53 protein-coding genes and 1 pseudogene (2 of these 54 running past the window's edge) are annotated in these 57,000 nt (G+C 66.6%); 27 read left to right on the top strand and 27 right to left on the bottom strand.

The genetic code is table 11. The features are described 5' to 3' along the window. A protein-coding gene (locus A5699_RS16815) for a VWA domain-containing protein (protein ID WP_067771175.1) crosses the window boundary here: on the bottom strand, positions 1-1,526 show its 5' portion. 490 nt of this gene lie to the left of the window's left edge; 1,526 of the gene's 2,016 nt are visible here — the first part of the coding sequence; its start codon is at positions 1,524-1,526; the stop codon falls past the left edge of the window. Next, positions 1,519-2,931, bottom strand: a complete 1,413-nt coding sequence (locus A5699_RS16810) for a sigma 54-interacting transcriptional regulator (RefSeq protein WP_197508313.1) — start codon at positions 2,929-2,931, stop codon at positions 1,519-1,521. Before A5699_RS16810 ends, A5699_RS16815 begins: the two co-directional genes overlap by 8 nt. 125 nt (positions 2,932-3,056) lie before the next feature. On the opposite strand from A5699_RS16810, the gene A5699_RS16805 reads away from it, so the two are divergent. Further along, positions 3,057-4,916 (top strand): LpqN/LpqT family lipoprotein, encoded by a 1,860-nt coding sequence (locus A5699_RS16805; protein ID WP_067771173.1) that lies wholly within the window; start codon positions 3,057-3,059, stop codon positions 4,914-4,916. Positions 4,917-4,993: 77 nt separating this feature from the next. On the opposite strand, the gene A5699_RS16800 is transcribed toward A5699_RS16805, so the two are convergent. After that, positions 4,994-5,356 (bottom strand): heme-binding protein, encoded by a 363-nt coding sequence (locus A5699_RS16800; RefSeq protein WP_067771172.1) that lies wholly within the window; start codon positions 5,354-5,356, stop codon positions 4,994-4,996. Positions 5,357-5,481: 125 nt separating this feature from the next. On the opposite strand from A5699_RS16800, the gene A5699_RS16795 reads away from it, so the two are divergent. After that, positions 5,482-5,733, top strand: coding sequence for a hypothetical protein (locus A5699_RS16795; RefSeq protein WP_067771171.1), 252 nt, complete (start codon positions 5,482-5,484; stop codon positions 5,731-5,733). 51 nt (positions 5,734-5,784) lie between these two features. After that, entirely contained in the window at positions 5,785-6,798 is a 1,014-nt protein-coding gene (locus A5699_RS16790) for an alpha/beta hydrolase (protein ID WP_067771169.1), read from the top strand. Positions 6,799-7,200: 402 nt separating this feature from the next. On the opposite strand, the gene A5699_RS16785 is transcribed toward A5699_RS16790, so the two are convergent. The 6 genes from A5699_RS16785 to sfnG form a co-directional block, all read right to left on the bottom strand. Further along, on the bottom strand, positions 7,201-8,052 hold the full coding sequence (locus tag A5699_RS16785) for a hypothetical protein (protein WP_067771168.1): 852 nt from the start codon (positions 8,050-8,052) through the stop codon (positions 7,201-7,203). A 390-nt stretch (positions 8,053-8,442) separates the two neighbouring features. Further along, positions 8,443-10,005: a bifunctional phosphoribosylaminoimidazolecarboxamide formyltransferase/IMP cyclohydrolase gene (gene purH / locus A5699_RS16780; protein ID WP_067771165.1), complete on the bottom strand. Its 1,563-nt coding sequence runs from the start codon at positions 10,003-10,005 to the stop codon at positions 8,443-8,445. A gap of 10 nt (positions 10,006-10,015) precedes the next feature. Further along, complete coding sequence (purN, locus tag A5699_RS16775) at positions 10,016-10,648, bottom strand: phosphoribosylglycinamide formyltransferase (RefSeq protein ID WP_067771163.1); 633 nt, start codon at positions 10,646-10,648, stop codon at positions 10,016-10,018. 9 nt (positions 10,649-10,657) lie between these two features. Then, positions 10,658-12,094, bottom strand: a complete 1,437-nt coding sequence (locus A5699_RS16770; protein ID WP_067771162.1) for a DUF6350 family protein — start codon at positions 12,092-12,094, stop codon at positions 10,658-10,660. Between the two features lie 60 nt (positions 12,095-12,154). Next, positions 12,155-12,991 carry a DUF5336 domain-containing protein gene (locus A5699_RS16765; protein WP_067771161.1) on the bottom strand — a complete coding sequence of 279 codons (837 nt, stop codon included), beginning with the start codon at positions 12,989-12,991 and terminating at the stop codon, positions 12,155-12,157. A gap of 131 nt (positions 12,992-13,122) precedes the next feature. Further along, entirely contained in the window at positions 13,123-14,253 is a 1,131-nt protein-coding gene (gene sfnG / locus A5699_RS16760) for a dimethylsulfone monooxygenase SfnG (protein WP_067771160.1), read from the bottom strand. Positions 14,254-14,382: 129 nt separating this feature from the next. Here sfnG and A5699_RS16755 point away from each other — a divergent pair, with 129 nt between their 5' ends. After that, on the top strand, positions 14,383-15,228 hold the full coding sequence (locus tag A5699_RS16755) for an LLM class F420-dependent oxidoreductase (protein ID WP_067771158.1): 846 nt from the start codon (positions 14,383-14,385) through the stop codon (positions 15,226-15,228). 98 nt (positions 15,229-15,326) lie between these two features. Here A5699_RS16755 and A5699_RS16750 read toward each other — a convergent pair whose 3' ends face one another. Together A5699_RS16750 and A5699_RS16745 are read right to left on the bottom strand one after the other, a co-directional pair. Next, the gene (locus A5699_RS16750; protein WP_067771156.1) at positions 15,327-16,853 is read right to left on the bottom strand and encodes an acetyl-CoA acetyltransferase; all 1,527 of its coding nucleotides are present in this window, start codon (positions 16,851-16,853) and stop codon (positions 15,327-15,329) included. Between the two features lie 115 nt (positions 16,854-16,968). Continuing rightward, positions 16,969-17,910 (bottom strand): oxygenase MpaB family protein, encoded by a 942-nt coding sequence (locus tag A5699_RS16745; protein WP_067771154.1) that lies wholly within the window; start codon positions 17,908-17,910, stop codon positions 16,969-16,971. Positions 17,911-18,050: 140 nt separating this feature from the next. Here A5699_RS16745 and A5699_RS16740 point away from each other — a divergent pair, with 140 nt between their 5' ends. Beyond that, the gene (locus A5699_RS16740) at positions 18,051-18,617 is read left to right on the top strand and encodes a TetR/AcrR family transcriptional regulator (protein WP_067771203.1); all 567 of its coding nucleotides are present in this window, start codon (positions 18,051-18,053) and stop codon (positions 18,615-18,617) included. 171 nt (positions 18,618-18,788) lie between these two features. On the opposite strand, the gene sucD is transcribed toward A5699_RS16740, so the two are convergent. Further along, positions 18,789-19,685 (bottom strand): succinate--CoA ligase subunit alpha, encoded by an 897-nt coding sequence (gene sucD / locus A5699_RS16735; RefSeq protein ID WP_067771152.1) that lies wholly within the window; start codon positions 19,683-19,685, stop codon positions 18,789-18,791. A 14-nt stretch (positions 19,686-19,699) separates the two neighbouring features. Next, positions 19,700-20,863, bottom strand: coding sequence for an ADP-forming succinate--CoA ligase subunit beta (sucC, locus tag A5699_RS16730; RefSeq protein WP_067771149.1), 1,164 nt, complete (start codon positions 20,861-20,863; stop codon positions 19,700-19,702). Positions 20,864-21,146: 283 nt separating this feature from the next. On the opposite strand from sucC, the gene A5699_RS16725 reads away from it, so the two are divergent. The 3 genes from A5699_RS16725 to A5699_RS16715 are packed head-to-tail and all read left to right on the top strand — an operon-like array spanning position 21,147 to position 23,826. Further along, positions 21,147-22,235 (top strand): M23 family metallopeptidase, encoded by a 1,089-nt coding sequence (locus A5699_RS16725; protein WP_067771148.1) that lies wholly within the window; start codon positions 21,147-21,149, stop codon positions 22,233-22,235. Then, a complete protein-coding gene (locus A5699_RS16720; protein ID WP_067771146.1) occupies positions 22,236-22,883 on the top strand; it encodes a hypothetical protein in 648 nt (215 codons plus the stop codon). It begins immediately after the preceding gene. Positions 22,884-22,920: 37 nt separating this feature from the next. After that, positions 22,921-23,826: a hypothetical protein gene (locus A5699_RS16715; protein ID WP_067771144.1), complete on the top strand. Its 906-nt coding sequence runs from the start codon at positions 22,921-22,923 to the stop codon at positions 23,824-23,826. On the opposite strand, the gene A5699_RS16710 is transcribed toward A5699_RS16715, so the two are convergent. Further along, positions 23,816-24,991, bottom strand: a complete 1,176-nt coding sequence (locus tag A5699_RS16710) for a cytochrome P450 (protein WP_067771143.1) — start codon at positions 24,989-24,991, stop codon at positions 23,816-23,818. The genes A5699_RS16715 and A5699_RS16710 overlap by 11 nt on opposite strands. Positions 24,992-25,188: 197 nt before the next feature. On the opposite strand from A5699_RS16710, the gene A5699_RS16705 reads away from it, so the two are divergent. From A5699_RS16705 to A5699_RS16685, 5 genes are read left to right on the top strand one after another with little or no spacing between them, the layout of a single operon-like run. Next, positions 25,189-26,148, top strand: coding sequence for an ABC transporter substrate-binding protein (locus A5699_RS16705; RefSeq protein WP_067771141.1), 960 nt, complete (start codon positions 25,189-25,191; stop codon positions 26,146-26,148). After that, complete coding sequence (locus A5699_RS16700) at positions 26,145-27,002, top strand: ABC transporter permease (RefSeq protein WP_067771139.1); 858 nt, start codon at positions 26,145-26,147, stop codon at positions 27,000-27,002. Before A5699_RS16705 ends, A5699_RS16700 begins: the two co-directional genes overlap by 4 nt. Then, complete coding sequence (locus tag A5699_RS16695; RefSeq protein ID WP_067771137.1) at positions 26,999-27,748, top strand: ABC transporter ATP-binding protein; 750 nt, start codon at positions 26,999-27,001, stop codon at positions 27,746-27,748. Before A5699_RS16700 ends, A5699_RS16695 begins: the two co-directional genes overlap by 4 nt. Then, positions 27,732-29,324, top strand: a complete 1,593-nt coding sequence (locus A5699_RS16690) for an FAD-dependent oxidoreductase (protein ID WP_067771136.1) — start codon at positions 27,732-27,734, stop codon at positions 29,322-29,324. Before A5699_RS16695 ends, A5699_RS16690 begins: the two co-directional genes overlap by 17 nt. After that, complete coding sequence (locus A5699_RS16685; protein WP_067771134.1) at positions 29,321-29,728, top strand: ferredoxin family protein; 408 nt, start codon at positions 29,321-29,323, stop codon at positions 29,726-29,728. The genes A5699_RS16690 and A5699_RS16685 overlap by 4 nt, the downstream gene beginning before the upstream one ends. A 59-nt stretch (positions 29,729-29,787) precedes the next feature. Here A5699_RS16685 and pcrA read toward each other — a convergent pair whose 3' ends face one another. Beyond that, positions 29,788-32,097, bottom strand: a complete 2,310-nt coding sequence (pcrA, locus tag A5699_RS16680; protein ID WP_067771132.1) for a DNA helicase PcrA — start codon at positions 32,095-32,097, stop codon at positions 29,788-29,790. 35 nt (positions 32,098-32,132) lie between these two features. Between pcrA and A5699_RS16675 the strand changes: the two genes are divergently transcribed. Next, on the top strand, positions 32,133-32,411 hold the full coding sequence (locus A5699_RS16675; protein ID WP_067771130.1) for a chorismate mutase: 279 nt from the start codon (positions 32,133-32,135) through the stop codon (positions 32,409-32,411). A 38-nt stretch (positions 32,412-32,449) separates the two neighbouring features. Here A5699_RS16675 and A5699_RS16670 read toward each other — a convergent pair whose 3' ends face one another. Together A5699_RS16670 and A5699_RS16665 are read right to left on the bottom strand one after the other, a co-directional pair. After that, positions 32,450-34,453, bottom strand: a complete 2,004-nt coding sequence (locus tag A5699_RS16670; RefSeq protein WP_197508312.1) for an acyltransferase family protein — start codon at positions 34,451-34,453, stop codon at positions 32,450-32,452. Positions 34,454-34,538: 85 nt separating this feature from the next. Next, the gene (locus tag A5699_RS16665; RefSeq protein ID WP_067771129.1) at positions 34,539-35,987 is read right to left on the bottom strand and encodes an NAD-dependent succinate-semialdehyde dehydrogenase; all 1,449 of its coding nucleotides are present in this window, start codon (positions 35,985-35,987) and stop codon (positions 34,539-34,541) included. A gap of 50 nt (positions 35,988-36,037) precedes the next feature. Here A5699_RS16665 and pgi point away from each other — a divergent pair, with 50 nt between their 5' ends. Further along, positions 36,038-37,687 (top strand): glucose-6-phosphate isomerase, encoded by a 1,650-nt coding sequence (pgi, locus tag A5699_RS16660; protein ID WP_067771127.1) that lies wholly within the window; start codon positions 36,038-36,040, stop codon positions 37,685-37,687. Between the two features lie 20 nt (positions 37,688-37,707). On the opposite strand, the gene A5699_RS16655 is transcribed toward pgi, so the two are convergent. Then, entirely contained in the window at positions 37,708-38,037 is a 330-nt protein-coding gene (locus A5699_RS16655; protein ID WP_067771125.1) for a hypothetical protein, read from the bottom strand. Between the two features lie 218 nt (positions 38,038-38,255). Between A5699_RS16655 and A5699_RS29220 the strand changes: the two genes are divergently transcribed. Further along, on the top strand, positions 38,256-38,708 hold the full coding sequence (locus A5699_RS29220) for a hypothetical protein (RefSeq protein ID WP_197508311.1): 453 nt from the start codon (positions 38,256-38,258) through the stop codon (positions 38,706-38,708). A gap of 15 nt (positions 38,709-38,723) precedes the next feature. On the opposite strand, the gene A5699_RS16645 is transcribed toward A5699_RS29220, so the two are convergent. From A5699_RS16645 to A5699_RS29970, 3 genes and pseudogenes are all read right to left on the bottom strand, one after another. Beyond that, a complete protein-coding gene (locus tag A5699_RS16645; RefSeq protein ID WP_067771121.1) occupies positions 38,724-39,473 on the bottom strand; it encodes an SDR family oxidoreductase in 750 nt (249 codons plus the stop codon). A 45-nt stretch (positions 39,474-39,518) separates the two neighbouring features. Further along, positions 39,519-39,992 (bottom strand): zinc finger domain-containing protein, encoded by a 474-nt coding sequence (locus A5699_RS29975; protein WP_231965744.1) that lies wholly within the window; start codon positions 39,990-39,992, stop codon positions 39,519-39,521. 138 nt (positions 39,993-40,130) lie between these two features. Beyond that, positions 40,131-40,376: pseudogene (locus A5699_RS29970) on the bottom strand (DNA-formamidopyrimidine glycosylase family protein); the annotation flags it as partial. 40 nt (positions 40,377-40,416) lie between these two features. On the opposite strand from A5699_RS29970, the gene A5699_RS16635 reads away from it, so the two are divergent. Then, the gene (locus A5699_RS16635) at positions 40,417-42,165 is read left to right on the top strand and encodes an FUSC family protein (protein WP_082957750.1); all 1,749 of its coding nucleotides are present in this window, start codon (positions 40,417-40,419) and stop codon (positions 42,163-42,165) included. Here A5699_RS16635 and A5699_RS16630 read toward each other — a convergent pair. Continuing rightward, positions 42,136-42,519, bottom strand: coding sequence for a phage holin family protein (locus tag A5699_RS16630; RefSeq protein ID WP_067771116.1), 384 nt, complete (start codon positions 42,517-42,519; stop codon positions 42,136-42,138). The two genes, A5699_RS16635 and A5699_RS16630, sit on opposite strands and share 30 nt — an antisense overlap. A 6-nt stretch (positions 42,520-42,525) precedes the next feature. Then, entirely contained in the window at positions 42,526-43,314 is a 789-nt protein-coding gene (gene cobF / locus A5699_RS16625) for a precorrin-6A synthase (deacetylating) (RefSeq protein WP_067771114.1), read from the bottom strand. 123 nt (positions 43,315-43,437) lie between these two features. Here cobF and A5699_RS16620 point away from each other — a divergent pair, with 123 nt between their 5' ends. Further along, positions 43,438-44,706, top strand: coding sequence for a diiron oxygenase (locus A5699_RS16620; protein ID WP_067771112.1), 1,269 nt, complete (start codon positions 43,438-43,440; stop codon positions 44,704-44,706). Here A5699_RS16620 and A5699_RS16615 read toward each other — a convergent pair. Further along, on the bottom strand, positions 44,690-45,874 hold the full coding sequence (locus A5699_RS16615; RefSeq protein ID WP_067771110.1) for an MFS transporter: 1,185 nt from the start codon (positions 45,872-45,874) through the stop codon (positions 44,690-44,692). The genes A5699_RS16620 and A5699_RS16615 overlap by 17 nt on opposite strands. Before the next feature lie 61 nt (positions 45,875-45,935). On the opposite strand from A5699_RS16615, the gene A5699_RS16610 reads away from it, so the two are divergent. Both A5699_RS16610 and A5699_RS16605 read left to right on the top strand, forming a co-directional pair. Continuing rightward, positions 45,936-46,802, top strand: coding sequence for an LLM class flavin-dependent oxidoreductase (locus tag A5699_RS16610; RefSeq protein ID WP_067771199.1), 867 nt, complete (start codon positions 45,936-45,938; stop codon positions 46,800-46,802). 190 nt (positions 46,803-46,992) lie between these two features. Next, on the top strand, positions 46,993-48,204 hold the full coding sequence (locus A5699_RS16605) for an MFS transporter (protein WP_067771109.1): 1,212 nt from the start codon (positions 46,993-46,995) through the stop codon (positions 48,202-48,204). Here A5699_RS16605 and A5699_RS16600 read toward each other — a convergent pair. Beyond that, positions 48,175-48,582 (bottom strand): DUF5709 domain-containing protein, encoded by a 408-nt coding sequence (locus A5699_RS16600; protein WP_067771107.1) that lies wholly within the window; start codon positions 48,580-48,582, stop codon positions 48,175-48,177. The two genes, A5699_RS16605 and A5699_RS16600, sit on opposite strands and share 30 nt — an antisense overlap. Before the next feature lie 195 nt (positions 48,583-48,777). On the opposite strand from A5699_RS16600, the gene A5699_RS16595 reads away from it, so the two are divergent. From A5699_RS16595 to rnhA, 4 genes are all read left to right on the top strand, one after another. Next, on the top strand, positions 48,778-49,071 hold the full coding sequence (locus tag A5699_RS16595) for a hypothetical protein (protein WP_067771105.1): 294 nt from the start codon (positions 48,778-48,780) through the stop codon (positions 49,069-49,071). Between the two features lie 169 nt (positions 49,072-49,240). Continuing rightward, positions 49,241-49,567, top strand: a complete 327-nt coding sequence (locus A5699_RS16590) for a hypothetical protein (RefSeq protein WP_067771103.1) — start codon at positions 49,241-49,243, stop codon at positions 49,565-49,567. A gap of 61 nt (positions 49,568-49,628) precedes the next feature. Continuing rightward, entirely contained in the window at positions 49,629-51,023 is a 1,395-nt protein-coding gene (locus A5699_RS16585; RefSeq protein WP_067771197.1) for an acyl-CoA dehydrogenase family protein, read from the top strand. 71 nt (positions 51,024-51,094) lie between these two features. Next, positions 51,095-51,556 (top strand): ribonuclease HI, encoded by a 462-nt coding sequence (rnhA, locus tag A5699_RS16580; protein WP_067771195.1) that lies wholly within the window; start codon positions 51,095-51,097, stop codon positions 51,554-51,556. A gap of 5 nt (positions 51,557-51,561) precedes the next feature. On the opposite strand, the gene A5699_RS16575 is transcribed toward rnhA, so the two are convergent. Next, the gene (locus tag A5699_RS16575; RefSeq protein WP_369806709.1) at positions 51,562-52,071 is read right to left on the bottom strand and encodes a DUF4143 domain-containing protein; all 510 of its coding nucleotides are present in this window, start codon (positions 52,069-52,071) and stop codon (positions 51,562-51,564) included. A 312-nt stretch (positions 52,072-52,383) separates the two neighbouring features. Continuing rightward, positions 52,384-54,654 (bottom strand): ATP-dependent DNA ligase, encoded by a 2,271-nt coding sequence (locus A5699_RS16570; RefSeq protein ID WP_067771101.1) that lies wholly within the window; start codon positions 54,652-54,654, stop codon positions 52,384-52,386. A gap of 257 nt (positions 54,655-54,911) precedes the next feature. Between A5699_RS16570 and A5699_RS16565 the strand changes: the two genes are divergently transcribed. From A5699_RS16565 to A5699_RS16555, 3 genes are all read left to right on the top strand, one after another. Continuing rightward, entirely contained in the window at positions 54,912-55,436 is a 525-nt protein-coding gene (locus A5699_RS16565; RefSeq protein ID WP_157561297.1) for a hypothetical protein, read from the top strand. 73 nt (positions 55,437-55,509) lie between these two features. Next, on the top strand, positions 55,510-56,433 hold the full coding sequence (locus A5699_RS16560) for a carbohydrate kinase (protein WP_067771097.1): 924 nt from the start codon (positions 55,510-55,512) through the stop codon (positions 56,431-56,433). Positions 56,434-56,482: 49 nt separating this feature from the next. After that, positions 56,483-57,000: the 5' portion of a Ku protein gene (locus A5699_RS16555; RefSeq protein WP_067771096.1), read on the top strand. Its footprint extends 403 nt past the window's final position; the window shows 518 of its 921 coding nt (coding positions 1-518); it begins with the start codon at positions 56,483-56,485; its stop codon lies beyond the right edge, outside the window.

Raw genomic sequence — 57,000 nt, 5'->3', positions numbered from 1 at the left:
AACCGGGTGCTCACCAGATGGTTGAGGGCCAGCGCCGTGCGCTTCATCGGCAGCCAACGATTCTCCATCACCATCGAGAAGCTGGTGTCGACCAGTAGCGCCACGCAGGCCTGGGTGCGGGTTTCGGTCTCGGAGATCTCGACGTCTTCGACCGCGAACCGGATCGGCCGCTCGGCGATGCCGGTGCCGGCCTGACGCAGCACCGCGTTGGTCACCGTGCGGGTGACGTTCCACGGCTCGGTATCGCCGAACTGCCACGGCCGCGTCGCCCCGGTCAGCTCGCCGGCTGCCCCGGCCCGACGGGTGTCGCGCTCGCCGTGGCGACCGGAAAGTCGTTGCGCCACATCCCGCAACGCGGTCTGCCCGAGCTGACGCATGGCCTTGGGCGACAACCGCCACTGCCCATCGGAGCCACGATCGATGAAACCCTGGTTCACCAAGGCCTTCTCCAGCTCGGACAGGGTGCGGGCATCGATTGCGGCATCGTCGCCGAGTTGGCGGGCCAGCGCTTCGAGATCGACGTCGTCCATCGTCGCGCCGGCGTAGCTCTGCGACAGCGCGTCGGCCAGCTGCTCCAACTCGGCGATGTCGGCCATCGCCTGCGCGCCCTCACCCATGCCCAGCGGATCGCCCCCGGAGAACCGCTCCGAACCGGTCCAGTCCTCACCGGGACGCGCGGCCTGCAGGTGCGCATCGAGCCGGTCGAGCGCATTCATCAGCGACGGCGAACCAAAGGCCTGTTGTGCCAAGGCATCCAGCTCGGCGCGTTGGTCGGCGGACAAACTGTTGCGGAAGCGCTGCGCGGCGGCGGCTCGCTTGGCCAGCGCATCCAGCAGCTCGTCGATGTTCTGCGGACCCTCCGGGAAGAACTCGCCGTGCTTGTCCATGAAGTCTTGGAAATCCTGCGGCGTATCTTTCCCCTGGGCGTGCTTGTCCAGCAGGTCATTGAGGTCGTCGAGCATGTCGTTGACCCGCTGCCGGTCCTCGTCGGTGGCGTTCTCCAACGCCTCCTTCATGCCGGCGAACCGCTGGTCCAACATTTCACGGCCCAGCAGATCCTTGATCTGGTCGTACTTCTGGCGCGCCTCGGGGCTGCGCCAGTCATAGTCGGCGAGTTCCTGCACGGCCTTGGCCGGTGACGGCGACAGCGCCTCCAGTTGCAATTCGCCGAAGCGTGCATTGTCGTCGAGTGCGCGGGCCAGCTCCTTGCGCTCGGCCAGCACGGCCTCGTCGAGCAGCTTCTTGATCTCCTGCAGCGTGCCGTCGAGGTTGTGCCGCTGCAACAGTTCCCGGCGTTTGCGGTTGGCCTCGGCAGCCAGCCGGTCGGTGCCGCGCATGCCTTCGGTCCCGCGTCGCATCAGTTCCGAGAGGGCGCGACGCGGCGAGCTGCCCTCCATGACGCTCTGACCGATCTGCTCGAGCGCGTCGCGCAGATCGATCGGCGGTGCCAACGGGTCGGGGCCACCGGTGTATCGCGAATACCGCGACGTGTGTGCGTGGTGGCCCCGGCCGCCGCTATTAGCCATAGACCGTCTCGCCCTCCCCCGACACCTTGTCCACGCGCTTGGCCAGATACAGCGCCTCCAAGGCCAATTCGACCGCAGCGGCCCGCTCACCGACCGACACCGCACCCAACCGGGAGGCGATGGCGTCGATGACCGGCAGATCCGGCAGCGCGGCCAGCACGTCCTTGGCCGACACCCGCTCACCGGTGGTCACCGGGGAACCTTCCTCGATCGCGGCCACCAGCGGGCCGACGTCGATACCGCCCAGCAGCCGTTGTGCGGTGTCGGCGGTGGCGCGTCGCAGCAGGTGCTCCAGCACGGCGAGCTCCCGGCCCTCCTCGCCTGTCTCGAACTCCAACTTGCCGCGCAGCACGTCGATCACGTTGGCCAGGTCCACCACCCGAGCCACCGGATCGTCTTCGCCGAGGATGGCCGAGCGGTGCCGCGCTGAGGCCGCCACCGTCTCGGCCGCAGCGATCGCGAACCGCGCCGACACCCCCGACCGCTGATCGATCGAACTCGATTCCCGCAGATTGCGGGCGAACCGGGCCAACACGCCGAGCAGGTAATCCGGGACCTCGGCGGCCAATTGGGCCTCCTGGCGGATCACACCCACCTCGTCGTCGATCTCCAGCGGATAGTGCGTGCGAATCTCGGCACCGAACCGGTCTTTGAGCGGGGTGATGATCCGGCCGCGGTTCGTGTAGTCCTCGGGGTTGGCACTGGCCACGACGACGACGTCGAGCGGCAACCGCAGCGTGTAGCCGCGGACCTGAATGTCGCGCTCCTCCATCACGTTGAGCATCGACACCTGGATCCGCTCGGCCAGGTCGGGCAGCTCGTTGACGGCCACGATGCCGCGGTGCGCCCGCGGGATCAGCCCGTAGGCGATCGTCTCCGGGTCACCGAGGCTGCGGCCCTCGGCCACCTTGATCGGGTCGATGTCGCCGACGAGATCGGCCACGCTGGTGTCGGGGGTGGCCAGCTTCTCGGTGTAGCGCTCGCTGCGGTGGCGCCACTCGATCGGCAGGTCCTCACCGGAGTCGGCGGCCCGGCGGATCGACTCGGGCGTGATCGGGCTGAACGGGTGCTCGCCCAGCTCGGAGCCGGCGATCACCGGCGTCCACTCATCGAGCAGTCCGGTCAATGCCCGCAGCAGCCGGGTCTTGCCCTGGCCGCGCTCACCGAGCAGCACCACATCGTGCCCGGCGATCAAGGCGCGCTCCAGTTGCGGGATCACCGTGTCCTCGAAACCGAGAATCCCGGGCCAGATGTCGCGGCGGTCGGCCAGGGCGGCCAGCAGGTTCTCGCGGATCTCAGCTTTGACGCCCCGTTCACGATGGCCGGAGGCACGAAGCTCACCGACGGTACGGGGCAGATCACCGGGGACGGCTGGCCGGCGACCATCGTTTCTGGGTTGGCTCACCACTCCAAGCTACGACTGAACCCGCCCGCGCACATCGCCACCCGTCAGAACAGATGCCCGCCGCGCGCGGGCCACACCCCCGCCATAGTCGTGATCCAGACGTTCCGACAGGTAGTCTGCGCTCCATGCCGTTGGCTAGCGGTCAGGAATTCGCAGGGTTCACCATCGTGCGGTTGGTGGGCACTGGAGGCATGGGCGAGGTCTATCTGGCGTCCCACCCGCGGTTACCCCGCGAGGACGCTCTCAAAGTGCTGCCCATCACCGTCAGCTCTGACGACGAATTCCGCCAGCGGTTCATCCGTGAGGCGGACATGGCGGCCACGCTGTGGCATCCGCATATCGTCGGCGTGCACGACCGCGGCGAGTTCGAGGGCCGGTTGTGGATCTCGATGGACTATGTCGACGGGCATGACGCCGCCCGGCTGCTGCACGACCAGTACCCGTCGGGCATGCCGGCCGAGCTCGTCATCGAGGTCGTCACCGCCGTCGGCGACGCGCTGGACTACGCGCATCAGCGCAAGCTGCTGCACCGCGACGTCAAACCCGCCAACATCCTGATCACCAGCAAACAGGGCACCAAGCGTCGCATCATGCTGACCGACTTCGGTATCGCCCGCCGGTCCGACGAGGTCAACGGGCTCACCTCGACCAACATCACCGTGGGCTCGATGTCCTACACCGCGCCCGAGCAGTTGATGGGCCAACCGCTCGACGGCCGAGCCGATCAATACTCGTTGGCCGCGACCGCCTACCGCTTGTTCACCGGCGCCCCGCCGTTCGCGCACAGCAACCCCGCCGTGGTGATCAGCCACCACCTCAATTCCCCGCCGCCGAAGCTCGGTGACACGAAACCCGAACTGGCCGTATTCGATTCGGTGATGGCCAAGGCGTTGTCGAAGGACGCCAAGGACCGCTTCGACACGTGCCACGACTTCGCCGTCGCACTGGCCGAGGCCGCCACTGGGACCACGCCGGAGGTGCGCACCCCCGCGCCCACCCACGAGCCGGCACCACCCACCACACCGCTGATCATCCCCAAGCCCGTGCATTCGCCCCCGCCGCCCGTCACGCCGCTGTCACCGTCGGGCCCGCGGCCGGTGCAGCAGCCGTCGGAACCGCCGGTGTTCACCTCGTCGTGGGCCGGCAATGAGGTCTCGTCGGGCAAACCCGTCGCGAGTGGCCCTGGCGGCATGCAGAATCTCGGCGGACCGCCGCCTGTGCCGCCGCAGACCAACTTCGGTCCACCTCCCCTGCCGCGGAATCCGGTACCCAAGAAGCCCGGCAATCGACGCAACATCATCGTGGCGGCCGGGGTGATCGGTGCCGTCGTACTCCTGGTCGGCGGCATCACCCTCGCGGTGACCTCCGGTGGCGACGACAACGGCGGTGGCGGCGAGACCACATCGGCGGTGGCCACCGACACCGGCACGGAAGAAACCTCGACGTCGCCGAAACCGCCGGGGCACGCCTTCACCATCGCCGACTACATCAAGCAGGGCGGCTTCGTGGAAACGCCGGTGCACCGCGGTGATCCGGGCGCCCCTGTGTTCACCATGCCGACGCCGCCGGGATGGGTCGACGCCGGACCCCGCACCCCGAACTGGGCGTACTCGGCGATCGTCAACGACCCGGTCAGCCCGACCGATCCGCCGTCGGTCATCTCGCTGATCTCCAAGCTCGCCGGTGCCGCCGACCCGAACAAGCTGCTCGAGTACGCGCCCAACGAACTGCAGAACCTCGCGGACTACAAGCCGAACGGCGAAGTCACCCGCGGCAACATCAGCGGCTTCCCGACGGTCCATCTGGGCGGCACGTATGCCAAGGGCAACCAGCGTCGCGCGATCACCCAGACGACCGTGGTGATCCCGGCGCCGGGCAACGTCTACGTGCTGCAGATCAACGCCGACGCCCTCGAACGCGACAAGAACGCGCTGACCGACGTCAACAAGGCGATCGAGGCCCAGGCGACCGTCACCCTGCCCTGAGCGGGGACCACTTGCGGCGACGAGAAGAGCCGGCCACCAATGGTGGCCGGCTCCAACTCGTTTGGATCGCCGATGGCCTAGAGCACGCCGGAGATCTCGGCGTCCAGCGGGATGTTGCAGCGGTTGCGCAGATCGACCGCGGGGGCACGGATGGCGTCGAGTTCGGCGCGCACCTGCGGATTGTCGTTGAGGTATGCCTTGGTCTTCTGAGCGGTCGCCGACTTGCCCTGCCCCTGCAGCCCGGTGAAGAACGCGTTCACGTCGGGGTGGGTGAACAAGTACGCGGTCATGTTCGTCGAGACGCCTGCCATCACCGCTGTCACGTCGGCAGTGGTGCAGTTCGGCGGCTCGGCAGCGGCGGTGGCCGAGGTTCCCAAGAGCACCGCCCCGGCGCCCAGCACGGCGACGGCACAGCTGCGTGAACGTGTGACAAGTTTCATGTGACTCCTCGATCATCCGGCCCGATTGCAAACGATGGTCTATGTTTGCCGCAACAATAACTTGCGCCACTCCATCGCGTGCGGGGTCGACCCAACGTCGGCCCGGATGAAAGGAACGACTCGCCATGTCGTCAATGCGTAACCTCTTGGTTCTCAGTGCCGCTGGGTTCGGCATCACGGTCGCGATGTTGGGCGCGCCGACCGCGGCGGCCGAGCCGTCCTTGCTGCCGCAGTGCGAGGTGACCGGTGGCAGCTCGATAGCCGGTGGGCAGACCACCGATTGCGCCTCCGAAGGCAACGTCCAGATCGACGCGACGCCACCGGTGTACCCGGGCGAGGAAGAGTTCTACGGCTTCCCGGCCTTCGGCTTCATCTGATCGACAGGGTGGGCCGACCGGCCACGCCAGGTACCCAGTACCCTCGGTACCGTGAATTCGCTCGATTGGCGTAGCCGGCCGACCACCGTGCACTTCGGTCCTGCATCCCTGCAGTCCAGAGCACTCGGCTGGACAAGCGCATTGACCCTGCGGCCCTTGCTCGGGCTGCTGACCGTGATCGGCATGGCCGTCAACCGCGTCGCCCCCGGGATGCTGCAGCGGGCTCACCTCGACGTCATCGACCGGCCGCTGCGGTACATCAAGCCGCTGCCGGGCACCACGGTGACGCCGGTGGCGCTGCCCAATTGCCCGGCCGAATGGGTGATCGCCCCCGAGGCCCGCGACTCCGATCTGGTGATCCTCTATATGCACGGCTCGGCACTGGTAACCCTCGGGCTGAACTCGCACCGACGTTTCGTCTCGAAACTGTCTGCCGCCACCGGGGCACGCGTGCTCAATGTCGGTTATCGACTGGCTCCTCAGGCTGACATCGACGATGCGGTGGCCGATGGTCTTGACGGCTACCGTCTGGCGCTGTCGCTCGGGTTCACGGCGGATCGGATTGTCCTGGCCGGGGATTCAGCCGGTGGGTTGATGGCCGCCAACACGGCCCTGGCCGCTCGCGACGCCGGGCTGCCGGTGCCCGCCGGGCAAGTCATGCTCTCACCACTGACGTCCTCCGACATGGACCTCAAATACCGTGCCCTGCAAGAACATCGAGACGTGATGTTCCCGTTCATGACGGTAAAGTTCATCTACGACGTGTTCGCCACCGTCAACGGCACCCGGCCCACACCCGTGACGCCACCCGAAGCAGATCTGCACGGGCTAGGGCCATTCCTGCTGCAAGTCGGCACCCACGAGATGCTGCTCAACGACGCCTTCGCTCTGGCGGACAAACTCCAGGCCACCGGTGTGCCCGTGTGGGTTCAAGTGTGGGACAGGGCAATGCACATGTTCCAGCTCAGCTTCGACGTCAACCCCGATGCCCGGCACGCGGTCGAGGAGATCACCTCGTTCATCGCCTATGCGACTGCCAAGGCCGAAGATGAGGTGAGCGCGTAGTTTGGGTGTGCTTGGGCTTTGCGCTTGCGCCGATTTCCACCCCAGGGTCGTCAACCGCGTGGTTCAGCAACCCCTAGGTCGAAAACGGCGAAGTGCCCGCCACGCCTTTGCGCCGATTTCTACCCCAGGGTCGCCAACCGCGTGGTTCGGCAGCCCCTAAGTAGAAAACGACGAAGCCCCGCCACACCTTCGCACCGATTTCCACCCCAGGGTCGTCAAATGCGTGGTCCAGCACCCCTAAGTCGAAAACGACGAAGTGCCCGCCACACCCTTGCGCCGATTTCTACCCCAGGGTCGCCAACCGCGTGCTTCAGCAACCCCTAGGTCGAAAACGACGAAGCCCCGCCACACCCTTGCGCCGATTTCCACCCCAGGGCCGTCAACCGCGTGGTCCAGCAACCCCTAGGTAGAAAACGGCGAAGCACCGCGCCGTGCGAAGGCCTCTCGAACCCGGTGAAGGATAAAGGCCCTGCTGTGTTCCAACACCACGCGGATGTCGATCCAGCCTTCGCGTTCGATTAACTCGTTGCGGCCGATGTCGTGCACAACGGTTCGACGGTCCGTGGCGTGGTGTTTACCTTCGTAGTCAAGCCCAATTTTGACGTCGTCGTATCCCATGTCGATGAATGCCTCGGTGAAGTCGTCGCTCACCTGAATCTGCGTGCGCGGTCGACGAAAACCCGCGTCGATGAGAAGTAGTCGTAGCCAGGTCTCCCTCGGGGATTGCCCACCGGCATCCATCAAGTCGAGTGCCGTTCGAGCGCTTCGTATTCCGCGCAACCCGCGATATCGGGCAGCTGATTCGAGCACCTGGTCGGCCTTGATGTCCGTCGCGATGGCCAACGCGTCGAGATGAGCGACCGCGTCATCACGAGGAAGGAACCGGGCGAGATCAAGCGCCGTCCGCACGGGTGTGGTGACGCTGAAATCGCCGATCTGGCAAACCTCGTCGGGCCCTATGCGTTCCTCTCGCACGATGATGCCGGGGCGCCGACGTCCATGCTCGGTGATCAGTTCGATCGGAACGTCGTCGTTGACCCACTTCGCACCGTGTAGCGCTGCTGCCGCTCGTCCGGCGATGATCCCGCGTCGACCGCTCCACAGCCATGCGGCCATGGTGTTGGCCTTCAGGTTTCGGGTGGCACCGTTCGGCAAGTAGACGCGTGGGTGCGCCGAGGTGTATCGCCATCGCAGCTGCGCACGAGTGAGACTGCCCTCCGCGAGCGCCTCGGGTCCGATGAAAGGGATGCTCATGAACTGACGATCAGCGTCATGACCGACGGATTGACGACATCCCCGCCCACGCTCAGCTGAACCTGGGGATGAAATGCGCGCTGGGGATTAAGGCCGCCAAAGCCGCGCACCGGTTTCTACCCCAGGGTCGTCAACCGCGAGCAACCGCGACCCCCAGGTAGAAAACGGCGAGAAAGCCCGCCAACGCCGCGCACCGGTTTCTACGGCAGGGTCACCAACCGCGAGCAACCGCGACCCCCAGGTAGAAAACGAGAAAGCCCGCCAAGCCCACGCACCGGTTTCTACCTCAGGGTCGTCAATCGCGAACGACCGCGACCCCCAGGTAGAAAACGGCGAGAAAGCCCGCCAACGCCACGCCCGCCACGACCCCGCGGCAGAAACCACCCAAACCTAGTGAGCGAAATGCCGTGCACCAGTGAGGTACAACGTGATGCCGGCAGCTTCGGCGGCAGCCGTCACCTCGTCGTCACGCACCGACCCGCCGGGGTGCACGATGGCTTTCACGCCGGCGTTGGTCAGCGTCTGCAACCCGTCGGGGAACGGGAAGAACGCATCAGAAGCCGCGACAGAACCGACCACGCGATCGCCTGCCCGCTGCACGGCCAGTCCCGCGGCGTCGACACGATTGACCTGTCCCATACCGACGCCGACGGTGGCGCCGTCCTTGGCGACCACGATCGCGTTGGACTTCACCGCCCGGCACGACCGCCAGGCGAACACGAGGTCGGAAAGCGTCTGCTCATCGGCCGGCTCACCGGTGGCCAGCGTCCAGTTGGCCGGATCATCGCCGGCCGCGTCGAGGGCGTCGCGTTGCTGCACCAGCACCCCGCCACTGATCTGGCGCAGCTCGATACCGCCGACCAGAGGCTCGGAGGCCACCAGGATGCGAATGTTTTTCTTGCGGGCCAACACTTCCACGGCACCGGCCTCATATGCCGGGGCGATGATGACCTCGGTGAAGATGTCGGCCACGGTCTCGGCCATCTCGACACTGACTTCGGTGTTGGAGGCGATCACGCCACCGAACGCGCTGAGCGGGTCACACTCGTGGGCCTTGCGGTGTGCATCGGCGACGGACTCCGAGGAGATCGCGATGCCACATGGGTTGGCGTGCTTGATGATTGCCACGCAGATCTCTTCGTGGTCGAACGCTGCCCGCCACGCCGCATCGGCATCGGTGTAGTTGTTGTAGGACATCTCCTTGCCGTGCAGCTGCTCGGCCTGGGCCAGTCCGGGCCACGCGGAATCGTCGCGATACACCGCAGCCTGCTGGTGCGGGTTCTCGCCGTAACGCAGCACGGCGCTGCGATGCCAGGTGCCGCCGTACCACTGCGGCAGCTTCTGGGCCGGCTCTTCGGGCGCCAGCGTCGACCCCATCCACGACGCCACCGCCACGTCGTACTCAGCGGTGTGCCGGAAGGCCAACGAGGCCAGGATCTTCCGCTCGGCCAAGGTGAATCCGCCGGCCCGCACCGCGGCAAGCACACCGTCGTAGCCCAGCGGATCGACCACCACGGCCACACTCGGATGGTTCTTGGCGGCGGCGCGCACCATCGACGGTCCGCCGATGTCGATCTGCTCGACACACTCGTCCACCGACGCTCCGGACTCGACGGTCTCGGAGAACGGGTAGAGGTTCACCACCACCAACTCGAACGCCTCGACCTCCAGTTCGGCCAGCGCCGCAACATGTTCGGGCTTGCGGGTGTCGGCCAACAGCCCGGCATGGACGCGCGGGTGCAGGGTCTTGACCCGGCCGTCGAGCACCTCCGGGAAGCCCGTCACATCCTCGACCGGGGTGACCGGAACACCGGTGGCGGCAATGGTTTTCGCGGTCGACCCGGTGGAGACGATGGCTACGCCCGCCTCGTGCAGGCCGCGGGCCAGATCGGCCAGACCGGTCTTGTCATAGACACTGATCAGCGCTCGCCGGATCGGTTTCTTCTCGCTCACCGTTGTCTCCTCAACATCCGAAGGTCGCCTTTCGACCAGTCCAGGTCACGCCGCGGGTTGCCAGCGCGGCCAGCACATCCACCAGCAGTCGCCGTTCGACCACCTTGATGCGCTCGTGCAATGCCTCTTCGGTGTCATCATCGAGCACCTCAATGGCGTGCTGGGCCAGAATCGGCCCGGTATCCATCCCGGAGTCCACAAGATGCACCGTGCAGCCCGTCACCCGCACGCCGTACGCCAACGCCTCGGGCACCGCATGCGCCCCCGGAAACGCGGGCAGCAACGCGGGATGGGTGTTGACCACCCGCCCCGGGAAACGGGAAAGGAATTGGCCGCCCAGAATTTTCATGAACCCGGCCGACACCACCAGGTCGGGCTGATGCTCGGCGGTGACCTCGGTGAGCGCGGCATCCCAGGTGCCGCGGTCCGGGTAGTCGCCCAGCCGCACGGTGTAGGACGGCACCCCGGCCGCCGCGGCGATGTCCAGTGCGGCGCAGGTGCGGTCGGTGCCGACGGCAACGACGCGGGCCGGATAGTCGTCGACGGCGGCAGCCAGTAGCGAGGCGAGCAACGACCCTGTCCCCGAAGCCAGCACTACCAGCCGTGCCGGTGCGCTCGGAGGCACTCGTAGCGGTTGCTGCACGCGAGCAGCCTAGTCGCCCGTGCGACGCGGCTGATCGCCGGTCGCTCGGTCGTCGGAGATGTCGTCGACGAAGAAGTGGTCCTCGGGATCGTCATCGACGTCGTCGTAGGTCCGAGGCCTGGGCTCGTAGACGATTTCCTCGACGTCCAGTGGCTCCTCGGCTTCGGCCGGGGGTTCGTCGGCCGTCCACGACACCAGCGGCTCGTCAGGCGCCGGTTCGGGCTCGGCGTCGACGTACTCGTCGGCTTCGGGCTCGGGTTCATCGACCAACTCGGGCTCGGGCTCGGGCTCCGGTCGCGGCGCGGCCACGGGCCTCGGCTTGCGGGTCAGCCCACCGGACATGGCCACCGTCAGCCCGCCGATCCCGACGAACCACAGGAACACCGCCGGCGCGAACGTCGACTGATCCACCCCGACGTCACCGAAGTTGCCCAGTCGTCCCCCACCGGCATAGGCGGCAAGCGCCATCGTCACCGCGGCCAACCCCGAGGCCACCACCAACTTGCCCGTCGCAGCGCCGATCGGAAGCGGCCGTCGCGCACACTGCTGGCCCACCGCAACCGCCGACGCCGCACCGACGATCAGCAACGCGACCCAGATCGGCCCCAACGGCGGCGAGGGCACCGCGGCCAACACCGGTACCGCGGGGATGTCACCGCCGAACACGGTGAACGAACTGAACGTGGCCAACCCCACGTGGGCACTGGAGCCCACCGCGATCGCCGAGGTGCCCACGATCACGTTGGGGATGTAGAGGATCGACAGCAGCGTCAGGCTGAGCTGACCGAACAGGCTGTCGGTGATGGCGAACAGGTCGTGCATCGTGGCCCAGTGCACGATCAACGACACCGCTGTCACCGCGCCGGACAGTCCGAACAGCGCGAGCACCCCGGCCACGGCGGCGCGGATCGCGTCCGGCAGCCATGCCGGCAGGCGTAACGCGGACAGGGTGCGCCGGCCCACCTTCGAGCCGACGCCGACGAGTGCGCCGATCGCATGCACGATGAGCACGCTGCCGAAGGCGCGAAGGGCACTCGGGGTCTGCAGTTCGCTGATCACCGAGGCCGCGTCGTGGATGACGGCCAACAGCAGGGCCGCGATCAGAATCGGCCCACCCAACGCCGAGGCCACCACCCAGCGGGTGACGAGCCAGGACGAGTTCGGCAAGGTGGCCGCGGCGGTGATACGGGCAGTGCCCCAGATCATCGCGAGCACCGGCAGCAATGGCATCACGCCGAGCTCACTGCCACCGATGGACACCGGCACCTGGTGCACGCCCAGCCACATGCTGGCGATGGCGCCGAAGGCGCCCGTCATATCGCTGTTGGCGATCAGCAGTTGCAGCAGCACGACCGCGGCGATGACCACGAGCGCTACGACGGACGGCCCGAATGCGACCCGGAGCAACTCACGTGCCTGGCGGGTGCCGACTGGCCGGTTACTCACTTGCTGGGCTGCTCCTCGCAATGATCGCGCGTGCGCACTGAAGCGCACGCGCCGATCAGCTTACGACGGCGCAGGGCCAGATTGCTGTGAAGAGGACTGCTGTGCCTGCGGCTGCGCCGGCACCGACGTGGTGGGCGCCGACGCGGGCGACTGAGGCTGCCCGTAGGTCGGGTAACCCGTCGGCGGGGTTGGCGGGCCGCTGGGCTGCTGCCCCTGCTGGCCCTGCGGCGCCTGCACCGGGAAACCACCGGTGTTCGGGGCGCCGGAGTAACCGCCGTACTGCGACGGGTAACCGGGACGCTGCGGCTGGGCCTGCTGGTAGGGCTGGCCGCCCTGCGGCTGGTGCTGCTGGCCGTAGTACTGCGACGGGCCGCCGTACTGGCCGTACTGCGGCTGCTGATCGAAGGTCGGCTTGGGGGCGGGCGGCGTGATGACGCCGGCGTCGAACAGCAGCGCGGTGATGGCGGCGCCCGCCTGGATCAGCGTGAGGACGAGCAGAACCCAAATCGTCCAGTCGGCGTCCGCGCCCGCGGCCACCGAGAGAGAGATCGCGAGCAGCAGGCCCAACGTGGCCAGCACGGCCGCCGGCGCAACACGGTTCTTCTGTTTCGGCAGCACGCTGACGCCGGCCACGAGGCCGGCCAACAGCGGAACCACGATGATCAGCGAACCGATCACGGCCTGGATCTCGAAGGCGAAGCTGACGAAGTAGGCGATCAGGCCGACGGCGGCCACCACCCCCAGCAGAATCTGGGGCAGGTTGTTCTCGCCAGGCGCGGCCGGTGCGGCCGGGGCCGCCGGGATCTGCGCTGGGGAGGCCTTGGCGAACTGCTGAGTCGCATCGAATTGGGACCCCGACTGCGGGGGGTATCCGGGGTTACTGGGCGGGTAGGTCATGACCTCTCCTGTGCTATCGAGCTTCGCGACGTGTCACGCAGGCATGAATACCGACCACGTGAGCGATTCGAGCTTCCACGCTAGCGCACCCACCTGGGTGCGCGGCGCGCGTGCTCGGTGTCGGAGCGGTCTCAAGCTGATACCAGGACGGGTGCATCCACGGAATCGGTTTCGGCCGCCTCGATCTCGCGGACGAGCGGCAGCACCTTGGCGCCGAAGTACTCGATTTCCTCTTGAAAATGCAGGAATCCGCCCAAGATGAGGTCGACGCCGCGTTTGCGATATGCGGCAATGCGTTCGGCGATCTGCTCGGGTGTGCCGATCAACTGGGTGCGGAAGCCGTCGTTGTATTGCACCAGGTCCTCGAAACTGGAATCGGCCCACATGCCCTTCTTGTCCCCGGTGGAGTTGCCGGCCTGTTGCACGGCGTTGTGGAAACCCTCGACGGCAGGCTTGTTGGCCTTGGCGATGATTTCTTTGAGCGTCTCCTTGGCCTCTTTTTCTGAGTCCCGCGCGATGATGAAGCCGTTCAGGCCGAACTTCACTTCACGGTCGGCATTGCGAGCATGATCACGCACCTCGACGACCTGCTCGGTGAGGCCGTCGAAGTCTTTGCCGTTGGAGAAATACCAATCGGCGTAGTACCCGCCGTTGCGGCGCGCTGCCGTCGAATTGCCACCTTGGAACAACTCCGGGTTGGGCCGCTCAGGGGTGTTGAGCGGCTTGGGCTTGAGGGTGAAGTCGTGGACGCGGTAGAAATCGCCGCGGAAATCGACGTCGTCCTCGGTCCAGATCTTGCGCAACACCTGCAGGAACTCCGCGCTGCGGCGGTAGCGCTCGTCATGCTCCAGCCAGGGCTCGCCCAGGTGGGTGAACTCGTCCTTGAACCAGCCCGACACGACGTTGACCGCAAACCGGCCATTGCTCAAGTGATCGGCGGTGGCGCCCAGCTTGGCCAGCACCGCCGGCTGCCACAAGCCGGGGTGAACGGCGGCGATCACCTTGAGCCGCTCGGTGGCCAGCAGCAGCGCCAGGCTGAAGCTGGTGGATTCGTGCTGGTATTCCGCGCCATAGCTGGCCTCATAGCGCACCTGGCTCAGCGCGTACTCGAACCCGTTGTTCTCCGCGGTCTGGGCCAGCTTCTTGTTGTATTCGTAATTCCAGTCAGTGCGCTGCTCGATGTCGCTGGTCACCAGGCCGCCGCTGACATTGGGCACCCAATAGGCGAACTTGACGTGGTCGGCGATGCGTTCAGTCGTCATGCCGGTGATCCCAGCAAACGCATCGGCGCACGTCGCGGGTATCGCTCGCGGTGAAGTTTTCTCCCGTCGGCTCGCCTTACGAGACGGACCGTCTTGCTACTGGGACTGAAACACGTTCTAATTCTGGGCATGGACTATGGGCTCGTTCTCTTCACCAGTGACCGCGGCATCGCCCCGGCCAAGGCCGCCAAACTCGCCGACGATCACGGCTTCACCACGTTCTACGTACCCGAGCACACACATATCCCGATCAAGCGCGAGGCCGCTCACCCCACCACCGGTGACGAGTCACTGCCCGACGACCGCTACATGCGCACGCTTGATCCGTGGGTCTCGCTGGGCACGGCGTGCGCGGTGACCTCGCGGGTGCGGTTGTCGACGGCTGTCGCGCTGCCCGTCGAACACGACCCGATCACCCTGGCCAAATCCATCGCCACCCTCGACCACCTGTCCGGCGGGCGGGTATCCCTGGGCGTCGGATTCGGTTGGAACACCGACGAACTCGCCGACCACAACGTCCCCCCGGGTCGCCGTCGCACCATGCTGCGCGAGTACCTCGAAGCCATGCGCGCCCTGTGGACTGAGGAAGAAGCCTCCTACGAAGGCGAATTCGTGAACTTCGGGCCGTCCTGGGCCTGGCCCAAGCCCGTGCAGTCCCACATCCCGGTGTTGGTCGGCGCGGCCGGGACCGAGAAGAACTTCAAGTGGATCTCGAAGTCGGCCGATGGCTGGATCACCACACCACGCGACTTCAACATCGACGAGCCCGTCAAGCTGCTGCAGGACACCTGGGCCGCGGCCGGGCGCTCCGGGGCACCCCAGATCGTGGCACTGGATTTCAAGCCGGATGCCGAGAAGCTCGCGCACTGGCGTGAACTGGGCGTCACCGAGGTGCTGTTCGGCCTGCCCGACAAGTCCGAGGCCGAGGTGGCCGCGTACGTGGAGCGGCTGGCGGGCAAGTTGGCCTCTTTCTAATCCCGCGAGCAGACGTAAACCCTTAGCTTTTCGGCGAAAAAGCTAAGGGTTTACGTCTGCTCGGCAGAGGTCTGAGGTACTGGGGCTGGGGTCTGGAGTTACGCCAGTGTCGCGGTGTTTCGCTTGTCGTCCGACGTCACGACGATCTTTGCGGCCAACGGCTCACCCTCGGTGAGCAGTTCCAGCAAGGCTTCGTCGGTCGTGGTGGCCAGGAATCGGCTGCCGTCGGCATCCAAGCGGCCGATGATGATGCCGGTGCGTGGCGTCCAGTCGTAACGCAGCGTGTAGGTCTCGATTCTGCCTGGCCCGTCGGCCTTTTCGGTGATCGCCACCCGCTGCTGCGTATTGAACTCGTCCTGCAGGGCCGCACTGTTGTCAGCCACCCAATCGGCGGGCGCAGTGGAGTAGATGCCCACCGAGTACTTGCTGGCAATGCCGCCGTTGGCGCCGATGAGCGCGAATTGTCCAGGCTTGTCCCGCATTTCATTGACGGCTTCGGCGATGCCGTGCATCGAGTAGTTGTTGCCCGGGCCACCGAAGAACGGCAGGCCGCCGGTCAGCGTCAGCCCGCGCTCGTCATCAGGCGCCAGGCCCGTGCCGTCACAGAAGTTGAACACCGGGAACGGGAAGCAGCTGTAGAGATCGAATGCCGCGATGTCGTCGAGCGTGATGCCGGCGACGCGCAGGGCCTCCTTGACGGCGATCGCCGCAGTCGCGGTGTACCCCAGCTCGGCGCGCTCGAGCAGCTTGATCTCCTTCATGTCGGCATGCCCGCGCAGGTACACCCACTTCTCCTCGGGCACACCGAGTTTCCGCGCGTACTCCACCGACATCAGCAGTACCGCAGCACCCTGGTTGACCTGATCGCGCGCCACCATCATGCGCGGATACGGGTCACAGATCATCCGGTTGCTCTCGGTGACGGTGGCGATCTCTTCGGCGGAGCGCTCCACCGGCGCCGACGAATATGGGTTCTTCGCAGCCACTTTGGAGAACGGCGCGAACAGCTCGGCCATCGCCTGGCGGTAGTCCGCCACCGACAATCCGAGCCGGGCCCGGCGCGCATTCTCCAACAGCCCGTACTGCACCGGGGCACCGATCAGCCCGTGCTTGATCGTGTACTCGTCGAAAATGCCGTCGTACCCGTAGCCGCGGTCTTCGAGCTGACCCTCGATGGTCTCGGAGTGATCCGGCTTGTCGTCCCGCTTGGAGAAGTACCGCAGCGTCGAGGTGTTCTCCGAGCCGAAAAGCAGCACCACGTCGTTTGCGCCGGCAGCGATCGCTCCGGCGAACTCCGTGACGAGGTGCTGGGGGCTCTGACCGCCGATCACCTCGAGGATGGCCCGGGCCGGCTCGGCGCCGACGTTGCGCGCGACGGAACGCGGGTAGTTGTTGGAAATCCCCAGCGTGGGCGTCTGCGGGCCGGAGATCTCGAACTGCCGCGTGCCGGCCACGGTGTCGATGGCCTGCGCCACGGCGGTGGTGTCAGCACCGGTATCGCGCAAGGCTGCCCTGGCCGCCTCGGTGGCCAACTCGACCGAGGACATTCCGCGATAGCCGTCGAGGTCGATGCGTTCGGTGAACTGTCCGACGCCGACGATGACAGGGGTGCGCGGATCGACCATGACAATCTCCTTGACAGCTGTTAATTCGTGAGGCTAACCGATTGGGTTTTAGAGAGTGAAATCGGTACACCCCACGCCTGCCAACGGAGTTACGACAAACCTGTGACCAGGCCTTTTAGAGCTTGTAGGCGAACGACTTCTGCTGACGCTGCTTCATCTTCTCCAGGCACTCATGGTGTTTGCGCGCGTGATACGCCAAAGGAAAGTACGTGAGCCGGTCCGGCAGGATGCGGTAGGCGGTCCGGATAACGGCATAGATGCGTTGGAGTTGCCGCTCTTCGTCCTCGCTCCAGGTGACACCGAGCTTGGCCCGCAGCCGGGGATCGAGCAGCCCGACCACCGACAGGTAGTTGAACCGCAGTGCGGGCCGAAGGACACGACGGACCAACGGGTGCAACAGTTTCGGCACAGCCGGCGGTAGCTCGACGTTGCCGGTCTGCATGTCCTTGATCAACTGCAACGCCTGCGGCGTGCCTTCCAGTTTGTCGATCATCGCCTCGTAGTACTCGGCCATCTCGGCGCGCGTGGCCGGGTAACCGTTCATCGGCACGTGCAGCAGACGGGCCAGCCGGCGGTTGTCGCGCAGCAATTCGTCCTTTTCCGCGTCGGTGAAGTTGCGTCCGATCAGCAGCTTGCCGCCGCCTTCGGCGTTCACGATGTAGCCGGTGGCGATAACCCATTGGTACGCCTCGGGATTGAGCGCACTGATCTGCTTTCCGGTCTCGGCGCTCTTCATCGTGATCGGTTGGTGCAGCGCACGCACCCGGTTCCCTTCGGCCACAGCCTCGGTGCCACCGTAGGTCCACCGCAGCACGGAGTCGACGCTGCGAATCGCCCGCCCGCCCGGATCTCCGTGGAACGCAGCCGAATAGCGGCCGGTGATCTCGGCGATGACGGGATGCATCGCCTGCATCATGAACGCCGCCCCGTCGACGATCAGGAACGTCCACCTACCGGTGTGCTCGCCCGTCAGGGAGTCGAGTGGCACCAGTTCGATGTCGGCCGATTCTTTGGGTTCTTCGGCGGTCGGAATTGAGACGTCCGATGTGGCGGTCATGGCAGCGCACCTCCTTGAGCGTGAGGCGACGGTAATCTGACCAGAAGGTCGCATTCAAGTCGCGTTTTAGTTCTGAGGTACGCATGGATAACAGCATGTCACCGCCCCGCAAGCTCCCGAAGCAGGAGCGCTCTCGTGAGATGGTCGCGAAAATAGTGGCCGCGACCGGAAAGCTGCTGAAGAAAACGGACCCCGCGCAGATCACCACCAACGCGATCGCTGGGCAAGCCGGTGTCAGCAAGGGATCCATCTACCAGTACTTCGCCAACAAGGAAGAAATCATCCACGCGGCGATCGAGCAGTTGGCTGCCGAACAGGCGCCGCGGATCGAGGACATGCTCCGCTCGATCACCTTGGAACAGCCCCAAGAGGCGATGCATACATCGATCGACATCCTGATCGATTTCACGATCGCCAACCGGAAGTTGATCCGATACGTCGCCGATCGGCCCGACTATGCCCGCACGCTGGAAAACGCCTCGGGCCTGAACGCGACACTGCTGGCGATGACGACGGTGCACATGGCGCATTACCGCGACCAGTACCGCAATGAACTCAGCCCGCGCGCATTGGCATGGTTGTTCTTCAACATGGCCGTGGCCACCACGACGCGCTACATCGAAAGCGACGACCCGATCCAGCTCGACGAGCTGCGCAGCGGGTTGAAGTTCGCCTCGGCGGGTCTGCTCGCCGGCGGGCGGGAGTAACGCGCACGCCGTTGTTCGCCGGTTTCCACGCCTGGGTCGTTCTCGACGAGTGAGCACCGCCCTGGTGCAGAAAACGGCAACCTGGAGGTCGCCGCTAACTGCCGAACAGACGCAAATGTCCCCGACACGCCGGGCGTGCGGGGACATCTGCGTCTGCTCGCGCAGAAAGAACTAGCTGAGCAGCTCGCGAGCCAGCTTGGCGGTCTCGGACGGCGTCTTGCCGACCTTCACGCCGGCGGCCTCGAGGGCCTCCTTCTTGGCCGCGGCGGTGCCCGACGAGCCCGACACGATGGCGCCGGCGTGGCCCATGGTCTTGCCCTCCGGAGCGGTGAAGCCCGCGACGTAGCCGACGACCGGCTTGGTCACGTTGGCCTTGATGTAGTCGGCGGCACGCTCTTCGGCGTCGCCACCGATCTCACCGATCATCACGATGATCTTGGTCTCGGGATCCTTCTCGAACGCCTCGATGGCGTCGATGTGGGTGGTGCCGATGACCGGGTCGCCGCCGATGCCGATGGCGGTCGAGAAGCCGAGATCGCGCAGCTCGTACATCATCTGGTAGGTCAGCGTGCCCGACTTCGACACCAGACCGATCGGGCCCTTGCCGGTGATGTTGTTGGGCGTGATGCCGACCAGCGACTCGCCGGGGGTGATGATGCCCGGGCAGTTCGGCCCGATGATGCGGGTCTTCTGACCCTTCTCGACGTTGTAGGCCCACGCATAAGCGCTGTCCTGCACCGGGATTCCCTCGGTGATGACCACCAGCAGCGGGATCTCGGCGTCGATGGCCTCGATGATGGCGTCCTTCGAGAAGGCCGGCGGCACAAAGGCGATCGACACGTCGGCGCCGGTCTCCTTCATGGCCTCGGCCACCGAGCCGAACACGGGCAGCTCGACGTCGTTGCCGTCCTTGTCGACGTGCTTCACGGTGGTACCGGCCTTGCGGGCGTTCACGCCGCCAACGACCTGGGTGCCGGCCTTGAGCATCAGCGCGGTGTGCTTGGTGCCCTCGCCACCGGTGATGCCCTGGACGATGACCTTGGAGTCCTTGTTCAGAAAGATAGACATTGTTGTTGGCTCCCTTACTTATTCGCCAGCTCGGCGGCCTTGTCGGCACCGGCGTCCATGGTCTCGGCCTGGATCACCAGCGGGTGATTGGCCTCGGCCAGGATGCGGCGGCCCTCTTCGACGTTGTTGCCGTCGAGACGCACGACGAGCGGCTTGTTGGCCTCGTCACCGAGCTTCTTGAGCGCTCCCACGATGCCGTTGGCCACCGCGTCACACGCGGTGATGCCGCCGAACACGTTGACGAACACGCTCTTGACCTGGCTGTCGTTCAGGATGACGTCCAGACCGTTGGCCATCACCTCGGCCGAGGCACCACCACCGATGTCGAGGAAGTTGGCCGGCTTCACGCCGCCGTGCTTCTCACCTGCGTACGCGACGACGTCCAGCGTCGACATGACCAGGCCCGCACCGTTTCCGATGATGCCGACGGCGCCGTCGAGCTTGACGTAGTTGAGGTCGTTCTCCTTGGCCTTGAGCTCCAGAGGATCCGTGGCGTCCTTGTCCTCGAACTCGGCGTGGCCGGGCTGACGGAAGTCGGCGTTGGCGTCGAGGGTGACCTTGCCGTCCAGCGCCAGGATCTGATCGTCGGGGGTGCGCACCAGCGGGTTGACCTCAACCAGGGTGGCGTCCTCCTTGACGAACACCTCCCACAGCTTCTGGATCGTCACCGCGGCGGCGTCGAGCACCTCGGCGGGCAGGTGGCCCTTCTCGGCGATCTCACGCGCGAAGGCCAGATCGACTCCCTTGACGGCGTCGACGGGAACCTTGGCCAGCCGCTCGGGCTTGGTGGCGGCAACCTCTTCGATCTCCATGCCGCCCTCGACCGAGCACATGGCGAGGTAGGTGCGGTTGGCGCGATCGAGCAAGAAGGAGATGTAGTACTCCTCGGCGATGTCGCTCGCCTCGGCCACCAGCAACTTTTTGACGACGTGGCCCTTGATGTCGAGACCGAGGATGTTCTGCGCGTGGGTGAGCGCATCTTCGGGGGTGGCTGCGTACTTCACGCCGCCGGCCTTGCCGCGGCCGCCGACCTTCACCTGTGCCTTGATCATCACGGGCTTGCCGATTTCGGTGGCGATCGCCTTGGCGTCCTCGGCCGAGTCGGTCACGCGGCCCGGGGTTGTGGGGACGTTGTGCTTGGCGAACAGCTCTTTCGCCTGATATTCGAAGAGATCCATGTGCTTCCTAGATAGGCGTTGTCTGTCTGCTTCGCTTCGAGCGCGCGCATCGAAGCTGCCCGGTCCGGTACCTCTGACGGGCCCGGGGGAACTTTATCCACCGCGCAGTGATGGATTGGCACCGCCTCCGGCTCATGTGGTAGATCTCACCGCCGATGACGGGTGATACGGATCACATTCCAGCGCGGAATACACACAGGAGTTGCCACCATCATTGGGATTTGGTTAACGTGCCTCTGGTCCAGATCACGTTCAGGTCACGACGAAGAAGGATTCTCGAGTCTTGCCGCAGCACCGTTCGTCCGCAGCTCCACGAGGAGTGCCGACGAGCGCACGCGAGCGCAGACCACTGTCTCCGGACGAACTCGACGCCGCGGAGATCACCGACATCATTCCGTTCAGTGCGTTCGACGATTTCGACGACGCCTCTGATGACGGCTCCAGCGTCATCTATGCCCCGGAACTCGACGATCTAAACGACACCGACGATCTGGTTCCGGTCCGGTTGGCCGTGCCGTCGCGGTTCCGTCCCGACGCCGGCAGTGAGCGCGGCTCGTCGTCACGCGGAGCGCGCACCTCCAGCCACGCCTACCGCGACAGCCACACCGACGTGAGCGACGGTATGGCCGCCACTGACGTCATCGATCTTTCCGGCCGCCGCGGCGGTGCCCACCGCAAGGAGCCCGCCGGCGCCCTCAAGAGCCGCCTGATGATCGCCGCGATGGCCGCGGGCGCATCCGCCGCCGGCGCCTACTCGTTCGGCAGCACCCCCGAGACGCAGGCCGACGACACCATCCTGGCGTCCGAGGGCACCCAGATCGAAGGTGCCTCGGTCACCGGCTCGGTGGACGGCATGCAGATCGTCTCGGTCGCCTCGACCGCCGACTCCCCGGTGCACGCCGAGGAGATCACCAAGGCCGCCGCCTTCGCCCAGGAGCGCGCCGAACGCGAGGCCCGGCTGTCCCGCCCGCTGTTCGTCATGCCGACCAAGGGCTACGTCTGGACCTCGAACTTCGGCTACCGCTGGGGCGTCCTGCACGCCGGCATCGACCTGGCCAGCCCCATCGGCACCCCGATCGCCGCCGTCTCCGACGGCGTGGTGATCGCCGCAGGTCCGACGGCCGGTTACGGCGCCTGGGTCAAGATCCGCCATTCCGACGGCACCGTCACGCTCTACGGCCACATCAACACCTGGCTGGTCAGCGTGGGCGACCGCGTGATGGCCGGTGACCAGATCGCCACCGTCGGCAACCGTGGCTACTCCACGGGTCCGCACCTGCATTTCGAGGTGCTGCTCAACGGCACCAACCGCATCGACCCGGTGCCGTGGCTGTCCAAGCGAGGACTGAGCGTCGGCAGCTACGTTGGCTGAGTGAGCGACGACGGCCAGTTGCCAGCCGATCAACCCGACGAAGACGACGACCGCACCCGCATCATCCGGCGACAGCCACAGGCTCCGCTTTCTCGGCCTGAACCGATTGGCGCCGATCCCAAGACGAGCATCATTCGCCGTCATCCCACCGGCGCCATTCCCAGCGCAGCCGGCGAGGAACCACAGACCGGCCTGATCGGCGACCTGCCCGACGAAGCCGTCACAAGCTACGTCCCGCACGCCCGGCCCACGATCATCCCCCGCACGTCGGCGAGCACCGATCCCCGAACGGCGATCGCGGCCGCCACCCTGGCCATCCTCGGTGGTTGGGCCACCGGCGTCATCGCCACCGATCTGATCGCCGGCTGGTGGCGCACCGACCGATTGTTCTGTGTGGCCATCGGTTTTCTGGCGGCGATCTCGGCCGCAGCAACCATCGGCGGGCTCATCGCATTGTTGCTGCGGCGCCGGATGGGCCGGCTGCTGGTCGTCGTCGGCGCGGTGATCGGCCTGCTGATCTTCGGCAGCTTGTTCATCGCGGGAGCGCAACTGCATCCCGTCGTCTATGCGATGCCGGCGCTCCCGCTGGCTGCCATCCTGTTCACAGTCCTGCCCTCGACGGGGCGCTGGGCCGCGCGCGACAAGTAGTGTCCGACGCGGCTGCGGCCGCTGTTAGGTTGACGCAATGCGTCCCGGTGCGATGGCGGTGGTAGTCCTTTCATATATCGGCGGCCTGTTGGGCATCGCCGCCGCACTGCGCGCGCTGATCATGGCCTGGTACGTCATGGGCTACGGCTTCAGCACCGATCCACTGCGGGTAAGCCACTCGATCCTCAACCTGATCGCACTCGTTGCGGTCACCGCGACGCTGTTCGCCGGCGCGGCGTTGTCGAGCCGGCGCAACCCTCGGGGTCGTACGTTGGTGATCGTCGGTTGTGCTGCGGTGATTGGGTTGTCGCTGATCGAATTCGCGATATGGGTCGGCCGCGATTTCCTGGTGTGGACGGACCAGGGGGCACTCGGTGTGACCCGTTGGGTTTGGTTCGGCGTGTCGATCATGACGCTGGTCGTCTTGGCCCTCGCGGGGACTGAAACCCGTTCCGTTGCCGACGATCCTGAGGGGGTGGAGCTCGGCGGCAATCGGGCACCCACCTTGCTCGTCGCGGTTCTGGCGATGGCGATCGCCGCCTACCACCTATGGCAAGCCAAGAGGCAGTTCGACTCCAGCCTGCTCTACATCGCCGACTTGACGGACCTCCTGCCGACGACGCCGAGCGCGACGTGGGCGCTGGCGATGATCGAGCCGCTGGCGGTCTCAGCCATTGCGGCAGCGGTGCTGGTTGTCGGCGCGGTGCTGCTCTTCCTCGGAGTCGCCGCGGGCAGCTACGTCGTGATCGCCGGCTGCATCATCACCGTGGCGCAGGCCATCTTTGGCTGGACCGACCTGGATCGGGTCTTCTATGAGATCGGAGCCGCCGACCTGCTCACGATCTTCGCGCCCCGAACCGCATCAGTGGTTGTCCTCACGCTCACCGTGCCGGTGGTCACCGCGGTGTTGGCGGCCGCCAGGACGCGTGTCCCTAGAACGTGACCGGCATGCGCGCCCACCCACGCACACTGGAGGTGCGCGCGCGAAAAGCGTTGGCGTAGTCGACTTCCCAATCGGTCCACCGTTTGAGCACCTCTTCGATGGCGACGCGGGCCTCGAGCCGGGCCAGCGCCGAGCCCAGACAGAAGTGCAGACCCTGGCCGAAGCTCAGGTGCCCACCTTTGCGGTGGATGTCGAACCGGTCGGGGTCGGTGAACTTGGTCTCGTCCCGATTGGCGGATCCGTTGAGCAGCAACATGTACGAGCCTTCGGGTATGGCCCGCCCGTAGAGGTCGACATCCTCGGCGACGTACCGGGCCTGCACCGGTGAGGGCGGTTCGAAGCGCAACGTCTCCTCGACCGCCCCGGGGATCAGACTCGGATCGGCGACGAGTTCGCGTCGTTGGTCGGGATGGTCCCCGAGCAGCTGTCCCATGAAACCGATGAGCCGGGCGGTGGTTTCACCGCCCGCGCCGGCGATCATCGCGGTGTAGGCCAGCACCTCGGTACGTTCCAGCTTGCGCCGGGTCCCGTCGGGTTCGTCGATCTCGGCGTTGAGAAGCTCGGTCATCAGGTCGTCGGAAGGATGGGTGGACCGCCATTCGATGTACTCGGAGAACATCGCCAGGGCGTCGGCGAAGACGGTCGCGTTGACGTCGGTGGTGTCGTCGGAAAGCGCGATGTTCTTGTCGGTGCCCGCGCGGATCTGCTCCTGACCCTCCTCCGGGATGCCCAGCAGATAGCCGATGGTTCGCATCGGCATGAACGCCCCGAGGTCGGCGACGAAGTCGAACCCGTCCTGCTCGCGCAGTGGGTCGAGAGCCTTGGCGCAGAACCCACGCACCAGGTCCTCGACGGCCAGCATCCGCCGGGGCGTGAACACCCGGGACAACAGCCGACGGTGAAGGTCGTGCAGTGGCGGATCCTCGAACAGCAGGATGCCCGGCGGCACCTCGATACCGCTGAACAGAATGTCGGCAGTGGTGCCCCGCCCGGACCGGTAGGCCTGCCAATTGGGCAGCTCCCGCGCGACGTCGTCCCACCGGCTCAGCGCATAGAAGTTGTACTTGTCGTTGTAGTACAACGGCGCTTCGCTTCGCATCCGCTTCCAGACCGGATACGGGTTGTCGTCGATGTCGTTGTCGAACGGGTCGTAGTAAAGCTCCATCACATGTTGAGTCGTCACCGATCCGGCTCTCCGTCGTCCGTACCAAATAGTTGTTCCAACGTACTGTGCGACCACCGGCCGGTCAATCGCCGTTGTAACCAGCCTGATCGAAACCGTCGCCCGCAATTGCCGACGAGGCGTCTACTGGGGCCGATTCGCGTGTGTACGCTCCTGACCCTCCCGGAGGCCCGCTGCCCATGTTCAACCGCTTGCTGCGCACCGCATTTGTGCTGTCCCTCCTCGCCACCGCAGTCGCCTGCAGCAGCGAGGGCGACGAGGCGTCGGGCTATACCCTGCGCGTCGGGGCCACCTCGGTGACCGGGACCCCGGCCGGCTCGCTGGGCTGGGGTGATCGCCAGGGCATCCTGACCGAGCAGCTCAAATCGGCCGGGGTCGGCAAGATCGAATACTCGTTCTTCCAGTCCGGCAGCGATGTCGCCTCGGCCCTGTTCGCCGGCGCCATCGACGTCGCGGCCATCGGCGACAACCCGGCGCTACGGGCCCGCAGCCGGGACCCGAAAGTGGTTCTGCTGTCCCTGGATTCGGTGAACGGCGACGCCTGGCTGGTGGGCGCCAAAGGGGGCCCCACCGACATCAAGGGTCTGGTCGGCAAGGACATCACCGCCCCACAGGGCACCATCCGTGATCGCGCCGCCCGCCAACTGATCGACGCCGCCGGACTCACCGACCAGATCCACGTGCGCGACGTGCCGACACCCGAGTCCATCGCCGGGCTGAGCTCCGGGAAGATCGACGCCACGATCCTCACCGGCGCCAGCGCCGCCGAGCTGGAATCCAAAGGTTTCCCGATCATCGACAGCCTGTCGCGCCACGGGTTCGGCAGCACCGGCACCAACATCGCGCTGCGCTCGTTCACCGACGCCCACCCCGGGTTCACCGAGGCCTGGCAGCAGGCAGTCACCGCGGTCAACCGCGACATCACCGAGAACTTCGACGACTATCTGACGTGGGTCGCACAGACCGACGACACCGATCTGCAGTTCGTCCAGAAGTCGACGCGCCCAGAGGAATTCAACACCGAGCCGTTCCCCGCAGTCGGTGTGGACCAACTCGACGCCGCCTACACGTTCCTCAACGCCGACGGGTCGTTCGACCACGAGTACTCGGTGCGGGAGTGGGCCGGGGGTCAGTCATGACGAGCGCGACGGCCGTCCGGGCGCCGTCGGCGAGTCCTGAACTCGTCGAGGTCGTCGGGGACCGCAACCACCGAAAAGGCTTGTGGGCACGAACCCCCCGGCCGGTGCGCCGGCTGATGAGTCCGGTCCTGATCCTGGCGGTCTGGACCATCGGCTCGGGCACCGGGCTTCTCAACACCGACCTGTTCCCACCACCGGCGCAGGTGGCGGCCACCGCGTGGCGGCTGCTCAGCGACGGCCAACTCGCCACCCACGTCGGCGCCTCGGGTGTCCGGGTGCTCACCGGCACCCTGCTGGGCATCGTGATCGGCGTCCTGCTGGCCGTGGCGGCCGGACTCACCCGCACCGGTGAAGACCTGCTCGACTGGACGATGCAGATCCTCAAGGCCGTCCCGAACTTCGCGCTGACCCCGCTGCTGATCATCTGGATGGGCATCGGCGAGGGACCCAAGATCGTGTTGATCACCACCGGGGTCGCCATCGCGATCTACATCAACACCTATTCCGGAATCCGGGGCGTGGACCGGCAATTGGTCGAGATGGCCCAGACCTTGGAGGCGTCGCGGACCACGCTCATCACCCAGGTGATCCTGCCCGGCGCGATGCCGAACTTTCTGGTGGGCCTGCGGCTCGGACTTTCCAGTGCGTGGTTGAGCCTGATCTTCGCCGAGATGATCAACACCACCGAAGGCATCGGCTACCTGATGTCGCGGGCACAGACCAACCTGCAGTTCGACGTCTCACTGCTGGTCATCGTCATCTACGCGGTGGCCGGCCTCCTCTCCTACACGCTGGTGCGGGTCCTGGAGCGGGTTCTGTTGTCCTGGCGCAACGGCTTCGAAGGCGTCTCGTGAACGCACCGGTGGTGCAGGTACACGGACTGCGGAAGGCCTTCGGTGACCAGCAGGTGCTCGAGGACCTCGAATTACACATCGCCGACGGTGAATTCGTCGCGATGCTGGGCCGGTCCGGATCGGGCAAGAGCACGCTGCTGCGCGTTTTGGCCGGCCTCGACGACGACGTCACCGGGTCGGTTTTGGTACCCCGGTCTCGCGCCGTGGTGTTCCAGAATCCACGTCTTCTACCGTGGCGGCGTGCGCTGGCCAACGTGACGTTCGCCCTGTCCGACGCCGGACCCGACGCGCCCAGCCGTACCGCGCGGGCCCGCGCCGCGCTGGAGGAAGTGGGGCTGGCCGAGAAGGTCGTCGACAAAACCAGAGCGTGGCCACTATCCCTGTCCGGTGGTGAAGCGCAACGGGTTTCGTTGGCGCGGGCGCTGGTGCGCGAACCCGATCTACTACTGCTCGACGAGCCGTTCGGGGCGCTCGATGCGCTGACCCGGCTCAAGATGTACGGGCTGCTGCACGAGCTGTGGGCCCGCCGGCACATGGCGGTGCTGCACGTGACCCACGACGTCGACGAGGCGATCCTGCTGGCCGACCGCGTGGTGGTGCTCTCCGGTGGGCGGGTCTCACTCGACCGGCACGTCGAATTGCCCTTCCCCCGCACCCGCAGCGACGACGGCTTCGACGACCTACGCCGCGTCCTGCTCGCCGAACTCGGTGTTCGAGAGGAGGTGGGCCATGACGGCTCCCACTGACACTGACGCACTGAGCACCGATGTCCTGGTGATCGGCGGCGGGCCCGCGGCGACCTGGGCGGCCGTCTCCGCCGCCGAATCCGGGGTCCGGGTGATCCTGGTGGACAAGGGCTATTGCGGCACCAGCGGAGCGACGGCCGCGGGCGGCAACAACCTGTGGGCGATCCCACCTGGCCCGCGACGGGAAGAATCCGTGCGCGAACGCGAGCTGGCCGCGGGCCGGATCACCGACTCGGAGTGGATGTTCCGGGTGCTGGCCACCTCGTGGGACCGGCTCGAACACCTTTCCGAATGGGGGTATCCGTTTCCGGTCGGTGCCGACGGGCGGGAGATGCGCAGCAGCCTGCAGGGCCCGGAGTACATGCGACGCATGCGTCGCAAAGCCCATCGCAGCGGGGTACGCATCCTCGACCACCACCCGGCGCTCGAGCTCACCGCCGACCGCGACGGCGTCATCACCGGCGCCACCGGCATCGCCCGTCAGGACGGCGGCCGCCCATGGCAGATCGCCGCGGGTGCCGTCGTACTCGCCACGGGCGGGACGGCCTTCCTGTCCGGAACCTTCGGCACCAACGTCGACACCGGCGAGGGCCTGCTGATGGCCGCCGAGCGCGGGGCGCACCTGTCCGGCATGGAGTTCTGCACCGCCTACGCGCTGGCTCCAGAATGGGGTGTGCACACCAAGGGCCGAATGCTGCAGTGGGGCAGCTTCTATGACGAGCACGGCCGGCCCTTCACCACCCAGCGCGGGCTGAGCGGACGCCAGGACGCGCAGCGGGCGTTGACCCAGGGCCGACGTGTCTTCGCCCGGCTGGACCGGGCACCCGAACACATCCGCCAGACCATGCGCGATGCCCAGCCGAACTACTTCCTGCCGCTGGACAAGGCCGGCATTGACCCGTTCACCACGGCCTACCCGGTGCGGATGGTCTACGAGGGATCGGTGCGGGGCACCGGCGGGTTGCGCCTGACCGGACCCGACTGCGCCACAACAGTTCCCGGGCTGTACGCCGCCGGTGATGCCGCGACCCGTGAACTCATCACCGGCTCACTGTCGGGCGGCGGTAGCCGCAACGGCTCCTGGGCGATCGCCTCGGGCACCTTCGCCGGCCGGGGTGCGGCGGAGTTCAGCCGCGGCAGGTGGGTTCATCCAGGCGGGTGGGCCACACCGGTGCGACCGTCGCGTTCAGGGGGACCGACCGTGGACGAGGTGGTGGCCGCGGCCCAGGCACATATCCTGCCGCCGCAGCGCAGCTATCTGAAAACCGGAGAGCGGCTGGCCGAATCGGCCGCAGCGCTGGAGAGTGTGTGGCGCGACATCGCCGACGGCCTGGCCCCGGTGCCGGCCCGGGAAATCTACAAGCAACGGCAGGCCCAAGCCATGATCGCCGTGGCGCGGTGGATCACCGCCGCCTCCCTGGCCCGCCCCGAGACCCGAGGTCTGCACCGCCGCGAAGACCTGCCCGATTCCGATCACCACTACGAGCACCGCATCCTGGTCGGCGGCCTGGACACGGTCTGGACTACACCGGATCCCGTTGCGCCCCGCCTGGTTTCGGCGGAGGCGGTGGCATGATCGAGATCGTCAGCTCGACGGCCTGCATCAAATGCGACGTCTGCATCAAGGTGTGCCCCACCGATGTCTTCGACCGCGGGGCCGACGGGGTGCCGGTGATCGCGCGTCAGTCCGACTGCCAAACCTGCTTCATGTGTGAGGCCTACTGCCCCACCGACGCGCTCTACGTCTCCCCGGTGTCGTCCCCCGTCGGCGCCGACAGTCCCCACGCGTCCGAAACCGTGGTGCGGGACGTCGGGTTGTTCGGCGGCTACCGGGCGATGGTCGGCTGGGGCGGCGGCCGCACCGCGGGGTCACGGCTGGACCAGAACCCGGTGCTGACCGCGGTTCCACCCCTGGCCGAACCACGCCTGCCGGCCCCGGCGGTGTTGGCGGACGAGCCCTGGCATCATGCCGCTCGTTGACTCTTCGTAGGCGGCGCAGAAGTGCGAGAGACCAACGCCGTCAGCGCAGAGTCAACGGCTCAGAGTTTCTGGATCGGCGCGTGGTTGTGCATGAGCTTGACTCGGCCGGCACTGCCGAAGTCGATCAGGGACATCGCCGATTCGCCGACACCCGAGACTTCCTCGACGCGGCCCAGGCCGTACTTGTCGTGGGTGACGCGGTCGCCGGGGGTCAACGTGATCACCGGCCGGTTGCGGGCGGCGGCCGGCCGCGACGGTGACGGGCGTGGCGTGCCGTATCGCCCGGCATTGCCGACCGGGGCGCTCAGTGACGACGACGGCTGTTCCACACGCCGCCAGTTGATCAGGTCTTCCGGGATCTCCCGCAGGAACCGGGATTCCGGGTTGAGCATCGGCTGGCCCCACGACGAGCGCACCTTGGCTCGCGACAGGTACAGCCGCTTGCGGGCCCGGGTGATACCGACATAGGCCAGCCGGCGCTCCTCGGACAGTTCGTTGGGGTCGCCCAGGGCCCGCATGTGCGGGAACATGCCGTCCTCCCAGCCGGTGACGAACACGGCCGGGAACTCGAGCCCCTTGGCGGTGTGCAGCGTCATCATCGTCACCACACCCGCGCCGTCCTCGGGGATCTCGTCGGCATCGGCGACCAGCGACACCCGCTCGAGGAACTGGGCCAGCACGCCGGTGTCCGGGATGTCCTCGTCGACCGGCTCCTCTTCGGCCAGGGCCCGGGCATTTGCCAGGTCAGTACTGAATTCGTGTGCGACGCTGACCAATTCGTTGAGGTTGTCCAGCCGGGCCAGATCCTGCGGGTCGCTGGAGGCTTCCAACTCACGGCGGTAGCCGGTGCGTTCCAGCACGGCCTCGACCAGATCGCCGAGCTCGTCGTCGAGCTTGCCGCGCAGCGAGTCGAGCAGCTGCACGAAGCTCGCGATCGCCTTTTCCGAGCGGCTGTTGAGCATGGGGACCCGGCCCTCGGCGGCGGCCTGCAACGCGTCGTTGAAGCTGGAGCCGGTGTTCTCGGCGTACACCGCCACGCAGGCCTCGGCCCGGTCCCCGATGCCGCGGCGCGGCGTGTTGAGGATGCGGCGCATGCTCACCGAGTCCCCCGGATTGTCCAACACCCGCAGGTAAGCCACGATGTCGCGGATCTCGCGGCGCTCGTAGAACCGCACCCCGCCGACGACCTTGTAGGGGATGCCGGCGCGGATGAACACCTCCTCCAGCGCACGCGAGGAGTTGTTGGTGCGGTAGAACACCGCGACATCACCGTATTTGAGGCCCTCGCTGTCGGCCAGCGCGTCGATCTCCTCGGCGACGAAGCGGGCCTCGTCATGCTCGTTGTCGGCCACGTAGCCGACAATCAGCTCGCCCTCGCCCTCCTCGGTCCACAGCCGCTTCTCACGCCGACCGGTGTTGCGGGAGATCACCGAGTTGGCCGCGTTCAGGATGGTCTGGGTGGAGCGGTAGTTCTGTTCCAGCAGGATCGTCGTCGCGTCCGGATAGTCGCGCTCGAAGTCCTCGATGTTGCGGATCGTCGCGCCGCGGAACGCGTAGATGGACTGATCGGCGTCACCCACCACACACAGCTCCGAGGGCGGCACGCCGTCGTGCTCGTCGAGGTGATGGCCCACCAGCTCGCGCACCAACACGTACTGGGCATGGTTGGTGTCCTGGTATTCGTCGACCAGAACGTGGCGGAACCGGCGCCGGTAGTACTGCGCGATCTGCGGGAAGGCCTGCAAGATGCCGACCGTCTCGCCGATCAGGTCGTCGAAGTCCAGCGCGTTGGCCGCCCGCAGCCGGCGCTGGTATTCGCCGTAGACCTGGGCGATGATGCCCGCCATCTCCTCGGCGGCTTCCGAGGCCTCGGCCGCGGCCTGCTCGGGCCCGATCAGCTCGTTCTTCAGGTTCGAGATGCCGTTGGCCAGCAGGCGCGGCGAGTACCGCTTGGTGTCCAGGCCCATGTCCTTGCCGATCATCATCAGCAGGCGCCGGGAATCGTCGGAATCGTAGATCGAGAAGTTGGAGTTCAGCCCGGGCAGCAACGAGGCCTGGTTGCGCAGGATCCGCACGCAGGTGGAGTGGAACGTCGAGACCCACATGTTGCGGGCCTTGGGGCCGACGAGCCCTACGACACGCTCGCGCATCTCGGCGGCGGCCTTGTTGGTGAACGTGATGGCCAGGACCTGGCCCACCCCGACGTCACGCGCCGCCAGCAGGTAGGCGATGCGGCGCGTCAGCACCGCCGTCTTGCCCGAGCCGGCGCCCGCGACGATCAACAACGGCGACCCTTCGTGCAGCACCGCCTGGCGTTGCTGCGGGTTCAGGCCGTCGAGAAGTGCATCAGTTTCGGTAGCGAGCGTCATCTTGAGTTCAAACTTACCGCCGAGCGGGGACAGTTTTGCGTTGGCACGGGCTTGCCTGGGACCATCGAACCGTGCCCGACATTGATGACCTGCGCCGCGAGATCGACGAACTCGATGCCACCATCCTTGCGGCCGTACAGCGCCGCGCCGAGGTCTCCAAGGAGATCGGCAAGGCCCGGATGGCGTCCGGCGGAACCCGGCTGGTGCACAACCGTGAGATGCAGGTCATCGAGCGGTACAGCGTGCTCGGGCCCGAGGGCAAAGACCTGGCCATCCTGTTGCTCCAGCTCGGCCGCGGCCGGCTCGGCCATTAGACCCAGCCGCCTCGGCCATTAGACCCGGCCACTGAGCCTTACTTCGCGGGCGTCTTCAGCGAGTCGATCAACCACGGCGTCAGCCACTTCACCGCTTCAGCGGTCGGATGGACGCCGTCGCTGCGCATCCGCACCCCGTCGATCTTCGCGGTGTACTTGCCGTCCGGGTTCAGCTTGGCGTTGAAATCCAGCACCGAGACGTTAGGCCGTTTCGCGGCCACGTTGCGCAGCATGGTGTTCCAGGTCTGCACCCGGCCCGGCTGGTCCTCCGGATACAGCGTTCCGTCGGACCGCTCACCGCGCCGGTTGTAGGGCGCCGTGGTCACCACCACGCGGGCGCCGGTCGAGCTGAGGATGTCCAGTGCGCGTTGCAGCTCGCTCTTGAGGTAAGCGTCGTAGCCGTCGTTGCCGATGTGCGCCCAACGTCCGTGCCAGGTGCGGTCGACGACCTCCCAGCGACCGATCATCAGCAGCACGGTCTCGGGGCGGTCATGTTTGATCCGTTGTGCCCAGCGCTCGGGCCAGGAATCGCATTCCGGTTTCTGGTTGAGCGTCTCGCCGGCCGACCGGTACGGCCCGCCGCGGGCAATGCCGCAGCCGATCGTCGTGTAGTCGCTGAAGTGGAATCCCGGGGTGTTGGGCAGATAGCGCATCAGGGTCCAGGCCACCGAGTCACCGAAGACGGCGACGGTCCGCGTGCCCGGCGGCAACGCCGGCGCCGGTCCCACCGGAACGGCCCGTTCGGCGCCGACGTCCTGTTCGGATGCGGCGGCGGCCAACACGTCGGGGCCCGCGGGGCGGGTCGGCACACTCACTGGGACGACCGTCATCGTCACCACCGCCGCGGTGGCCACGGTGGCCCCGGCCAGGCGCAACATCGGCACATGCTCCGGGCGCCAGTGCCGGATCGGCTGCTCGATCGCCCACCACGACACCCACGACACCGCGATCGTCACCGCGCACCGCAACGCCAGCAGGGACCAACCGGACAGGCCGGTGCGTTCCCCGTTGAGGATCAGGAAGATCGGCCAGTGCCACAGGTAGACGCCGTAGGAGATGACCCCGAGGGTGACCAGCGGATACCAGGCCAGCGCGCGGGCCACGTAACCGTCCTGATCGAGCGCGACCGGCGCCACGACGAGCACCGCGCCCAGGGCCACCACGATCAGCAGGCCATGGCGGAATTCGGCGGCACTTCCGGTGGCCAGATGCGCGGCCGCACCGAGGACGAGCACGCCCAGCACCGGGAGCGTCCAGGCCACCCACCGTCGCCACCGGGCCCGGATCAACGTGCCCGACACCGTCAGCGCGGACCAGTCGCGCACCAGCAGCGCCGCGGCGGCCGCGCCCACCAGCAGGGCCTGGGCCCGGGTGTCGGTACCGAAGTAGACGCGGTTGAGCAGGCCGTCGTCGCCGGACAGCAGGATCGCCTCGACCGCCGAGGCGACGACACCGAGCACCGCGAGCACGAACACGGCCGCACGCACAGCCTGTGGCCGACGGCGGCGCAGCGCCAGGGCCGCGGCCAGCACCAGCAGCGGCCAGATGACGTAGTACTGCTCCTCGACCGCGAGCGACCAGGTGTGCTGCAGGGGCGACGGGGTGGCACCCTGGCTGAAGTAGTCGGTGTTCCCGGCGACGAACACCCAGTTCGCCATCCAGAAGAACGCCGCGACCGCATCGTCGCGAAGTGAGTCCACCGCGTCGGACGGGAACAGGTCGCGGGCGATCACCACGGCCAACGTCATCAACACCATCGCCGGCAGCAGACGCTTGGCCCGCCGGATCCAGAAGCCCTTGAGGTCGATGCGTTCGGTGCGGCGGTACTCGTCGAGCAACAGCGAGGTGATCAGGAATCCGCTGAGCACGAAGAAGACATCGACACCGATGAACCCGCCGGCCACGCCGGGCACTCCCCCGTGGCCGGCCAATACCAGGGCCACGGCGATCGCGCGGATGCCGTCGAGCGCGGGGATGTCCCGCCGGATGGAGGCACGCCAACGCCGACCGGCAGCACGGACTGGCGCCGCAGTCAACGTCATTGCCTCCCGTCTTGGCCTTGAGCCCCAGAGTTTAGGGGGACTCGGGCGCCGAATCGGGAAGGCGCGACGGGAGATTCTGCGTGGGTTACTTGGTCAGCGCGATGTACTTGGTCTCGAGGTATTCCTCGATACCCTCCGACCCGCCCTCACGGCCGAATCCGGATTCCTTGATGCCGCCGAACGGTGCGGCCGCATCGGAGATGACGCCGCGGTTGATGCCGACCATGCCGGACTCGATACCCTCGGCCACCCGCAGCGCCCGGTCCAGTGACTGGGTGTAAACGTAAGCGGCCAAGCCGTATTCGGTGTCGTTGGCCGCGGCCACACCCTCTTCCTCGGTGTCGAACCCGGTGATCGGCGCCACCGGACCGAACACCTCCTCCTTGAGGATCCGCGCGTCGGCGGGCACATCGGTGAGGACGGTGGCCGGGTAGAAGTTGCCCGGCCCACCGGGGGCGACGCCGCCGACCGCGACGGTCGCGCCGCGCGAGACCGCATCGGAGACCAGTTCCGTGACGGTGGAGACCTGCTTGGAATTGATCAGGGGGCCCAAGGTGGACGACGGGTCGATACCTTTGCCGAGGGTGAACTCGCTCATCCGCTTGACGAGTTTCTCGGTGAACTCCTCGCGCACCGAGTTGGCCACGTGGAAGCGGTTGGCCGCGGTGCAGGCCTCGCCACCGTTGCGCATCTTGGCCAGGATCGCGCCGTCGACCGCGGCGTCGACATCGGCGTCGTCGAACACGATGAACGGCGCGTTGCCGCCGAGCTCCATCGAAGTGCGCAGCAGGGTGTCGGCGGATTGCTTCACCAGGGCCTTGCCCACCCCGGTCGAGCCGGTGAACGTCAGCTTGCGCAGCCGGCCGTCGTCGAGGAGCGCGGTGGTGACCGCCCTGGGGTCAGTGGTCGGCAGCACCGAGAGCACGCCCTTGGGCAGGCCGGCCTCGTCCATCAGCTTGGCCAGCAACAGCATGGTCAGCGGAGTTTCCTGCGCGGGTTTGACGATCATCGTGCAGCCGGCGGCGAACGCCGGGCCCATCTTTCGGGTGCCCATCGCGAGCGGGAAGTTCCACGGCGTGATCGCGTAACACGGGCCGACGGCCTGCTGGGTGACCAAGATGCGGCCGGTGCCGGCCGGGGCCGGGGTGAAGCGTCCGGCGATGCGCACCGCCTCCTCAGAGAACCAGCGGAAGAACTCGGCGCCGTAGGTGACCTCACCCTTGCTCTCGGCGAGCACCTTGCCCATCTCCAGCGTCATCAACGCGGCGATGTCGTCGGCCCGTTCGGTGATCTTCTCGAACACCGAACGCAGGATCTCGCCGCGGGTGCGGGGTGCGGTCGCGGCCCATTCGGCCTGCACGGCACACGCTGCGTCCAGCGCAGCGACCGCGTCGTCGGGGGTGGCATCGGCGACCGTGGCCAGCACCTGATCGTCGCTCGGGTCCAGCACGTTGAACGTCGAGGCGGCCTGGCGCTCCTCACCGCCGATCCACAGTCCTGTGGGCACGGATGAAATCAAGTCTTCAAAGGCCATACATCAATCATGTACACCTTCGATTCGAGCGCCGCACTATGGTCAACAGAATGAGTGCTGACATCACCGCAACCCCGGCCTGGCAGGCCTTGTCGAAGCACTACGACGAGATCAGGGATGTCCACCTGACGGATCTGTTCGCCGAGGATCCCGACCGCGGAACCGAGTTGGTACTGACCGTCGGCGATCTCTACATCGATTACAGCAAGCACCGCGTCACGCGCCGGACGTTGGAGTTGCTCACCGATCTGGCCCGCGCGGCCGGACTGGAGGCCCGGCGCGATGCGATGTTCGCCGGTGAGCACATCAACACCTCCGAGGACCGCGCGGTGCTGCACACCGCCCTGCGGTTGCCTGCCGATGCCTCGCTGACCGTCGACGGCCAGGACGTGGTCGCCGACGTACACGAGGTGCTGGCCCGGATGGGCGAATTCACCGACCGGTTACGCAACGGCGACTGGACAGGCGCCACCGGCCAACGCATCAAGACCGTCGTCAACATCGGCATCGGCGGGTCGGACCTGGGTCCGGTGATGGTGTACGACGCGCTGCGCCACTACGCCGACGTCGGCATCGCCGCCCGCTTTGTCTCCAACGTCGACCCGGCCGACCTGGTCGCCACGCTGGCCGACTTGGACCCGGCCACAACGCTTTTCATCGTCGCATCGAAGACGTTCTCCACGCTCGAGACGCTGACCAACGCCACCGCCGCACGCCGCTGGTTGGTCGACGCCCTGGGTGACGAGGCGGTGTCCAAGCACTTCGTCGCGGTGTCCACCAACGCGAAGCTGGTGAGTGAGTTCGGAATCGACACCGACAATATGTTCGGGTTCTGGGACTGGGTCGGTGGGCGGTACTCGGTGGACTCGGCGATCGGGCTGTCGGTGATGGCGGCGATCGGCCGGGAGCGGTTCGGCGAGTTCCTGGCGGGCTTCCACCTGGTCGACGAGCACTTCCGCACCGCGCCCCTGATCGAGAACGCGCCGGCGCTGCTCGGCCTGATCGGTCTGTGGTACTCGAATTTCTTTGGCGCACAGACGCGTGCGGTGCTGCCGTACTCCAATGACCTGTCGCGGTTTGCCGCCTATCTGCAGCAGTTGACGATGGAGTCCAACGGCAAGTCGGTGCAGTCGGACGGCACCCCGGTGACGACCGACACCGGTGAGATCTTCTGGGGCGAGCCGGGAACCAACGGCCAGCATGCCTTCTATCAGCTGTTGCATCAGGGCACCCGGTTGGTGCCTGCCGATTTCATCGGCTTCTCCCAGCCCACCGATGACCTACCCACGGCCGACGGCACCGGCAGCATGCATGACCTGCTGATGAGCAACTTCTTCGCCCAGACCCAGGTGCTGGCGTTCGGGAGAACCGCCAAAGACATTGCCGCCGAAGGGACTTCCGCTGACGTCGTCCCGCACAAGGTGATGCCCGGAAACCGACCGACGACGTCAATCCTGGGGACGAGATTGACGCCGTCGGTGGTAGGTCAGCTGATCGCCCTATACGAACACCAGGTGTTCACCGAGGGAGTGATCTGGGGGATCGACTCCTTCGATCAATGGGGTGTCGAACTGGGCAAGACCCAGGCCAAGGCCCTGCTGCCGGTGATCACCGAACCGGAGTCACCTGAGCGGCAATCCGATTCGTCGACCGATGCGCTGGTGCGCCATTACCGTGCGGAGCGCGGGCGCTCGGCCTAGGGTCTGACCGTCATCCCGGCTCAGCCGGGAAGATCAATGGTTCGGCACGGCCCGCCCGGCACACAGGCGACGCCGCCACCGGGCCCTGCCTCGGCCCACGGTCCGCCCGGCACACCGGCCGAGACGTGGCCGTCAGACCCGGCCTGAGCCCCGGGGCCACCGGGAACCTCGGCGCCCGCGCCCTGCGGGCCGGCCGACGGAGTACACGGCGTGCCATCCGGGTTGTAGCAGCCAGGCGCCGGCGGGGCGGGCGGCGGCGGTCCGGGCTCGGCGAAAGCCACCGGGGCGAAGGCCACGGCACCCGCCGCAGCGCCGGTGAACAACATCGTGGAAATCAACTTTGTGGACATGCCAGTGGGCTACCCGCGTTCGTTTCGGGCTCAAACCTCGCGTCGACCGACAGTGGCCCGGATCATTCGGGATGATTCAACATGATCTTCAGCGGGAACCCAGGGGCCGTTATCTGTAAATGTGGCCCGACCGAACTGGAGTTTCCACGATGTCAACAAACCGGCTCACCTTGACGACCTGCACGAGCGGTACCTGGCCATCCCTCCGAAAGTGGTCGATGACAGTCGGGATGGGCGTGGCGCTCACCGCGGCACCGCTGCTTGTGGGGTGCGGTTCGAGTGAAGACACCGCCCCGACGACATCGTCACTGACCACCACAACCGTCACCACCACGATGGAGACGTCGCCGGCTCCGGCCACCGGTGGTGAAGGCGCAGTCCCCGGCGGACCCACCGGCGGTGGCGGTGCCGAAGGTGGCGGCGGGTCCATTCCCGGCGGACCCACCGGCGGCGGTGGTCCCGAGGGTGGCGGCGGCTCCATTCCCGGCGGACCCACCGGCGGCGGCGGCCCCGGTGGCGGCGGCGGCTCCATTCCCGGCGGACCCACCGGTAGCGGCGGCCCCGGTGGCGGCGGCGGCTCGATCCCCGGCGGCCCGACCGGTGGCGGCGGCCCCGGCGGTGGCGGCGGTTGCCTTCCCGGCGTGGGCTGCGTGCAGGTTCCGGCTCCCTGACCTAACGCGGACGGCTCAGGCGAAGCGCTTGGTGTACTTCGGTGGCAGCAAGCGCATCACCTGGGTCAACGGCGCCCACGGCCAACGCGGGACGACGGCCCGGCCCTTTTCCTTCTCGATGGCCTCGACCATGGCCCGCACCCCGGTCTCGTTGTCGACCATCAACATGGTGGTCGCCGATTTGGCCGTCATCTCCGACTCGATGTAGCCCGGTTCGACGACGGTCACCCGGATCGGCCCTTTGTCGTACTCGGCGCGCAGCGACTCGCCCAGCGAGGTCATACCGGCCTTGCTCGCGCAGTAGGCGGCCTTCCCGCCGGGCACACCCGTGTTGCCCAGCACCGACGAGATCAGCACCAGATGACCGCTGCCGGACTTTTTGAACATCTCCAGCGCGGTTTCGATCTGCACCAGTCCGGCGATCAGATTGGTTTCGATGGTCGCCTTGTTCGCCCACGGTTTGCCCTCGCCGAGTGGCCAGCCCTTGCCGATGCCCGCGTTGACGATCACGCGATCGATGCCGCCCAGTTCCTCGGACAACTCACCGAACACCCGCGGCACCGCCTCGTGGTCGTTGACGTCCAACGCCGCGACCGCGATCTTGATATACGGATGCCGATCGGCCAGCTCGGCCTTGAGCTCATCGAGCCGGTCGGTGCGGCGAGCACACAGCGCCAGGTCACGGCCCTTGGCCGCGAACTGGCGGGCCATGCCCGCGCCCAGTCCAGAGCTGGCGCCGGTGATGAGGATCTTCTGACGGGTCATCGCTGCAGGATAACCGAGTTAGACAACTGTCAAAAATGCGGACCGCTACTTGAGTAACCGGGACATCCGCCGGTCGGCCAGCACCTTGCCGCCGGTCTGACACGTCGGGCAGTACTGGAACGACTTGTCGGCAAAAGACACCTCCCGCACGGTGTCTCCGCACACCGGGCACGGCAGCCCGGTCCTGGCATGCACCCTCAAGCCGGACCTCTTCTCCCCCTTCAACGTCGCGGCCTGCTGACCGACCGACCGGGACACCGCATCGGTGAGCACCGTGATCATCGCGTCGTGCAGCGCTCCGAGTTGGGCATCGGTGAGCTTGCCCGCGGTGGCGAAGGGCGACAGCTTGGCCACGTGCAGGATCTCGTCGCTGTAGGCGTTGCCGATGCCGGCGATCACCTTTTGATCGGTGATCACGGTCTTGATCCGGCCCGAATTCCCGGCCAGCACGCTCCCCAGCCCGGCGGCATCGAGTGACAGGGCATCTGGGCCCAGCGAGGCGATCTGCGGGACATCCAGCGGATCGCCGACCACCCACACCGCCAACCGTTTCTGGGTTCCGGCCTCGGTCAAATCGAAGCCGACCCCCTCGTCCAGATGCACGCGCAGCGCGATCGGCCCCTTCCCTGAGGGCTTGAGCGGCGTCGGCGACAGCTTGTCCGACCAACGCAGCCAACCCGCCCGCGACAGATGCGTGATCAGGTGCCAGGGGCCGACTTCGAGACCGAGGTACTTACCCCAGCGGTTCGCCCCGGTCACGGTCTGGCCGTGCAGCGCCGTCGTCGGCGGATCGAACGTCTTGAGCACCGACAACGCGGCCACGTCGATCCGGGTGACCTCGCGGCCGGTGGCATGCCGGCGTAGATGATCGGCCAGCGCCTCGACTTCGGGCAGTTCGGGCATGGGTCCAGTGTGTCAGCGAAACGCCGCGCATGCTGTAAACATGTCCGACCGCCCGGCTCCCCGAGCGACCACTCATCCCCTGCGCGGCATCTTCGTGATCAACAGTGTCCCGCGTCGCTGGCCGTTCGCCCTGCGCGCCGGAATCTGCATGGCAGTACCGGTTCTGGTGGGTTGGCTGGCCGGTGACACCACCGCCGGTCTGATCGCCACCATCGGTGGATTCACCTCGCTGTACGGCGGTGGTCGCCCTTACCTGAATCGCGGCGCGTATCTCGCCGTGATCGCGGTGTGCTTTGCCGCCGCGGTGGCGCTGGGCGATTGGGCGTCCTCGGCGCCGTGGCTGGGCGTGCTGACGGTGACGATCATCGCCGCGTTGGCCACCCTGGTCTGCCATGCCCTGTCCGTCGGACCGCCCGGGGCGTACATGTTGGTGCTGGCCTGCGCGGCCGGCACCGGTACGCCGGCGACACTGCACCTGAGCCCGGCCCATCACGCCACGCTGGTGTTGGCCGGCGGCGCGTTCGCCTGGTTGGTCCACATGTCGGGCGCGTTGGTTCGGCCCCGCGGTCCCGAGAAGGCCGCGGTGGCCGCGGCCGCGGGCGCCGTCGCGGCCTACATCGAAAACCCCACGGGCGATACCCGGCATAAAGCGGCGTTGTTGCTGCACGCCGCATGGGTCACGTTGGTCAACTACCAACCGGTGCAACCCAAGCCCGATCGGGCACTGTATCGGTTGCGGGTCGTCAACCGGCGCCTGCACGTGTTGTTCGCCGAGGCGATGAGGGCCGCTGACATGGGTGTGCCCGCTCCGCCCGATGGCGCCGCCCTGGCCCGGCACCTGGCCACGGTGCCCGCCGACGCGGTCACCGATGAGCATGGCGCCGAAGGGGTTCCGCTGGGCCGGCCGAGCGTGCTGCGCTTGCTGCGCCGGGCGGTGACGCCGGGTTCGGTGTCCCTGCAGTTGGCCGCGCGGGTCGGCGTGGCGGTGCTGATCTCGGGCGTCATCGCGGTGCTGATGTCGCAGGCCCTGACGATGACGCATGCGTACTGGGCCATGGCGGCCGCTGTCCTCATGCTGCACCAGGGCTTCGACTGGCAGCGCACGCTGACCCGCAGCGTCGAGCGGACACTGGGCACCTGGCTGGGGCTCGGCGTGGCCGGGGCGATTCTGGCCCTGCACCCGCAGGGTTTATGGCTCGTGCTCGTGATCGGTGCCCTGCAGTTCGTCATCGAGATGTACGTGGTGCGCAACTACACCCTGGCCGTCGTGTTCATCACGCCCGCCGCGCTCACGATCGCCTCCGGCGGCGTGCGCGTCGCGAACCTCGGCGAGCTGCTGCTCACCCGCGGCAGCGACACGCTGATCGGCTGTGCGGTGGCGCTGGCGGTGTACTGGGCCACCCAACGTCTGCGCCATCCGACCGGCCTGCCCACGGCGATCACCGGCACGTTGGAGGCGATCACCGCGACGCTGCCGCACCTGGCGGCCGCAGACGTCAGCTCCCCGGCGGCCCGGGCCGAACGTCGTGATCTGCAACTGCGGGTGATGGAGTTACTGCCCGCTTACGACGCGAGTGTCGGCGGATCGGCAACGCAACGCCTTGGGGCCGAAGGGATGTGGCCGACGGTGGTGGCTACCGAACAGCTCGCGTACCGCACGTTGGCCGCGTGTTGGGCCGCTGAGCATGACGGCGGCACCGACACCGGAATGCGCGCGGCCGCCGACACCGCCGAGGCGCTGCGAGAACAGGTTTCGGTCCTACGCGACGGCCTTGACGAACGACAGTAGCCAGCTCACCACCGACAGCACGATCGCCGCCCAGATGGCGGTCCACCAGAACTGATCGATATGCAGGCCCCAGCCGGTGGTGTTGTCGGTGATCCACGAGGTGATCCACAACATCAGCGCATTGATCACGATGTGGAACAGGCCGAGGGTGAGGATGTAGAGCGGGATCGACAGGATCTGCACGATCGGCTTGATGAACGCGTTGACCAGTCCGAAGATCACCGCGACGACGAAGATGATGCCGACCCTGGAGATCGTCGAGTCGCCGCCGACGAAGCTCATCCCCGGCACGATGAGGGTGACCACCCAGAGGGCTACTCCGGTCAATGCGGCGCGCAGCAGAAATGAGCTCATGGGCGCTCAGTCTGCCGAGCGCAGCAGGTACGTGTCCATGATCCAGCCATGGCGGGTTCTGGCGTCCGCACGCGCAGCTACGATCTCGTCGCCGATCTCGCCGACCGTTCCCGCGTAGAGCAACTCATCCGGCGTGCCCAGATAGGCGCCCCACCAGATCCGGGTCTGTGGCGGGCACTGCTGAAATGAGCAGTCGGCGTCGAGCATCACCACGGCGCTTCCGGTCAATCCGTGCTCGCGCAATTGACGGCCGGTCGTGATCAGCACGGGTTCGCCGACGTCGTTGAGCGGGATGCGATGCCGGGCGGTCAGCACCTGGATGGCGGTGATGCCCGGGATGACGTCGTACTCGAAATCCACGTACGCGGCCACTTTGTCCAGGATTCGCAGCGTGCTGTCGTACAGCGACGGGTCGCCCCAGGCCAGAAAGGCCCCGATGCCGTCGGGCCCGAGTTCGGTTTCGATGGCTGCCGCCCAGATCCGGGCGCGCTCGGCATGCCAGTCGGCCACCACCTGGCGATAGCCGGCAACGTCGTCGGCCGCGGCGCGCGGCGGGTCGACCAGTTCGACGAACCGGTAGCCGTCGGGATCGGTGATGAACCGGTCGCAGATCTGCTTGCGTACCGCGACGAGGTCGTCGGTCGCTTCCGCTGTCCGTCCTCCTCGCGTGCGGGACCGGCGCGGGCCCTTGTCCATCGCGAAGAACACCTGGGTGTCGTTGAGCGCGGAAATGGCCTGGGCCGTCACGAAGTCCGGATCACCGGCCCCGATTCCGATGACGTGGATACGACGCACGCCTGGAAGGTTAACCGAAACGAAACCGGGTACTCGAAGTATCCGGTACCCGGGGTATTGACATCTCGCGTTGTCGGTACCTACCGTCGAGCCAAGGGGGCACATGATGAAGGGACGTCAACGGTGACAGCTTCCGTCAGATCCACCGGTTCGGCCACCGCCGCGACGCGGGACGCGTTTTCCGAGCGCCTGCTCAAGGGGTCTGTGCGCAAGTCGTACGCGCCGGTCGTCGACATCGACTGGGATGCACCGCTGGACCCGGACAAGTTCTTCCTGCCGCCGCGGATCGTGTCACTGTACGGAACCCCGTTGTGGGACAAGATGTCCCGTGAAGAGCAGATCGAGCTGTCCCGACAGGAGCTGGCCAACACGCTGTCGGCGGGCATCTGGTTCGAGAACATCCTCAACCAGTCACTGCTGCGCAAGATGATGCATCAGGATCCGACCTCGCATTCCACCCACTACGAGCTCACCGAACTCGGCGACGAGACCCGGCACATGGTGATGTTCGGCAAGGCCATCGACAAGATCGGCGCCAAGCCGGTGCGCCCGCGGCTCTACCAGCGCATCATCATCAACTCGCTGCCGTTCGTCTTCCGCGGCTCGGTGCTGTGGGTGGCCGCGCTCGTCGGTGAGGAGATCTTCGACTCGCTGCAGCGTCAGATGATGGACGACCCCGAGCTGCAGCCGATGGTGCAGCGGCTCATGCGTATTCACGTCACCGAGGAAGCTCGGCACATCCAATTCGCGCGCGACGGGCTGCGTAAGCGCACGCCGTCGATGCCCTGGTACAAGCGGGCCTGGGTGGCCAACCTCAACGGCGCAGGCGGGCCGTTCTTCCGCTACCTGTTCACCAACAAGGTGCAGTACGCCCGGGTCGGTCTCGACGCCCGTGCGGCCCGTCGCATGGCCCGGGCCAGCGCCCACCGCCGTGACGTGCAGATCTCCGGCTTCGCACCGCTGGCGGCCTTCCTCGAAGAGGTCGGCCTGATGGGTCGCATCGGTCGCCGGATGTGGCGGCGGGCCGGCTTCCTGCCGCCTCGCACCCCAGACGGCCACACCGCTCTGCCGGCCGGTCCCGCGGATGCCGACGACAGCGTGACCGAAGAGATGTACGACGGGTTCGCCATTCTCGACGCCGGAGGCGGTGACCGCCGGGTCCACGTGCGGTTGGCCGGTCATCTCGTTCCGATCGACGGCCGATTCCATTGGCGCGGAACGATCCTCGATGCACCGGACACGCTGGCCCCGGGAGCCGTCCGGATCAGCATCGGCACCCGCACGGTCGACGCCCGCATCACCGAACGCACCTCGCAGGGCACGCATTCGATCGTCGGCGTCGGCGAACCGCCCTTCGAGCTCGATTCCGTGAACGTCACCGCCGCCGGGTGAACATCGCGCGGCCGAGCAACCCGGCCGCGAACACCGCGCCGCCGATCCCAGAGATCAACAGCGGCAACTGGCCGGGCTGACCTGGAACGGCAGTCCAGGCCAGCCCGGCCCACACCCCGGCGCCCAGCACGGCAAAACCGCTGAGCCCCTGGAAAACTCCTTGTGCACTGCCCTGCAGATCGGCACCGACCAGCGACGACACCCAAGCCTTGCCGACCCCGTCGGTGCAACCGGTGAACAGGCCGTAGAACCCGATCAGCAGCCAGGCCACCAGCGGGTCGGTGGTCAGCCCCAACCCGGCGTAACCGATCGCGAAGAACACCAGGCCGATCCCGAACACCGGTAGTCGCCCGATCCGGTCGGCCAGCAGCCCGGCCGGGAAGCTGGAGATCGCGTACACCGCGTTGTAGGTGACGTAGGCCAGGATGACCTCGACGACCGAGAAGCCGATCTCGTTGAGCCGCAACAACAACAGCGCGTCGGGGAAATTCACCAGCCCGAACGCCACCAGCACCGCCGTCACCCGCCAGTAGCGGCCGGGCAGCTCACGCACACGAGCGAACACCGGCTGACGGACCGACTCGACGCGCCGGCCCTTCGCCCCGTCCCCTTTTGAGGCCAGGAACACCAACCCCACACTCAGCACCGCCGGCACCACAGCCACCCACAGCAGCGGCGCGATCTGATGGTCGAGCAGCTCGTAGCCGGCCAACCCCAGCAGCGGCCCGACCACCGCACCGAAAGTGTCCATGGCCCGGTGGAATCCGAATACCCGGCCCCGGGCCGCGTCGTCGATATCGGCGACCAGCAACGCGTCTCGCGGCGCCCCGCGGATCCCTTTGCCCAGGCGGTCGACCACCCGGCCGGCCAGTACCCCGGACCACGTGCTCGCCGCGGCCACCATGACCTTGCCCAGAGCCGCCATGCCGTAGCCGGTGGCGATCAACGGCCGCTTGGCGTATCGGTCCCCGAGCGGGCCGGCGGCCAGCTTCGTCATCGCCGCCGCGCCCTCGGCCGCGCCCTCCACCGCACCGACCACCGCCGGCGGGGCGCCGAGCACGGCGGTCAGATAGATGGGCAGCAGCGGGTAGAGCAGTTCGCTCGCGGTGTCCTGCAGGAAGGACACCGCCGAGAGCACCCGGACGTTGCGGGTCAGCCACGCAGGCACCCGGTCATCATGCCTGCCCGATCCGCCCCACAGAACTAGAACACGTTCTAGTGTGTACGGCATGCGGTTCACCTACGCCGAAGCCATGACCGATCCCACCTACTACATCCCGTTGGCCCAGGCCGCTGAGGCCGCCGGCTATCACGCCATGACGATCGCCGACAGCGTCGCCTACCCCTTCGAATCCGACTCGAAGTACCCGTACACCCCCGACGGCAACCGGGAGTTCCTCGACGGCAAGGCCTTTGTGGAAGCCTTCGTGATGGCGTCGGCACTGTGCGCGGTCACCACCACGCTCAAGTTCAACTTCTTCGTCCTCAAGCTGCCGATCCGCCCGCCGGCCCTGGTGGCCAAGCAGGTCGGCTCGCTCAACGCGTTGTTCGACAACCGGCTGGGCCTCGGCGTGGGCACCAGCCCGTGGCCCGAGGACTACGAACTGCTCGGCGTGCCGTTCGCCCGCCGCGGCAAGCGGATGGACGAGTGTATCGACATCATCCGCGGCCTGACCACCGGCGAATACTTCGAGTACCACGGCGAGTTCTACGACATCCCCAAGACGAAGATGACCCCGGCGCCGTCGAAGCCGGTGTCGATCCTGGTCGGTGGGCATGCCGAAGCGGCATTACGTCGCGCCGCCCGCAACGACGGCTGGATGCATGGTGGCGGCAGCCCCGAGGAACTCGACCAGCTGTTGACGCGGTTGAACCAGATCCGTGAGGAAGAGGGGCAGACCGGAGATTTCGAGATCCACGTGATCTCCGGTGACGCGTTCACCCTCGACGGCATCAAACGGTTGGAGGACAAGGGCGTCACCGACGTGATCGTCGGCTTCCGCCTGCCCTACATCAAGGGCGACGACACCGAGCCGCTGGACCGCAAGATCCGGCACCTGGAGAAGTTCGCCGAGAACGTCATCGCCAAGGTCTAGCCCAAGCTTTTGCGCGGTTTTCCACACCAGGGTCGCGGCCGGCGCCGATCCACCGCCCAGGTGTGGAAAGCGGCGGGCTTGGCGTCATGAATTTGAGGGAACACTCGCCGCGCCGTTAGCGTTGCACCCGCCGTTCTCGCCAACGCTGTCCGAGAGCTCCAGTCCGCGAACCTCGGAAAGCCTGCCTCACATGACGTCCTCTCTCGACCATGCCCGCGCCGTCGTCGCCCCCGATCCCATGGTGCGCATGCTCGCGGTGTTCGCCCTGGCCCTCGGCGGCTTCGGGATCGGCACCACCGAGTTCGTCGCGATGGGGCTGCTGCCCGACATCGCCGCCGGCTTCGGGATCAGTGAGCCGACCGCGGGCCACGTCATCTCTGCCTATGCCCTGGGTGTCGTCGTCGGTGCGCCGGTGATCGCGGCACTCACCGCACGGTGGCCGCGTAAAGCATTGCTGCTCACCCTGATGGTGGTGTTCACCCTCGGCAATCTGGCCAGCATGCTGGCGCCCAGCTATCCGGCGTTGGTCATCGCACGGTTCGTCGCCGGCCTGCCACACGGTGCGTTCTTCGGTATCGCCGCACTCGCCGCCGCACATCTGATGGGTCCGCAAAACCGCGCCAAAGCCGTGGCGTATGTGTTGTGCGGTCTGACCGTCGCCACCGTGTTGGGTGTGCCGCTGGCGTCCTGGCTGGGTCAATCATGGGGCTGGCGAAGCGCGTTCGGCCTGGTCGTGGCCATCGGGCTGATCACCGTGACCGCGCTGTGGCGATGGCTGCCCGAGCACCTGCGGTCCATGCACGTCACCAGCCCGCTGACCGAGCTCGGCGCGCTGCGCCGCCCGCAGGTCTGGCTGGCCGTCCTCGTGGGCATGATCGGCTTCGGCGGGATGTTCGCGGTGTACACCTACATCAGCACCACGATGACGGATGTGACCGGTTTGCCGCGGTCGCTGGTCCCGGTGGCGCTCATGGTGTTCGGCCTCGGCATGGTGTGCGGCAACCTGATCGGTGGCCGGTTGGCCGATGCCTCGGTGGTCCGGGCGCTGTACCTGTCGCTGGGCGCCCTGGCCGTCCTGCTGACCGCCTTCTCGCTGGGATCGCACAGCCCGTGGACCGCGCTGCCGCTGTTGTTCGGCGTGGGCATGGCCGGCTCCGCAGTCGGGCCGGCGCTGCAGACCCGACTGATGGACGTCGCGCACGATGCGCAGACGCTGGCCGCCGCGCTCAACCATTCCGCGCTCAACATCGGTAATGCCACCGGCGCCTGGGTGGGCGGTCTGGTGATCGCGGCGGGCCTCGGTTACACGGCTCCGGCGGCAGCCGGCGCGCTGCTGGCCGTCGGCGGCCTGGCGGTCTTCACGGTGTCGGTGTTACTGCAGAAGCGGACCGCCACCCGGTGATGTCGGCGGGATGATGTGGACCGCGGCCTCTTCGGCGGAGGCCGCGCCGCCGTCGATACCGACATCGGTGCCGAACAGTTCGGCCTCGTCGTCCACACCGAAGCCCGCATCCGGGGCGACCAGTCGGCCCGAACGCCGATCACCGACCTCGTCGTCGCCGGCCTGCTCGTCGGGGGTGTCGGAGTCATCGAGTTGCATGGCGGGATCGGGCTCTTCGGCCGCCAACAGCTCGTCGAGGGATTCGTCCTCGCCTGGCTTGAGCCAACGCTCGGGCGGCGAGTAGCCCTCGTCGAGCAGATCGTCCACACCCCGGTCGATCAGGGTGTCCTCCTGAGTCAACTGGTCTTCGTCGTCGACGCTGTACCCGTCAGTACTCATCTTTCAACGATGGCACATTCCGGCGGCCGCCGACACCAGCACGGCGTCGCCGGGACCAACGGACGGAACCCTGAGAAATTCCGCAATTTCAGCTGAGAATTGTGGAATTTTCGAACCGAATCCCCAATTAAACGTCATAGGCAGTAACCGAAAGTTGCGGGACTTGCGGTGCGGCCTACGACGGAGGGTTGGGAAATGAAGTCATATACCATCGCCACATTGGCCGCGGGCACGTTGACCGCGGGAGTTTTTCTCGGGGGCGTCGCCGCGGCCGCTCCGACCGGACAGTCGGCCGAACAGACCGTGAAAAGTCTGCAGACCAGCGGATATCACGTCATCGTCAACCGTACGGGCGCGGCCCCGCTGGCCGATTGCACGGTGCTCGGGGTGCGTCAGGGACAAACCATTGCCACCAACGACTCCAGGGGCGGCAGTTCGATAAACACCACCGTCATTTCGAAGACGGCATATGTCGACGTCGCCTGCTGAGTGGGAATAAAGCCGGGCACATATTTGTTTTCAGCCGCCAGACCGGATTTAGCCGGTTTGGATAAGCCGACGCCTGCAATCGGCCGCACAATTCGCGCGGCCGATTGTTTGCGTTCCGCCCCGATCACCTCCCACGGGGTTGTCGGTGCGTCGGCGTACAGTACCGAACATGAGTTCGATATTGGTTTCCGAGAGGGACATCGAGCGGACGATCGTCGGTGACGCGCTCGATCACCTGAACGCAGCTTGCAAAGAAATCGACGCGCTGTCGGTGCACGCACTGACACGCTCGGAGCTACAGGAGGTCCTGAGCCGGCTCAGCGCCGGGGAGAAACGGTTGGCCACCGCCCAGCAGCGGCTGCTCGGGCGGATGGTTGCCACCGACAACGTCTCGCCGCCTCGATTCGACCCGGTCGCGGTGCTCGCCAGGCGGCTTCGGATCTCGCCTGCCGAAGCGCAGCGCCGGATTGCAGCGGCCAGTCCACCTTCGGGCTGACATCGCCGGCTGACATCGACCCGGAGTTCGGTAGCGGCACGAGTTGGGTATCCGACTCGTCGTGGCATTCGACATCACGCCCACCGCCGCCCAGCACGACCTGGCCCGACGTGCCCATGAGTTCGCCGAGCAGGTCGTGCGCCCGGTCGCCGCCGACTACGACCAACGCCAAGAGTTCCCGTGGCCGGTGCTCGAAGAAGCGGCGGTGCGCGGCTTCTACAACCCGCTGTTCTATCGCGATCTTATCGGCGACCCGAGCGGACTGTCTCTCCCAATGTTCATGGAGGAACTGTTCTGGGGTTGCGCCGGGATCGGCCTGGCCGTCGTGATGCCGGCACTGGCGTTGTCGGCAATCGGTCAAGCCGCCTCACCCGAACAGATGCTGCAGTGGGCGCCCGAATGCTTCGGCACCCCCGGTGATCTGAAACTCGCCGCGCTGGCGATCTCCGAACCCGAGGGCGGCAGCGATGTGCGCAACCTCCGCACGTACGCGGTGCGCGACGGCTCCGGTCCCGAAGCGGACTGGATCATCAACGGCCACAAGATGTGGATCGGCAACGGCGGTATTGCCAACGTGCACGTGGTCAACGCGGTCGTCGACAAAGAACTCGGACACAAGGGGCAGGCGCTGTTCGTCGTGGAACGCGGCACACCAGGCCTGGAGATGGTGCGCAAACTCGACAAGCTCGGCTGCCGGGCCTCGCACACCGCCGAGCTCAAGTTCGACAACGTCCGGGTCCCGGCCGCCAATCTGCTCGGTGGCCACGACAAACTCGAGTACAAGCTGGCCCGGGCCCGTGAGGCGGTCGAAGGCGGCAGGCGTTCCGGCTCCGCCACGCTGGGCACCTTCGAGCAGACCCGCCCGATGGTGGCCGCCCAGGCACTCGGAATCGCCAGGGCGGCTTTGGAATACGCGACGGAGTACGCGAACCGCCGGGAGGCCTTCGGGGCACCGATCATCGACAACCAGGGCATCGCGTTTCCCCTCGCCAACCTGGCCACCCAGATCGACGCGGCCCGGCTGCTCACCTGGCGGGCGTCCTGGATGGCCGCCACCGGCGTGCCGTTCGAGCGTGGTGAGGGGTCGATGTCCAAGCTGGCCGCCAGCGAGGTGGCCGTGCGGGCCACCGAGCAGGCGATCCAGACCATGGGCGGCTGGGGCTACATCACCGATCACCCGGTGGAGAAGTGGTATCGGGATGCCAAGCTGTACACGATCTTTGAGGGCACCAGCGAGATCCAGCGCATCGTCATCGCACACGCCCTCGGCGCCGCTGATGGCAAGCCACCACTGCACGTCGACCTTGAGCCCTCCGGCGGGCCGTTGAACCGGTGGTTCGGCCGTGGCACGCCGCTGCGCACGCGAGCGGCCGGCGCGGCGTTGTCGGCCAAGGACCGGGTGCCCGAACCGGTGATGCGGTTGGCGATGAAAGTGTTGCAACCGCCCCGGAAGTGAATGCGGGCGTGCCGTTGGCCGCGGGTCGTGTGCCGGTTGCCTATCCTCGACAGGTGACCGACGCCTCGCATCTGGACAACAACGTCGTGATCATCCACACCGACGGCGGCTGCCGCCCCAATCCGGGCCCCGGCGGCTGGGGTGCGGTGCTGCGCCACCGCGAGCACGTGCGGGAGATGTACGGCGGCGACCCGGGGATCACCAGCAACAACCGGATGGAGCTGATGGCGCCGATCATGGCGCTGGAGGCACTGACCCGGCCCGTGGTGGTGCACCTGCACACCGACAGCACCTATGTCCGCAACGGCATCACCAAATGGGTGCTCGGCTGGGAACGCAACGGTTGGCTGACCGCCGCGAAGCAGCCGGTGAAGAACGTCGACCTGTGGCAGCGCCTGCAGGCCGCCTGCCTGCGGCACCAGGTCGAGTGGTTCTGGGTGAAGGGGCACTCCGGGGTCGTCGACAACGAGTTGGCCGACGTGCTGGCGACGCGGGGCCTGCGGGAAGCGCTCGAGGGTTCACCCGTCGCGTAGCCGGTTCAGGGTCCGAGCAGCGCTAGGGGCACGACAACGACACCGTCCGGTCTGCGGTAGGCGAACTCTCCGGTCGTCACGACCACGCTTGCGGCGAGGCGATCTCCGACCTGGCCACGGAGCCAGTGGAGATGGCGGACGTCACGGTCGGTGACCGTTGCTGCCAATTTGACCTCGACGGCCACGATCCGGCGATCTTCTCCCTCCACGATCAGATCGATCTCGCGCTCGGTGTTCTTCGTCCGCAGGTGACCAATCTGGGCGTTGGAAGCACCCGCGTAAATGCGCACGCTCTGTGTCACAAGCGATTCGAACAGCGCCCCGAGCCAGGTCCCCGTTGCGTGGGAGACCCTGACACCGTCGCCTTGCAGCAAGCCGGCCTTGCCGATGCCGACGAGCCGAGCGGCGATCGCAGGGTCAACGAGATGGTGCTTAGGGGTTTGCGTGAGCCGTTTGAGAGGACTGAATGTAGGCACCCAGGCCGGCACAGGGTCGAGGACGAAGAGGCGTTGCAGATGGCGGCGGTAACTGTCGATGGTCTGCCGAGCGGGCTTGTCGGACTCCCCGGCAGTCGCAGCGTCGAGTATCGCCGTGAAGGAGGCATCAGTGCTGGTGGCGGCCCTAGGCCACCGGGCCGATTTAACAGATGGACGAAATCCTATTTAACAAATGGACGAGTTCCTATCATGCAAACAGGCGGAAGTACTGCGCCTGCGGACTCGAGTTGTCCTGGGTCCCGACCAGCTGGTCGTCTCCATCGAATTGACGGATATTCGCCTCGACTGAGGGGCTCGCTGTGCGACCGGAAGCTATGTGACTGCGGTGTTTCATTCCCACACCACCTCGTCGGGCGTCTTGTCCGTCCGCAATCCTCGCCAACTGGGTTGGCGCAGCCGGTGATCCGAGGTGCGCTCGCTGTAGCGCACCTCCCCCACCAACTCGGGCCGCACAAAGGTGACGCCCTTGGCATCCGGGCGCGGCAGCGGTTTGTCGAACGGGGATTCCTTGGTGTGCAGGGGTTCGAGGATGCCCTTGAGCTTGGCGAGTTCCTTGTCGGTGAACCCCGTTCCGACCCGCCCGACGAACTGCAGACCGTCAGCGCCGGGTATCCCGAGCAGTAGGGCACCGATGCCGCTGCTGCGGCCGCCCTCGCCCTGACGCCAACCCCCGATCACCGCTTCCTGGGTGTTCCAGATCTTGTCCTTGATCCACGACGCCGAGCGGCGGCCCGGCTGGTATGTCGAGTCCCGTTTCTTGGCGACGACGCCCTCGAACCGGTTCTCCCGCGCGTGCTCCATCGCTTCCGGGCCATCGCCGGCCAGCGGCTCGGGCACGATCAACCCGCCACCGGCGGCCAGTGCTTCCAACAGCTTTCGGCGGTCGGAGTACTTGGCGCGCAACAACGATCGTCCGTCGAGCCATAGGATGTCGAAGGCCCAGAACTCCACCCGGGTGGAGCGGGCCCGGTTCTGCATCTCACCGAAGCTGGGCACCCCGGAGTCATCCAGCGCCACCGCCTCGCCGTCCAGCACCACGTGGTGGTCGGCGAGATCAGCGGCCAGTGCCTCGAACTGCGGGTACTCGGCGGTGACGTCGCGGCCGCGGCGCGAACGCAGTTGCAGCCAACCGTGATCGACCTCGACCAGCAGCCGGTAGCCATCCCACTTGCCTTCAAACGCCCACTGGGAGGCCTTGAGTTTCGCCACCGACCCCTCAGTCGCCAGCATCGGCGAGAAATCCTTGGGGTCGGGGGCCGAGGCCTTCTGGTCCTTCATCCGGTGCGCGAGCCAGTTCTTGCCATCGGTCTGGATCAGTGCGTAACGCCCGTTGACCTTCTCGCCGTGCAGCGTGACGATCACTTCCCCACCCTTGTCCGGGCCGTCGGGCGAATGATCGCGGAACTTCTCGGCCTCGTAGGTGCCGGTGTCCCAGACGATGACCTTGCCGCCGCCGTACTCACCCTTGGGTATCTCACCGTGAAACGTCAGGTATTCCATCGGATGGTCTTCGGTATGCACGGCAAGGTGATTCACCGACGTGGTCTCGGGAAGATTCTTGGGCACCGCCCAGCTGACGAGCACTCCGTCGCGCTCCAAACGGAAGTCGTAGTGCAAGCGCCGGGCATGGTGTTCCTGGATGACGAACGCGTCGTTGTTGCCGGTCGTCGGCGCGTTCTTCGGTACCGGTTCCGGTGTCTTGGCGGCATCGCGCATGCTGCGGTAGGTGGTGAGCTTGTCGGCCACCGGCGCGTCCTCGTCCAGCCCGGCCAGCAGGTCACCGTCATCGGAAATCCGTTGCAGCACTTCGTCGAAGCGCAGGTGACGCAGATCCGGATCACCGACCTCGTCCCACGTGCGGGGCGCGGCCACCGTCGGATGATCGCGTCCGCGCAGTGAGTACGGGGCGATCGTGGTCTTGGCCGCGTTGTTCTGACTCCAGTCCAGGAACACCTTCTGGGCCCGCAGGCTGCGGGTCATGGTGGCGGTGACCAGTTTGGGCATCGACTGTTCCAGCTGCACGGCCACCCGCTTGGCCAGTACCGAAGCCCCGCGCGAACTGATCGGATCGGCCAGCGGCACATACAGATGCAGGCCCTTGCTGCCGCTGGTCAACGGATATGTCGTCAATCCGATATCGCTCATCAGTTCCCGCACCGCCTGGGCGACTTCGCACAGCTGGGGCATCGTGACGCCCTCGCCCGGATCGAGATCGAACACGATGCGGGTCGCCGGACCCTGGTTGCCCTCGGCATCGAACCGCCATTGCGGCACATGCACTTCCAGCGACGCTTGCTGGGCGATCCAGGCCAGGCCTTCGCGGGTGTTGATGATCGGGTACGAGGTGGTCCCGGACTTGTGCACGATGGTGCCGCGCTCAAGCCAGTCCGGGGCGGACGAGGCCAACTGCTTTTCGAAGAAGGACGACTCGGCGACTCCGTTGGGCCAGCGTTTGCGGGTCACCGGGCGCCCGGCGATGTGCGGCAGCATGACCTCGGCGACGCTGAGGTAATAGTCGAACACCTCGGCTTTCGTGGTGCCGGTGGCCGGGTAGAGCACCTTGTCGGGATTCGTCAGCCGAACCCGTTCATAACGCTCCATCTTCCCAACCTATACGTGACCACGGAAAGGTAGTTGTTCTCTCGCTTACCAGTCCATGCCCTTAGGAGAACGCAGTGGCGGAATGTGAAGTCGACGATATCCTCGCCGAGGTCAGCGGCGGGGAGGCCAGGTGGACGCCGGTCGCGGCAGGCTCAACTGAGCTGGCACAAATACCGCAGAACTGGCGACCGATCGCATCCGCGGCCACCGCAACCGAAAGATGTCGCCACGCACTGTCCCTGTGGGGCAGCGATTTCATGGCGCTTCTGCCCAGATTTACCCGCCGATTCCAGGACGAACTCACCGATGTCAGAGTCTTTCGCCGAGAACTTGGCGGTTTGTCCGAACACGTTCTCATCTACGTGGCGGGGCAAGCCAGGGACGGGTTTCCGGCATTGTGGCTCGGCTGGGATCCGGCCGTCCTCGGACAGCCCGAAGCGGAATTCTTCGGTTGTTTTCCGGCTGCGGTACAGGCATTTCTGCGCTACGTGCATCCGGGATTTACCGCCCAGGATTGGCAGTCTTACGGAATCAGGCGCCCCGATACGTGGGAGAGCCTCGACGGATATGACTGGTTTCCGAGGGAGAGTTTCGCCGCGATCAGGTCCGAACCCTCGCAACTGATGTGGTTCACGAAAGATTCAGGGCAGCTCTACTACTGCGTGAACAGCAGCCTCCCGTCCGGACGGGTGACACTTGCCTACGAAGGCAGTTTTGACCCGCCGAGCGACTTCGCCGCGGAGCTCGACGAGCTCCTGAGGCGTCGCTGGGACGAGCAGTGACAACGACACCTGCACGGCCGGCCATCGACAAATCCAGCCTCGGATGGCCGATTGCCTGCCCTAGCATGAAGACATGAGCCGAGCCCTGGTCATCGGTGAAGCGTTGATCGACATCGTCGAGAGCAACGGCAGCGTCATCGGCGAATATGTCGGCGGCAGCCCGCTCAACGTCGCCGTCGGCTTGAGCCGGCTGGGCCGTGGCGTGGACTTTCTCACCCACATCGGCGAGGACGTCCACGGTGAGCGCATCATCGACTATCTGAAATCCGCTGGGGTACAGCTGGTCTCAGGTAGCACCGGGGATGGCCGGACACCGACCGCGCGGGCAGTGCTGGATGCCGCAGGAGCGGCCCGCTACGAGTTCGACATCGACTGGCAGCTGTCCGGCACACCCGAGGTGGCCACCCCATTGCTGGTCCACACCGGGTCGATCGCGACGGTGCTGGAGCCGGGCTGTCGGGCCACGGCCGCGCTGCTGGACGCCTACCGCATGTCGGCGACCATCAGCTTCGACCCGAACGTCCGGGCCGACGTGGTGCAGGACGACGACATCGCCCGCGGGCGCATCGACCGGCTGGTCGAACGCGCCGACGTCGTCAAGGTGTCCGAGGACGATCTGCGCTGGGTCGATGCCAGGCACTCCCCCGAACAGATCGCCCGCGCCTGGCTGGAGGTGGGCCCGTCGATCGTGGTGGTGACCACCGGGGAACGGGGTGCCTTCGCGGTGTGCCGCGACGGGGCGGTGTCGGTCCCGGCTCGTCCGGTGCACGTGGTCGACACCGTCGGCGCGGGCGATGCCTTCATGTCCGGGCTGCTCGACGCGCTGTGGTCCCGGGGACTGCTGGGCGCCGATCGCCGTCGCGAGCTGGCCGCGATCAGCACCGACACCTTGACGGGCACGCTGCAGACCGCAGCACTGGCCGCGTCGTTGACCGTGGGCCGGGCCGGTGCGGACCTGCCCGATCGTGCGGAGTTGGACGCCGCCACTTCGTCCTGAGTGCGCGCGGCTGCGTTTGCAGACGTGGCCGGTGGGCCATACTGGGCGTATGCGATCCATCTGGAAGGGTTCGATCGCCTTCGGCCTGGTGAACGTGCCGGTCAAGGTCTACAGCGCGACCGAGGACCACGACATCAAGTTTCATCAGGTCCACGCCAAGGACAACGGGCGCATCCGCTACAAGCGGGTGTGTGAGGTGTGCGGCGAGGTCGTCGAGTTTCGCGACATCAACAAGGCCTTCGAATCCGACGACGGGCAGATGGTGGTGATCACCGACGAGGACATCGCCACGCTGCCGGAGGAACGCAGTCGTGAGATCGAGGTCGTCGAGTTCATCCCGGCCGATCAGCTCGACCCCTTGATGTACGACAAGAGCTATTTCCTGGAGCCGGATTCGAAATCGTCGAAGTCCTACGTGCTGCTGGCCCGCACCCTGGCCGACACCGACCGGGTGGCCATCGTGCACTTCTCGTTGCGCAACAAGACGCGGCTGGCCGCGTTGCGCGTCAAAGACTTCAGCAAGCGCAACGTGATGGTGATCCACACGTTGCTGTGGCCCGACGAGAT

The sequence above is a fragment of the Mycobacterium sp. E802 genome, from assembly GCF_001666875.1.
Classification (GTDB): Bacteria; Actinomycetota; Actinomycetes; order Mycobacteriales; family Mycobacteriaceae; genus Mycobacterium.
Note: the sequence above shows the minus strand (reverse complement) of the source record. Positions and strands in the feature narration are given on the sequence as shown.

Coding starts and splice junctions, on each gene's coding strand:
- A5699_RS16805 (WP_067771173.1), top strand. CDS start 3,057: ATGCCGTTGGCTAGCGGTCAGGAATTCGCAGGGTTCACCATCGTGCGG.
- A5699_RS16800 (WP_067771172.1), bottom strand. CDS start 5,356: ATGAAACTTGTCACACGTTCACGCAGCTGTGCCGTCGCCGTGCTGGGC.
- A5699_RS16795 (WP_067771171.1), top strand. CDS start 5,482: ATGTCGTCAATGCGTAACCTCTTGGTTCTCAGTGCCGCTGGGTTCGGC.
- A5699_RS16785 (WP_067771168.1), bottom strand. CDS start 8,052: ATGAGCATCCCTTTCATCGGACCCGAGGCGCTCGCGGAGGGCAGTCTC.
- A5699_RS16765 (WP_067771161.1), bottom strand. CDS start 12,991: ATGACCTACCCGCCCAGTAACCCCGGATACCCCCCGCAGTCGGGGTCC.
- sfnG (WP_067771160.1), bottom strand. CDS start 14,253: ATGACGACTGAACGCATCGCCGACCACGTCAAGTTCGCCTATTGGGTG.
- A5699_RS16755 (WP_067771158.1), top strand. CDS start 14,383: ATGGACTATGGGCTCGTTCTCTTCACCAGTGACCGCGGCATCGCCCCG.
- A5699_RS16750 (WP_067771156.1), bottom strand. CDS start 16,853: ATGGTCGATCCGCGCACCCCTGTCATCGTCGGCGTCGGACAGTTCACC.
- A5699_RS16745 (WP_067771154.1), bottom strand. CDS start 17,910: ATGACCGCCACATCGGACGTCTCAATTCCGACCGCCGAAGAACCCAAA.
- A5699_RS16740 (WP_067771203.1), top strand. CDS start 18,051: ATGGTCGCGAAAATAGTGGCCGCGACCGGAAAGCTGCTGAAGAAAACG.
- sucD (WP_067771152.1), bottom strand. CDS start 19,685: ATGTCTATCTTTCTGAACAAGGACTCCAAGGTCATCGTCCAGGGCATC.
- sucC (WP_067771149.1), bottom strand. CDS start 20,863: ATGGATCTCTTCGAATATCAGGCGAAAGAGCTGTTCGCCAAGCACAAC.
- A5699_RS16715 (WP_067771144.1), top strand. CDS start 22,921: ATGCGTCCCGGTGCGATGGCGGTGGTAGTCCTTTCATATATCGGCGGC.
- A5699_RS16710 (WP_067771143.1), bottom strand. CDS start 24,991: ATGGAGCTTTACTACGACCCGTTCGACAACGACATCGACGACAACCCG.
- A5699_RS16705 (WP_067771141.1), top strand. CDS start 25,189: ATGTTCAACCGCTTGCTGCGCACCGCATTTGTGCTGTCCCTCCTCGCC.
- A5699_RS16700 (WP_067771139.1), top strand. CDS start 26,145: ATGACGAGCGCGACGGCCGTCCGGGCGCCGTCGGCGAGTCCTGAACTC.
- A5699_RS16690 (WP_067771136.1), top strand. CDS start 27,732: ATGACGGCTCCCACTGACACTGACGCACTGAGCACCGATGTCCTGGTG.
- A5699_RS16685 (WP_067771134.1), top strand. CDS start 29,321: ATGATCGAGATCGTCAGCTCGACGGCCTGCATCAAATGCGACGTCTGC.
- pcrA (WP_067771132.1), bottom strand. CDS start 32,097: ATGACGCTCGCTACCGAAACTGATGCACTTCTCGACGGCCTGAACCCG.
- A5699_RS16670 (WP_197508312.1), bottom strand. CDS start 34,453: ATGACGTTGACTGCGGCGCCAGTCCGTGCTGCCGGTCGGCGTTGGCGT.
- A5699_RS16665 (WP_067771129.1), bottom strand. CDS start 35,987: ATGGCCTTTGAAGACTTGATTTCATCCGTGCCCACAGGACTGTGGATC.
- pgi (WP_067771127.1), top strand. CDS start 36,038: ATGAGTGCTGACATCACCGCAACCCCGGCCTGGCAGGCCTTGTCGAAG.
- A5699_RS16655 (WP_067771125.1), bottom strand. CDS start 38,037: ATGTCCACAAAGTTGATTTCCACGATGTTGTTCACCGGCGCTGCGGCG.
- A5699_RS29220 (WP_197508311.1), top strand. CDS start 38,256: ATGACAGTCGGGATGGGCGTGGCGCTCACCGCGGCACCGCTGCTTGTG.
- A5699_RS16645 (WP_067771121.1), bottom strand. CDS start 39,473: ATGACCCGTCAGAAGATCCTCATCACCGGCGCCAGCTCTGGACTGGGC.
- A5699_RS16635 (WP_082957750.1), top strand. CDS start 40,417: ATGTCCGACCGCCCGGCTCCCCGAGCGACCACTCATCCCCTGCGCGGC.
- A5699_RS16630 (WP_067771116.1), bottom strand. CDS start 42,519: ATGAGCTCATTTCTGCTGCGCGCCGCATTGACCGGAGTAGCCCTCTGG.
- A5699_RS16610 (WP_067771199.1), top strand. CDS start 45,936: ATGCGGTTCACCTACGCCGAAGCCATGACCGATCCCACCTACTACATC.
- A5699_RS16605 (WP_067771109.1), top strand. CDS start 46,993: ATGACGTCCTCTCTCGACCATGCCCGCGCCGTCGTCGCCCCCGATCCC.
- A5699_RS16600 (WP_067771107.1), bottom strand. CDS start 48,582: ATGAGTACTGACGGGTACAGCGTCGACGACGAAGACCAGTTGACTCAG.
- A5699_RS16595 (WP_067771105.1), top strand. CDS start 48,778: ATGAAGTCATATACCATCGCCACATTGGCCGCGGGCACGTTGACCGCG.
- A5699_RS16590 (WP_067771103.1), top strand. CDS start 49,241: ATGAGTTCGATATTGGTTTCCGAGAGGGACATCGAGCGGACGATCGTC.
- A5699_RS16570 (WP_067771101.1), bottom strand. CDS start 54,654: ATGGAGCGTTATGAACGGGTTCGGCTGACGAATCCCGACAAGGTGCTC.
- A5699_RS16565 (WP_157561297.1), top strand. CDS start 54,912: ATGGCGCTTCTGCCCAGATTTACCCGCCGATTCCAGGACGAACTCACC.
- A5699_RS16560 (WP_067771097.1), top strand. CDS start 55,510: ATGAGCCGAGCCCTGGTCATCGGTGAAGCGTTGATCGACATCGTCGAG.